52 protein-coding genes (1 of these 52 cut by a window edge) are annotated in these 52,647 nt (G+C 65.2%); 27 read left to right on the top strand and 25 right to left on the bottom strand.

From position 1 onward, the window contains the following. The coding region (locus L5876_RS12855) for an IS6 family transposase (protein WP_236956759.1) at positions 1-473 on the top strand (473 nt) is incomplete at its 5' end. 240 nt (positions 474-713) lie between these two features. Here L5876_RS12855 and lspA read toward each other — a convergent pair. Further along, a complete protein-coding gene (gene lspA, locus L5876_RS12850; protein ID WP_236956758.1) occupies positions 714-1,214 on the bottom strand; it encodes a signal peptidase II in 501 nt (166 codons plus the stop codon). Continuing rightward, positions 1,211-2,065, bottom strand: a complete 855-nt coding sequence (locus L5876_RS12845) for a cation transporter (protein WP_123194467.1) — start codon at positions 2,063-2,065, stop codon at positions 1,211-1,213. The genes lspA and L5876_RS12845 overlap by 4 nt, the downstream gene beginning before the upstream one ends. Before the next feature lie 56 nt (positions 2,066-2,121). On the opposite strand from L5876_RS12845, the gene L5876_RS12840 reads away from it, so the two are divergent. Continuing rightward, a complete protein-coding gene (locus tag L5876_RS12840; protein ID WP_123194468.1) occupies positions 2,122-2,466 on the top strand; it encodes a helix-turn-helix transcriptional regulator in 345 nt (114 codons plus the stop codon). Between the two features lie 116 nt (positions 2,467-2,582). On the opposite strand, the gene L5876_RS12835 is transcribed toward L5876_RS12840, so the two are convergent. From L5876_RS12835 to L5876_RS12815, 5 genes are all read right to left on the bottom strand, one after another. After that, positions 2,583-2,903: a hypothetical protein gene (locus L5876_RS12835; protein WP_236956757.1), complete on the bottom strand. Its 321-nt coding sequence runs from the start codon at positions 2,901-2,903 to the stop codon at positions 2,583-2,585. Between the two features lie 643 nt (positions 2,904-3,546). Next, the gene (locus L5876_RS12830) at positions 3,547-4,773 is read right to left on the bottom strand and encodes an NnrS family protein (protein ID WP_236956756.1); all 1,227 of its coding nucleotides are present in this window, start codon (positions 4,771-4,773) and stop codon (positions 3,547-3,549) included. A 132-nt stretch (positions 4,774-4,905) separates the two neighbouring features. Beyond that, complete coding sequence (locus L5876_RS12825; RefSeq protein ID WP_236956755.1) at positions 4,906-7,191, bottom strand: adenosylcobalamin-dependent ribonucleoside-diphosphate reductase; 2,286 nt, start codon at positions 7,189-7,191, stop codon at positions 4,906-4,908. A gap of 92 nt (positions 7,192-7,283) precedes the next feature. After that, positions 7,284-7,646: a YbaN family protein gene (locus L5876_RS12820; protein ID WP_236956754.1), complete on the bottom strand. Its 363-nt coding sequence runs from the start codon at positions 7,644-7,646 to the stop codon at positions 7,284-7,286. Between the two features lie 105 nt (positions 7,647-7,751). Next, the gene (locus L5876_RS12815; RefSeq protein ID WP_236956753.1) at positions 7,752-10,034 is read right to left on the bottom strand and encodes a nitric-oxide reductase large subunit; all 2,283 of its coding nucleotides are present in this window, start codon (positions 10,032-10,034) and stop codon (positions 7,752-7,754) included. Positions 10,035-10,216: 182 nt separating this feature from the next. Here L5876_RS12815 and L5876_RS12810 point away from each other — a divergent pair, with 182 nt between their 5' ends. The 8 genes from L5876_RS12810 (at position 10,217) to L5876_RS12775 (ending at position 15,742) form a co-directional block, all read left to right on the top strand. After that, positions 10,217-10,915: a Crp/Fnr family transcriptional regulator gene (locus L5876_RS12810; protein ID WP_236956752.1), complete on the top strand. Its 699-nt coding sequence runs from the start codon at positions 10,217-10,219 to the stop codon at positions 10,913-10,915. A 72-nt stretch (positions 10,916-10,987) separates the two neighbouring features. After that, positions 10,988-11,209: a DUF1858 domain-containing protein gene (locus L5876_RS12805; protein WP_236956751.1), complete on the top strand. Its 222-nt coding sequence runs from the start codon at positions 10,988-10,990 to the stop codon at positions 11,207-11,209. 79 nt (positions 11,210-11,288) lie between these two features. Beyond that, a complete protein-coding gene (locus tag L5876_RS12800) occupies positions 11,289-12,395 on the top strand; it encodes a nitrogen regulation protein NR(II) (protein ID WP_236956750.1) in 1,107 nt (368 codons plus the stop codon). A 3-nt stretch (positions 12,396-12,398) separates the two neighbouring features. Continuing rightward, the gene (locus tag L5876_RS12795) at positions 12,399-12,986 is read left to right on the top strand and encodes a response regulator transcription factor (protein WP_236956749.1); all 588 of its coding nucleotides are present in this window, start codon (positions 12,399-12,401) and stop codon (positions 12,984-12,986) included. Positions 12,987-13,031: 45 nt separating this feature from the next. Further along, positions 13,032-13,409: a hypothetical protein gene (locus tag L5876_RS12790; protein WP_236956748.1), complete on the top strand. Its 378-nt coding sequence runs from the start codon at positions 13,032-13,034 to the stop codon at positions 13,407-13,409. A 92-nt stretch (positions 13,410-13,501) separates the two neighbouring features. Beyond that, positions 13,502-14,068 carry a Crp/Fnr family transcriptional regulator gene (locus L5876_RS12785; protein WP_236956747.1) on the top strand — a complete coding sequence of 189 codons (567 nt, stop codon included), beginning with the start codon at positions 13,502-13,504 and terminating at the stop codon, positions 14,066-14,068. Positions 14,069-14,165: 97 nt separating this feature from the next. Then, on the top strand, positions 14,166-15,212 hold the full coding sequence (nirK, locus tag L5876_RS12780) for a copper-containing nitrite reductase (protein ID WP_236956746.1): 1,047 nt from the start codon (positions 14,166-14,168) through the stop codon (positions 15,210-15,212). An 86-nt stretch (positions 15,213-15,298) separates the two neighbouring features. Continuing rightward, a complete protein-coding gene (locus L5876_RS12775) occupies positions 15,299-15,742 on the top strand; it encodes a pseudoazurin (RefSeq protein ID WP_236956745.1) in 444 nt (147 codons plus the stop codon). 96 nt (positions 15,743-15,838) lie between these two features. Here L5876_RS12775 and L5876_RS12770 read toward each other — a convergent pair whose 3' ends face one another. Then, positions 15,839-17,605: a pyridoxal-dependent decarboxylase gene (locus L5876_RS12770; protein WP_236956744.1), complete on the bottom strand. Its 1,767-nt coding sequence runs from the start codon at positions 17,603-17,605 to the stop codon at positions 15,839-15,841. A gap of 132 nt (positions 17,606-17,737) precedes the next feature. Between L5876_RS12770 and L5876_RS12765 the strand changes: the two genes are divergently transcribed. The 3 genes from L5876_RS12765 (at position 17,738) to L5876_RS12755 (ending at position 19,848) form a co-directional block, all read left to right on the top strand. Beyond that, positions 17,738-18,904 (top strand): hypothetical protein, encoded by a 1,167-nt coding sequence (locus L5876_RS12765; protein WP_236956743.1) that lies wholly within the window; start codon positions 17,738-17,740, stop codon positions 18,902-18,904. 146 nt (positions 18,905-19,050) lie between these two features. Continuing rightward, positions 19,051-19,317, top strand: a complete 267-nt coding sequence (locus L5876_RS12760) for a hypothetical protein (protein ID WP_236956742.1) — start codon at positions 19,051-19,053, stop codon at positions 19,315-19,317. A 102-nt stretch (positions 19,318-19,419) separates the two neighbouring features. Beyond that, positions 19,420-19,848, top strand: a complete 429-nt coding sequence (locus L5876_RS12755) for a DUF1330 domain-containing protein (protein WP_236956741.1) — start codon at positions 19,420-19,422, stop codon at positions 19,846-19,848. A gap of 27 nt (positions 19,849-19,875) precedes the next feature. Here L5876_RS12755 and L5876_RS12750 read toward each other — a convergent pair whose 3' ends face one another. Beyond that, positions 19,876-20,796 carry a glutaminase gene (locus L5876_RS12750; RefSeq protein ID WP_236956740.1) on the bottom strand — a complete coding sequence of 307 codons (921 nt, stop codon included), beginning with the start codon at positions 20,794-20,796 and terminating at the stop codon, positions 19,876-19,878. Positions 20,797-20,878: 82 nt separating this feature from the next. Next, positions 20,879-21,163, bottom strand: coding sequence for a hypothetical protein (locus L5876_RS12745; protein ID WP_236956739.1), 285 nt, complete (start codon positions 21,161-21,163; stop codon positions 20,879-20,881). A 200-nt stretch (positions 21,164-21,363) separates the two neighbouring features. Here L5876_RS12745 and L5876_RS12740 point away from each other — a divergent pair, with 200 nt between their 5' ends. Continuing rightward, positions 21,364-22,011: a YARHG domain-containing protein gene (locus L5876_RS12740; protein WP_236956738.1), complete on the top strand. Its 648-nt coding sequence runs from the start codon at positions 21,364-21,366 to the stop codon at positions 22,009-22,011. Here the strand turns inward: L5876_RS12740 and fghA are convergent. Genes fghA through L5876_RS12725 form a run of 3 tightly spaced genes read right to left on the bottom strand, consistent with a single transcriptional unit; the run spans position 22,008 to position 24,357 of the window. After that, the gene (gene fghA, locus L5876_RS12735) at positions 22,008-22,853 is read right to left on the bottom strand and encodes an S-formylglutathione hydrolase (RefSeq protein ID WP_236956737.1); all 846 of its coding nucleotides are present in this window, start codon (positions 22,851-22,853) and stop codon (positions 22,008-22,010) included. The genes L5876_RS12740 and fghA overlap by 4 nt on opposite strands. Next, entirely contained in the window at positions 22,853-23,233 is a 381-nt protein-coding gene (locus L5876_RS12730; RefSeq protein ID WP_236956736.1) for a VOC family protein, read from the bottom strand. Before L5876_RS12730 ends, fghA begins: the two co-directional genes overlap by 1 nt. An 11-nt stretch (positions 23,234-23,244) precedes the next feature. Further along, a complete protein-coding gene (locus L5876_RS12725; RefSeq protein WP_236956735.1) occupies positions 23,245-24,357 on the bottom strand; it encodes an S-(hydroxymethyl)glutathione dehydrogenase/class III alcohol dehydrogenase in 1,113 nt (370 codons plus the stop codon). Between the two features lie 353 nt (positions 24,358-24,710). Here L5876_RS12725 and L5876_RS12720 point away from each other — a divergent pair, with 353 nt between their 5' ends. Then, on the top strand, positions 24,711-26,432 hold the full coding sequence (locus L5876_RS12720; protein WP_236956734.1) for a formate--tetrahydrofolate ligase: 1,722 nt from the start codon (positions 24,711-24,713) through the stop codon (positions 26,430-26,432). On the opposite strand, the gene L5876_RS12715 is transcribed toward L5876_RS12720, so the two are convergent. The 3 genes from L5876_RS12715 to L5876_RS12705 are packed head-to-tail and all read right to left on the bottom strand — an operon-like array spanning position 26,429 to position 31,160. After that, on the bottom strand, positions 26,429-29,545 hold the full coding sequence (locus tag L5876_RS12715) for an efflux RND transporter permease subunit (RefSeq protein WP_236956733.1): 3,117 nt from the start codon (positions 29,543-29,545) through the stop codon (positions 26,429-26,431). The genes L5876_RS12720 and L5876_RS12715 overlap by 4 nt on opposite strands. Positions 29,546-29,547: 2 nt before the next feature. Then, positions 29,548-30,600, bottom strand: coding sequence for an efflux RND transporter periplasmic adaptor subunit (locus tag L5876_RS12710; RefSeq protein WP_236956732.1), 1,053 nt, complete (start codon positions 30,598-30,600; stop codon positions 29,548-29,550). Beyond that, positions 30,597-31,160 (bottom strand): TetR/AcrR family transcriptional regulator, encoded by a 564-nt coding sequence (locus L5876_RS12705; protein WP_236956731.1) that lies wholly within the window; start codon positions 31,158-31,160, stop codon positions 30,597-30,599. The genes L5876_RS12710 and L5876_RS12705 overlap by 4 nt, the downstream gene beginning before the upstream one ends. Positions 31,161-31,416: 256 nt before the next feature. Between L5876_RS12705 and putP the strand changes: the two genes are divergently transcribed. Continuing rightward, positions 31,417-32,901: a sodium/proline symporter PutP gene (gene putP / locus L5876_RS12700; RefSeq protein WP_236956730.1), complete on the top strand. Its 1,485-nt coding sequence runs from the start codon at positions 31,417-31,419 to the stop codon at positions 32,899-32,901. A gap of 24 nt (positions 32,902-32,925) precedes the next feature. Here putP and L5876_RS12695 read toward each other — a convergent pair whose 3' ends face one another. Both L5876_RS12695 and L5876_RS12690 read right to left on the bottom strand, forming a co-directional pair. Next, positions 32,926-34,206: an NAD(P)/FAD-dependent oxidoreductase gene (locus L5876_RS12695; RefSeq protein WP_236956729.1), complete on the bottom strand. Its 1,281-nt coding sequence runs from the start codon at positions 34,204-34,206 to the stop codon at positions 32,926-32,928. Positions 34,207-34,290: 84 nt separating this feature from the next. Continuing rightward, positions 34,291-34,623: a helix-turn-helix transcriptional regulator gene (locus tag L5876_RS12690; protein WP_236956728.1), complete on the bottom strand. Its 333-nt coding sequence runs from the start codon at positions 34,621-34,623 to the stop codon at positions 34,291-34,293. Between the two features lie 101 nt (positions 34,624-34,724). On the opposite strand from L5876_RS12690, the gene L5876_RS12685 reads away from it, so the two are divergent. The 6 genes from L5876_RS12685 to L5876_RS12660 all read left to right on the top strand — a co-directional run bounded on the left by L5876_RS12685 (position 34,725) and on the right by L5876_RS12660 (position 40,830). After that, positions 34,725-35,618 (top strand): MBL fold metallo-hydrolase, encoded by an 894-nt coding sequence (locus L5876_RS12685; protein WP_236956727.1) that lies wholly within the window; start codon positions 34,725-34,727, stop codon positions 35,616-35,618. A gap of 12 nt (positions 35,619-35,630) precedes the next feature. Further along, the gene (locus tag L5876_RS12680; protein WP_236956726.1) at positions 35,631-35,987 is read left to right on the top strand and encodes a rhodanese-like domain-containing protein; all 357 of its coding nucleotides are present in this window, start codon (positions 35,631-35,633) and stop codon (positions 35,985-35,987) included. 4 nt (positions 35,988-35,991) lie between these two features. Further along, a complete protein-coding gene (locus tag L5876_RS12675; RefSeq protein ID WP_236956725.1) occupies positions 35,992-36,948 on the top strand; it encodes an efflux RND transporter periplasmic adaptor subunit in 957 nt (318 codons plus the stop codon). Further along, the gene (locus tag L5876_RS12670; protein WP_236956724.1) at positions 36,945-40,190 is read left to right on the top strand and encodes an efflux RND transporter permease subunit; all 3,246 of its coding nucleotides are present in this window, start codon (positions 36,945-36,947) and stop codon (positions 40,188-40,190) included. Before L5876_RS12675 ends, L5876_RS12670 begins: the two co-directional genes overlap by 4 nt. A gap of 18 nt (positions 40,191-40,208) precedes the next feature. Beyond that, entirely contained in the window at positions 40,209-40,412 is a 204-nt protein-coding gene (locus tag L5876_RS12665; RefSeq protein WP_236956723.1) for a DUF2892 domain-containing protein, read from the top strand. Positions 40,413-40,497: 85 nt separating this feature from the next. After that, the gene (locus L5876_RS12660) at positions 40,498-40,830 is read left to right on the top strand and encodes a hypothetical protein (protein WP_236956722.1); all 333 of its coding nucleotides are present in this window, start codon (positions 40,498-40,500) and stop codon (positions 40,828-40,830) included. 3 nt (positions 40,831-40,833) lie between these two features. On the opposite strand, the gene L5876_RS12655 is transcribed toward L5876_RS12660, so the two are convergent. Further along, the gene (locus L5876_RS12655; protein WP_236956721.1) at positions 40,834-41,472 is read right to left on the bottom strand and encodes a response regulator transcription factor; all 639 of its coding nucleotides are present in this window, start codon (positions 41,470-41,472) and stop codon (positions 40,834-40,836) included. Then, positions 41,469-43,316, bottom strand: coding sequence for a sensor histidine kinase (locus L5876_RS12650; RefSeq protein WP_236956720.1), 1,848 nt, complete (start codon positions 43,314-43,316; stop codon positions 41,469-41,471). The genes L5876_RS12655 and L5876_RS12650 overlap by 4 nt, the downstream gene beginning before the upstream one ends. A 146-nt stretch (positions 43,317-43,462) precedes the next feature. Between L5876_RS12650 and L5876_RS12645 the strand changes: the two genes are divergently transcribed. Both L5876_RS12645 and L5876_RS12640 read left to right on the top strand, forming a co-directional pair. Then, positions 43,463-43,972 carry a hypothetical protein gene (locus L5876_RS12645; protein WP_236956719.1) on the top strand — a complete coding sequence of 170 codons (510 nt, stop codon included), beginning with the start codon at positions 43,463-43,465 and terminating at the stop codon, positions 43,970-43,972. Positions 43,973-44,116: 144 nt separating this feature from the next. Then, a complete protein-coding gene (locus tag L5876_RS12640) occupies positions 44,117-45,478 on the top strand; it encodes a mechanosensitive ion channel family protein (protein ID WP_236956718.1) in 1,362 nt (453 codons plus the stop codon). On the opposite strand, the gene L5876_RS12635 is transcribed toward L5876_RS12640, so the two are convergent. The 4 genes from L5876_RS12635 to L5876_RS12620 form a co-directional block, all read right to left on the bottom strand. Beyond that, entirely contained in the window at positions 45,479-46,432 is a 954-nt protein-coding gene (locus L5876_RS12635; protein ID WP_236956717.1) for a cation transporter, read from the bottom strand. Then, the gene (locus L5876_RS12630; RefSeq protein ID WP_236956716.1) at positions 46,429-46,830 is read right to left on the bottom strand and encodes a hypothetical protein; all 402 of its coding nucleotides are present in this window, start codon (positions 46,828-46,830) and stop codon (positions 46,429-46,431) included. Before L5876_RS12630 ends, L5876_RS12635 begins: the two co-directional genes overlap by 4 nt. A gap of 99 nt (positions 46,831-46,929) precedes the next feature. Further along, positions 46,930-47,919: a DNA topoisomerase IB gene (locus L5876_RS12625; RefSeq protein WP_236956715.1), complete on the bottom strand. Its 990-nt coding sequence runs from the start codon at positions 47,917-47,919 to the stop codon at positions 46,930-46,932. Positions 47,920-48,022: 103 nt separating this feature from the next. Continuing rightward, positions 48,023-48,367 (bottom strand): PRC-barrel domain-containing protein, encoded by a 345-nt coding sequence (locus tag L5876_RS12620; protein WP_236956714.1) that lies wholly within the window; start codon positions 48,365-48,367, stop codon positions 48,023-48,025. 175 nt (positions 48,368-48,542) lie between these two features. Between L5876_RS12620 and L5876_RS12615 the strand changes: the two genes are divergently transcribed. Then, positions 48,543-48,701: a YqaE/Pmp3 family membrane protein gene (locus tag L5876_RS12615; RefSeq protein WP_236956713.1), complete on the top strand. Its 159-nt coding sequence runs from the start codon at positions 48,543-48,545 to the stop codon at positions 48,699-48,701. A gap of 3 nt (positions 48,702-48,704) precedes the next feature. Here the strand turns inward: L5876_RS12615 and L5876_RS12610 are convergent, their stop codons facing one another. Further along, positions 48,705-49,931: a TetR/AcrR family transcriptional regulator gene (locus L5876_RS12610; RefSeq protein ID WP_236956712.1), complete on the bottom strand. Its 1,227-nt coding sequence runs from the start codon at positions 49,929-49,931 to the stop codon at positions 48,705-48,707. Positions 49,932-50,106: 175 nt separating this feature from the next. On the opposite strand from L5876_RS12610, the gene L5876_RS12605 reads away from it, so the two are divergent. Together L5876_RS12605 and modA are read left to right on the top strand one after the other, a co-directional pair. Continuing rightward, entirely contained in the window at positions 50,107-52,167 is a 2,061-nt protein-coding gene (locus tag L5876_RS12605; protein ID WP_236956711.1) for a 3-hydroxyacyl-CoA dehydrogenase NAD-binding domain-containing protein, read from the top strand. 61 nt (positions 52,168-52,228) lie between these two features. After that, positions 52,229-52,647, top strand: partial view of a molybdate ABC transporter substrate-binding protein gene (modA, locus tag L5876_RS12600; protein ID WP_236956710.1) — the 5' portion only. It continues 325 nt past the right edge of the window; only the first 419 of its 744 coding nucleotides appear in the window; its start codon is at positions 52,229-52,231; the stop codon falls past the right edge of the window.

The raw sequence follows: 52,647 nt of genomic DNA, 5'->3' as shown, positions 1-52,647 counted from the left end.
AATGGCAGTGGCACCTCGACGAGATGTTTGTGAAGATCAACGGAGTGACCCACTACCTCTGGCGCGCGGTCGATCATGAGGGTGAGGTCCTCGAGGCCTACGTCACCAAACGCCGAGATCGCCAGGCGGCGCTCAAGTTTCTCCGTAAGGCGATGAAGCGATTTGGCAAGCCGAAGGCGATCGTGACAGACCGGCTTCGGTCCTACCGCGCAGCGTTCAAGAAACTGGGCATTGAAGGCGATCAGGAGGTCGGCCGCTGGCTTAACAATCGGGCTGAGAATAGCCATCTACCATTGCGACGAAGAGAGCGGGCGATGCTCCGCTTCCGGCAAATGCGAAGTCTTCAGAAATTCGCCACCGTCCACTCTTCCGTCCACAACCACTTCAATCTCGACCGACACCTCAATCCCCGCGACCGGTTCAAGGAGAACCGGCAAGCCGCGCTGGCCGAATGGCGGCAGCTTGCCGCCTGATCTCAGCCGCGCCGCCGTCAATAGAGACCGGTTCGCTTTTGTCTGACAGCACCCATCCTCGGAGTAAAAGACCTCCGCTGCCGCGGCACCGGTCATGCAGATCGTCTTTTGAAAGAGGACGCGGGTCTCGAACAGGTCGCTGTCAAGATCGCGGCAGGTCTCCGAAATGAACCCATACGGGTTGCGCAGCAGGGCGAGCGTGCTGTCGAAGCCCTTCGCAGATGGTATGCCGGACATGGGTTATACCCCCGTTGTGTTTTCCTTGCGTTGACCCTGAGCAGGCTGGTTCTTCGCCGAGCGGAAGCTGTCCCAGAACAGCAGGGCCGCACCGCAGAAAATCGCCACGTCCGCGAGATTGAAGGACGGCCAGTGGTATGATCCGTAATGGAAATCCAGAAAGTCCGGGACGGCCTGATAGCGCAGGCGGTCGAGGACATTTCCGAGCGCGCCTCCGATGATCAGACCGAGGGCCGCACCCGTCAGCCTGTCCGGCGCGCGCCACAGCCAGATCAGTAGCCACGCCACGATCACGCCAGCAAGCGCGAAGAGGCCCCACCACGGTACGACCCCGCCGAGTATACCGAAGCTGACCCCATCGTTCAGAACCCGCACGAGGTTCAGAAAGGGTAAAACCTCGACCCCGCTCTCAAGCGCCGGTGTGCTAAGGGCAAGCGCCTTGGTGCCCTGATCGAGACCAAGCGCTGCGATCGCGCAGAGCCCGCCCAGAACGCGGCTATTCATGCCGCCGCCTTCAGATCGGCCCGCGCATCGCGAATGATCGCCCAAGCGGAGTGCAGGAACAGTCCGGCGATACCGAAGGCGACGATAAGGTCGGGCCACGCGCTGCCCAGCCACGCTACGAGACCGGCGGCGATGACGACCGCCGCATTGCCGATGGCGTCGTTGCGCGAGAAGAGCCAGACGGCCCGCATGTTCGCGTCGCCCTTGCGGAACCGCAGCAGCGGCAGAACGGAGACGACATTGACGACAAGGGCGATCATGCCGAGCAGGCCCATGAGACCTGCATCCGGCGTCGTCCGTTCGAAGACCCGGACGATCGTCGTGCCGAGGACGCCAAGACCGAGGAGCCCGAGGAAAATGCCCTGGATCAGGGCCGACCGAGCCCGCCAGGCGAGGCTCCAGCCAATGGCCAGCAGGCCGAGGAAGGTGATCGCGCCATCGCCGATGAAATCGAGCGCATCGGCCTTCACGGCCTGTGATCCGGCGATGAATCCGCCGATCATTTCAAGGACGCCGTAACCCACGTTCAGGATCACGACGATCCAGAGAGCGCGTCGGTAGGCCGGATCCTGATGAGCCGGATTCGGCGGAATATCTCCATCGCCCTCGATCCGGTCGAAGCCGTAACCGGTCACCGCAACGGCCTTTTCGATATCTGGCAGGCGCGCCTCGGAGGCGTTCAGTGTCATGATGTGCGTTGCGGCCGACACCTTCACATCGTCGGGCGCTACTCCGGCCGACTGCGCCGCCCGTTCAATCTGCGCGGCATCCTTTGCGCAATCCATACCGGAAACCCGGTAACGGAAGGGCGGGGCATCAGCCGTCGATCCGGCTCTTTCGGTGTTGGCCATGGCCGCGCTATTCCTGCTAGGATGAATCGAAGAACAACATATCAGCGAGGAGTGATATGGTGCAAATCGTCGATGACCGCAAGAGCGCGACCATCGAGCGACGGGCGAAATTGTTCCGCGGCTTCGCGGACCCGAGCCGCCTGGCCATTCTCGGTGCACTTTGCAATGAGCCATTGGCCGTTCACGAGATCGTCGAGCGGACGGAACTATCGCAACCCAACGTCTCCAACCACCTGAGGTGCCTGCTGGACTGCGGGCTTGTCGCCAGCGACCGCGATGGGCGCTTCATCCGCTACCGTATCAGCAGCCCGCGCATCACGGTCCTTCTGAGCGATGTGGACGCACTTCTCGACGTGGTCGCGGAAGGCGTTGAGGCGTGTGACAATTATCGTGGGGCATGAACGGCCGAGTTTTAACCGGCACCGCAGCATAGTAGACCTTAGCGCTTTGACGGCACAGCTTGCCAACATGTAGAATAGTCGGCTCGCGCTCGCCACGCCATCCCGATCCTTGAGCCTCAGAGCCCGACGAGAAGACGGACCCCTAGCCACGCATAGGCGACTACGGCGAGCCAGAAGAGCATCTTCTCAATAGCGCCGTCGCCGGCTGAGAAGGAAAAACCAGTCCTTTTGACCTTCCAGACGAGAAAGACGGCCGTGAGCGCCAGGAAGGCCATGTTGAACCAGAATGCGTAGTCGAACTTGAAGAACTCGCGCTCGGGGACCGCACGAACCTGATCGGCGGAGGGAAAAAGTTCGAGGGCCGCAAACCCATAATGCAGGAGCAGCGCCGTCGCGACGAGGACCACGAGGAAGACGCCGAGGATATAGAACGCCATGCGCCAGCCGTAATATGCGTCCGGCGCGCGCGGCCCTTGCCGCCGACAGCCTGCGCCAGATGGGCATGACACCACCGTGATCGAAGGCGGTCTGGCGGGAAGAACGTGTTCAAGTGCATCGGACCGAAGCGAACTGGTCCGTTGTGTTCCGCAAGAAGCTGTCACAACCGCACTTCATCCGTTTCGCTGCTAGTCGCGTCTGAAGCTGGATGACCATTCAAACCATCGGGCGGATAAATAAAACAACGACTTAGGTTGGAGAAGGTTGGATATCAGGCCCATCCCCTCCGCCATGTATTTCCTGAAAATCAGAGACTTTCCCGTAACCGGGAAAGGCCGGGCTTGCGGTGCGTGCCGCAGGCGCAGCTGGAAATGCATGCAGGGGGCAGAGACGCGCCGCTGTCTGCTCTTCCGTCCGAAACCTCTTCAATCTTGAGCGCCACATCAATGACCGAGACTGGTTCAAGGAGAACCGGAAAATCGCGCTGGCCGCCTGACTAGAGCCGCTCCACCTCTAACGGAGACCGGTTCGCTTTTGTCTGACAGCACCGCCATGTTTCCAAATAGCCGGTATGAGACGTCAGCGCGACGATCGGGCCTTGAAAACGGTCGCAGGAACGCCCCCGCCTCACCGGCTGATTGGCTATGCGACACGCGGCTTGGCCAGCATCGGTCCGTAGCGCAGCGCGAAGAGGCCGAAGGCGGCGCTCCAAAGGACGGCGGAGACGGCCATGGCCGGGACCGCCGCGACCGGCAGCAGGATCGGCGCGAGCACGCGGACAACAGCCGCGGTCAGCACAAGGACATAGATCGCGGCGGTGACGCGGTCAGCGGTCCGGGCCCGGCCGGTATGGCCGAGGCTCGCCCTTGTCATGACGGCGAGCGTCATCGTGCCCATCGCACCCGCGGTCAGCGCATGCAGAGCCGCGCTGGCGGGGACGAGGCCGGGCATGAGGATGACTCCCGCCATCACGAGCAGCGCCAGCGGCAGCCACGCATAGCCGGCATGGAGAATGAGGACGAGGCTTTCCGCGCCGGTCCGCCAGCCCTTCCAGCGCGCGAGACGCACGGCGTGAAGAAGGCCTGCGGCGGCGAGGAGCAGGCCCGTCGCCGCACTCCACGGGCAGACGATCCAGGCGACGAGCGAGGCCGCGAGCGCGCCCAGGGCGATCATGTCGAACCGCCCGGCGGGCGCGGGCAGGGGCGTGCGCCCGGTCTGGGCCATCCAGTTGCGTGTGAAACTCGGTACGATGCGTCCGCCGATCAGGCCGATCAGCATCGCGATCACGGCGATGGCGAGCCCCTGCGCCGGCCGCCAGTCGAACCCGAAAGCAATGGCGGCGTGAAATCCGAGATTGGCGAGAGCGAAAAGGCTGGCGAGACCGCAGACCGGGAAGTTCCGGAAATTGCCGCCAGTGATCACCTCCCGCCACAGAAGGGCGGCGAGGACCAGGAGGAAGCTGGCGTCCATGCCCGCCACGAGGAGGACCGGACCGCCGACCAGCATGGCGAGACGGCCCGACAGCCACAGCGCAGCGAGCGCCAGCAGCGGCCCGCCCATGACGGGCAGGCGGCCGGTCCAGTTCGGTACAGCCGTCAGCAGGAATCCGGCAATGATCGCTCCGAGAAAGCCGAACAGCATTTCGTGGACATGCCAGGCGAGTGCCGGGATGCCGCCGATCTCGCTCCAGCCGAGCGCCCAGGCGGCGATCCAGACCGGAACGACCAGCGCGCCCCAGATCGCGCCGCCGAGAAAGAACGGCCGGAAGCCGAAGCTGAACAGGGCCGCACCGGCATAGCTCCGCCGGGCCTCGACCGGGTCTCGCGGCATGGCCCGGCGCAGCGCGGACGTATCAGGGCGTTTCAGCATGGCTCAGCTCCAGCTCCTCGAAGGTGGCGGCGCGTCCCGTGCCGGGCACCGAATGCGCATTCCTTGAAGCACACGGCGGCGGGTATCGATTTGTGGGAGCGCAAACGCGCTGTTCAGGGGCCTGGCAGGGCCTCAGCCGCATTTCGAATAGCCGCACCCCGTGCAGGTGAGACAGCCTTCGAGCTTGATCACCGACGGTTGATGGCATTTCGGACAGAGTGTCGCGGCCGGCAGCGAGGCGGGCGCTTGGGCTGCCGCATCCGGACCGGGTTCAGGATCACCGCTGCGCGCGGCCGGGCCCGACTTGCCGTCGATCGCCTCGAGGTGCCGCTCGATGACGCCGCCGATCACGGCAAGGAGGCTCGGGGCATAGCGTCCGTTCACGAACGCCCCGCCCTGGGGATCGAACACCGCACCCAGCTCCTCGGCCACGAAGCGGACATCGCCGCCACGCCGGAAGACGGCCGAGATCATCCGGGTCAGCGCGAGCGTCCAGGCGTAGTGGTCCATATTCTTCGAGTTGATGAAGATCTCGAACGGGCGGCGGGTGATTTCGTTCGACCCGTCCCCGCTGTCCTCGATCAGGTCGTTGATCGTGACATAGATGGCGTGTTCGCTGTGCGGCCAGCGCAGCTTGTAGGTCTGCCCGGGCAGTTCGACCGGGCGGTCGCCGAGGCGGGCCGGCGGTTCGGCCGGGGAAGGCTCTTCGGCCCTCTTTTCACTGGACTTGGACAGGACCGAGCCGGTCGTGGCGTTCGGCCGGTAGGTCGTGCAGCCCTTGCAGCCGAGATCGTAGGCGAGCCGGTAGACGTCCTTGAAATCGTCGAAGGCGATATCGGCTGGAAGGTTGATCGTTTTGCTGATCGAACTGTCGACCCATTTCTGCGCGGCGGCCTGCATGGCGACATGCTCGCGCGGCGTCAGCTGATCGGCCTCGACGAAACAGTCGGGCAGTGCCGCCATCGGCCCGAACTGCGTCCGGAAGGTGCGGTAGGCGTAGTCCTGGATTTCCTCTTCGACATGGCTGCCGTCCTTTTGCCGGACCTTTCGATTGAAGGTGTGTCCGAAGACGGGTTCGACGCCGCCGCTGGTGTTGTTCGCGAAGAGCGAGATCGTCCCGGTCGGGGCGATCGAGGTGAGGTGGCTGTTGCGGATGCCGTGTGCGGCAATGAGGGCGCGCACGTCCTCGTCGAGCGCCTGGACCATCGGGGCCTTCAGATACTCGGCGGCGTCGTATAGGGGGAAGGCGCCCTTTTCCGCGGCGAGTAGCGCGCTGGCGCGATAGGCCTCGTTGGCGATCCGGCCCATCCACGTGTCCACCGCCTCGACCGCGCGGGGCGAGCCGTAGCGAATCCCGCACATCGCCAGCGCGTCGCCGAGGCCGGTGACGCCGAGGCCCAGCCGCCTCTTGCCGATGGCTTCTTTACGCTGCTGCTCCAGCGGGAAATTGCTGGTGTCGATCACATTGTCCATCAACCGCACGGCGGTCGCGACGCAGGTCCGGATCGCGTCGAGGTCGAGGCGTGCGTCCGGCAGGAAGGCGTCGATCACGAAGCGGCTGAGATTGACCGAGCCCAGAAGGCAGGCGCCATAGGGTGGCAGGGGCTGTTCGCCGCACGGATTGGTCGCCGCGATCTCCTCCAGCCAGGACAGGTTGTTGGCGGCGTTGATCCGGTCGATGAAGATCACGCCCGGCTCGGCGAAGTCGTAGGTCGCCCGCATGATGGCGTCCCAGAGCTCGCGGGCCTTGAGCGTGGTGTGGACCCGGCCGCCGAAATGCAGCGGCCAGTCGGCGTCCCTGTCGACGGCCTCGATCAGCGCATCGCTAACAAGGACGGAGAGGTTGAAATTGCGCAATCGCGCCGCGTCCCGCTTGGCGTCGATGAAAGCGAGGATGTCCGGGTGGTGGTCGCGCATCACACCCATCATCGCGCCGCGCCGCGAGCCCGCGCTCATGATGGTGCGGCACATCGCGTCCCACACGTCCATGAAGCTCAAAGGGCCGCTGGCGTCGGCACCGACACCGGCGACGAGGCTGCCCTTGGGGCGCAGGGTGGAGAAGTCGTAGCCGATCCCGCCGCCCTGCTGCATGGTCAGCGCGGCTTCCTTCAGCATGTCGAAAATCCCGCCGAGATCGTCCGGGATCGTGCCCATCACGAAGCAGTTGAACAGCGTCACGGTTCGCCCGGTCCCGGCACCCGACAGGATGCGGCCGGCCGGCAGGAAGCGGAAATCGTCGAGGATGGTGCGGAAGGCGCGCTGCCAGCGGGCGGCGTGACGTCCCTCGCAGCGGGCGAGCGCTTTCGCCACCCGGTCCCATGTGTCCTCGATCGTCTGGTCCGCCTCACCCGTGTCAGGGCATTGGAAGCGGTATTTCATGTCCCAGATATCGGTCGAGATCTGCTGCAGTTCGGTCATCGCGCGTCTCCGGCTGAGGGAATCAGGCGGCCAAGACTGCAGCGGCGGACAGGGGGGCGATTTGCACCAGCGCAAATTCTGCGCCCGGAATGTCAGCGTTCAGGGCGGGTAAGAAGCCAGGCGATCACCAGCATGAGGCCGGCCGTCAGCGCCGCCTTCAGCGGCAGGGGAGACGGCGTTGCCGCGATCGCGAGGATCGAGACGGACAGGGCAGAACAGGCCAGAGCCTTGGCGGGCCGCGGAATGGCGCCGCGTTCGCGCCAGGCCCGGATCGGCGGGCCGATCTGCGTATGGTCGAGCAGTTTGCGCTCAAGTCCGGGAAAGGAGCGGGCGAAGCAGAAGGCGGACAGGATGAGGAGCGGCGTTCCGGGAAGGAGGGGGAGGACGACCCCTGCCGCGCCAATCGGCAGCAGCACCGCGCCCGTGAGTCCGAGAGTGAATCTCAAGGCCGTCATTGGCTGACCTCCTGAAGGGCATCACCCCCGGAGCGGGGTTGGCGCTCCGGGGGTGACGTGTCCGTGACCGGCCCGCGGACAAGGGGGAGGGCCGGTCCCGGTTCCTTACTCCGCCGGCGCGGGATGCGCCGCCGGTTTGGCGCGGCCCTGGCGGAAGCCCGCCCAGGCCAGCTGTCCTGCGAACAGGGCCAGAACCCCCGCACCGATCGAGAAGACGATGTCTCCCGGCACCCGCATCCAGACGAGGAAGTGGATGATCGGCTGTTGCAGGAATTCCGCGGAGCGGGCGTACCAGAGCCCTTCCGTGATGCTGGCATGCGCCTGGAGCACGCCGACCGGGAAGAGGCTCATGAACACCATCATCGCCAGCCCGCCATTGAGCAGCCAGAAGCTCGTCCCGATCATCCGGTCCGACCAGGCGAATTTCGGGAACAGGCCGCGGAAGCAGAACAGCATCAGACCGATGCCGAGCAGGCCGTAGACCCCGAACAGGGCGGCGTGGCCGTGCGTGGCGGTCAGGTTGAGGCCCTGCACGAAGTAGAGCGAGATCGGCGGGTTGATGAGGAAGCCCAGAAGGCCGGCACCCACGAGGTTCCAGAAGGCCACCGCGACAAAGAAGAAGATCGGCCATTTGTAGGTCTGCACCCACGTCGCCGCCTTCGTCATGCGGTAGTTCTCATAGGCTTCGTGACCGATCAGGGCGAGCGGCACGACTTCCAGCGCAGAGAAGACGGCGCCGACGGCGATGACCGAGGTTGTCGCGCCGGCGAAGTAGAGGTGGTGCAGCGTGCCGAGCACGCCGCCCGTCAGGAAGATCACCGTGGCGAACAGCACGCCGTGATTGGCGGTGCGGGCACGCACGAGACCCAGCTTGACGAGGAGGAGGGCGATGGCCGCGGTGGCGAAGACTTCGAAGAAGCCCTCGACCCAAAGGTGAACCACCCACCAGCGCCAGTACTCGATCATCGACAAATGGGTGTGCTGGCCCCAGGTGAGACCCGCGCCGTAGAAAAGGCCGATGGCGATGGTCGACAGGAAGAGAATGACGGTCAGAGGCCGTCCCTCGCCCGGGACACGCAACGCCGGCCACAGGGCGCGGCCGACAAGGGCCAGCCAGATCATCAGGCCGGCGAACAGCAGGAGCTGCCAGAAGCGGCCGAGATCGACATATTCCCAGCCCTGGTGTCCGAACCAGAAATTCATGTCGAGATCGAAGACCTGCTGCACGCCGAGCCATTCGCCGGCCATCGAACCCACGACGACGACAAGCAGCGCGCCATAGAGCACGTTGACGCCGAGCGCCTGGAATTTCGGCTCCTTCCCGCCAAGGATCGGGGCGAGGTAGAGACCCGTGGCGAGCCAGGCGGTCGCGATCCAGAAGATGGCCAGCTGGGTGTGCCAGGTCCGGGTCACGGCATAGGGAATGATGTCGGACAGCGGGATGCCGTAGAAGTCGTGACCCTCGACCGCATAGTGGGCGGTCACCGCCCCGAGCAGGATCTGCGCGAGGAAGAGAGCGATGACAGTCCAGAAATACTTCCGCGTTGCCTTCATCGAGGCGGTCGGGGCCACGGCGGTCAGCGGGTCACTGGCCGGCGGTGTCGGAGCGGCTTCCTCCTTGCGGCCGGAATGCCACCAGGTGAGGGCACCGATGCCGGCGATCAGAAGGATGATGCTGGCGATCGACCACATGATGTTGCCCGCCGACGGGGCGTTTCCGACCAGCGGTTCGTGGGGCCAGTTATTGGTATAGGTGACGCCGCCTTCGGGGCGATGCGTCACGGTTGCCCAGGACGCCCAGAAAAAGAAGGCGGTCAGCTTTTCCCGGCGTTCGAGGTCCGGAATGGCACCGTTGGCGATGGCGTAGTCCTCGCGCAGCGCCTCGAGTTCATGCGCATCTCCGAACAGGTCGACATAGTGGCGGGCCACCTGACGCGCCGTCGCAATGCGTTCCCCGGAGATGATGATCTGACCGGTTTCGGCGTCATAGGTGTTGGCGTTCAGTTCTTCCTGAAGACGCACGCGCATGTCGGCCTGGCGGCCGTCATCGAGTTCGCCGTACGAGGCGCCGTAAAGTTCATCGGCGCGGGCGTCGAGCATGGCCATCGACTCACGGTGCAGCCAGTCGGCCGACCAGTCGGGCGCCAGATAGCCGCCGTGGCCCCATATCGAACCGACCTGCTGGCCGCCCATCGACTGATAGACCTGGCGGCCGGTCTCGATGTCCTCGCGGGTGTAAAGGACGTCGCCTTCCGCCGTGACGACGGCGGACGGCATGGGCGGTGCCTGACGGTGGATCTCCCGACCGATCAGCCCGAGCCAGCTGAACGAGACGATGAGGATCAGCGCCAGGATTGCCCACAGTGTGCGCATTGAGCGGTCCTGCATGGGGTGTCTCCCTCCATTGGAATGCAAGAAGACGGACCGGGTGACCCGTCTCATGACGCTGCTCTAGGACCGCGCGCGCATTCCGGATTTGCGCGGGATCAAATTCACGGAAATAGGCGCGGCATTGGCGTGCGGACGGATTCGCGCTAACGCCATTGCAGTTTGTCGTTGAGGATTGCCCCTTGGACATCGAGGCCCGCACCGCCGTCCTGTCGCGTTCGCCCTTCTTCCGCGAGCTCGATCCAGACCTCGTCGCGCTCTCTGCGCGGGAGGCGCAGGAGCGCAAGCTCGCGAAACAGGAGTCGCTGTTCCAGCAGGGCGATGACGCCACGCATCACTATGTCGTGGCCTGGGGACGGCTGCGGCTCGATCAGGCAACTCCTGACGGCAAGAATATCGTGCTGCGTTTCATGGGGCCGGGAGACCTGGTGGGCTCAGTGGCCGTCTTCCGGGGCATGCCCTATCCCGCCACGCCTGTCGCGGTGGAGGAGACCTCCGTTCTCAGCTGGAGCGCGGTCCGGATGATGGCGCTGATGCAGGAGAACCCGCCGCTCGCCATGCGCGCAATGGGCATGATGGGTGGGCGAATCGAGGAATTGCAGGCCCGGCTGCAGGAGATCGCCACGCAGCAGGTCGAACGCCGTATCGCCGCCACTATTCTGCGTCTTGCAGGCCAATCGGGCCGGAGAACCGCTGAGGGCGTGGAGATTCCGTTCGCGCTGTCACGCCAGGACCTCGCGGAGATGACCGGCACCACGCTTCACACCGTCAGCCGGACGCTTTCGGCCTGGATCGAGGAAGGCCTGCTCGAAGGACGGCGATCGAGCCATCTCGTCATCCTGCGCCCGCATCGCCTTGTGGAAATCGCCGAACAGGCGTGAGCGCGATTTGCGCGGCAACAAGTCGCGCCGCCGAGTTACACGCTAAGCGAGCCTCTCGGAATGGAGGCTCGAATGCTCGACGATCTGAAATTCATGAATGTGTCCGACCTGATGCAGGGCTGGCCGGAGACCGTGCCGGTTTTCGTGAAGCACCGCATGGCCTGTCCGGGCTGCGTGATGGCGCCCTTCATGACCGTGCGCGAGGCGGCGGCGGAATACGGCCTGTCCGCGGACGGGCTTGCGCGAGACCTTGCGCAGGCGATGCCGCGGGAACGATGGGAGGATCGGGTCTGAACCTTCAAGGTAGACCGCAGCCGCTGGCGCAAGCTAGAAGTGTGCGCGCAGAGATTGCCGAAAGGCGGGTGCAGTCGGAATGCCATTCAGCGGAACACATGCCGAGGGCCAGCTTCAGGCTCTGATCGGCACCGCCGTCGATGGCATCATGAGCATCGACCGGCACGGCATTGTCGATCTCTACAACCCTGCCTGCGAGCGGATTTTTGGTTGGACACCCGACGAAGTGATCGGTCGGAACGTCTCGATGCTGATGCCGCCGCGCTATGCGCACCGGCATGACGGCTTCATCGAGCGCTATATCGACACCGGCGATGCACGCATCATCGGAATCGGCCGCGAAGTCGAAGGGCTTCGCAAGGACGGTTCCGAATTCCCGATGGATCTCAGCGTCGGCGAGTTCGAGACCGGCGGCGATCGGCGCTTCGTCGGCATTGTCCGCGACCTGACCGAACGCGTCGCCGCCGAGCGCCGGCTGCGCGAATTGCAGGCGCAACTCTCCCATATGGGCCGGGTCAGCGCCGTTGCCGAAATGGGCACGGCCCTTGCGCATGAACTGAACCAGCCGCTGACCGCGATCGCGCTCTTCCTTGCCGCCTCGGACAAGGCGCTTGAATCCGACCCGGCCAAGGCCCGCTCGCTGTTTGCGCGCGCGCAGCAGGAATCGCAGCGGGCGGGCGACATCGTCCGGCGGATTCGCCAGATGGTGGAGCGCGGCGATGACGAACGCCGCGATATCGAACTGTCCGAGCTCATCACAGGCGCTGCGGAATTGTGCAGCGTCGCCGATGTCGACGGCCGGACCGCGATCGACATTTCCCGGGCGCAGTCGCGGATCATGATCCATGCCGATGCAACCCAGATCCGCCAGGTGATGGTGAACCTGATCCGCAACGCCATGGATGCGACCGCAGCGCAGAAGAACCGAACCGTGCGCGTGCGCACGCGTTTGAGAGAGGACATGGCGGAGATCGACGTCGAGGACAATGGACCGGGGATCGACCCGCAGGTCCGGCCCCGGCTGTTCTCGCCCTTTGTGACGAGCAAGAAGGACGGGCTCGGGATCGGCCTTTCGATCTGCCGCACGATCGCCGAGGCGCATGGCGGCTCCCTGGAACTGCTTGATGAACCGGAACCGGGGGCGCTGTCCGGCGCCCGCTTCCGTCTCGCGCTGCCGATGAGCTGACGGATGTCCGACAAGACGCTGCATATTGCCGTAACCGATGACGACGACGCCGTGAGGGATGCGCTCGCCGCTGTGCTCGAAGGGCCGGGACGGACCATTCGCACCCATGCGCACGGTCTGGCCTTCATCGAATCGCTCGATGACGTCACGCCGGATGCGGCCTTTCTTGATCTGAAAATGCCCGTGCTCACGGGGCTCGACGTTCTCCGGCGGATCGGTCGCGTCCCGTTCCCGATCATCATGGTAAGTGCCCACGGCGATATCGCGACGGCGGTGGAAGCGGTCCGGCTTGGCGCCTACGACTTCGTGGAGAAGCCCTTCACACCGGACGTGATCGAAACAGCCCTCGAGCGCGCCCTGTCCAAGGACAAAGAGGCAAGTTCGCCGGAGGCCTTCATCACCCTGACTGATCGGGAGGCGGAGATCGCCCATGCGTTGAACCGCGGCCTGACCAACAAGGAAATCGCGCGCGAGTTCGAGATCAGTCCGCGCACTGTGGAAATCCACCGCGCCCGGGTGTTCGGAAAGCTGGGTGTGCGCAATGTCGCCGGCCTTGTCAGATTGATGGCGGACGGGCCCGGCCGGGTTTGATCGAACGCAATACACGGATCGGCCGGCCGGACTATTTTAGCCGGTATGAAAAGCCGCGTGTTGCACCTGATCGAGACGACCGGCACGGTCGCCGACGCCTTTGAGGCGTTCGCCGCCGCGCGCGGATTCACGCTTCTGCGTCACGACACGGATTGGTCCGCGGCGCTCGATTTCCTGCCGCTTCCCGACGATGTCCTGATCGCGGATCTCGATCGCCCCGATGATGTTCGCGGTTTCCTCGGCTGGCTCGGTCGCCTGGCCCTGATGCCGCGAACCATCCTCGTGACCAGCCTCGAAACCGGGTTCGCCGCGGCACTGAGTGCCGGGGCGAAGGGGATCGTCGTCCTCGCGAAGCCGATCCGGATCGATGAGCTGGACGCGGCGATTGTCGGCCCAGCAACACCCGCTGCCGAGAGCGCATAGGGGTTTTCCCGTACGCGTTCACCCGAATTTCGCGCTCCGGGATAAAGCGGCATTTGTGAGCTCCAAGGACACACCATCCCGGGAGCCCGGACATGACGCTTCAGCCCCCCCGCCGCCTCAAGGCCCGTATGCCACTCTACCATGCCGGCGATCCCGCGCAGGATCTCGTCAAGCTCGTCTCGGGCGTTGTCATGGTGTTCCAGATCTTCGAGGACGGCCGGCGGCAGGTGCTCGATATCGTCACCGCCGGCGAGCTCGTGCATTTCCAGATCGACGGTGAACTGGATCATCACGCCGAGGCCCTCACCGATATCGAGGTGATTTCCATACCGGTCTCCGAGCTGACGCAGAACCGTGCCTGGACCGAATTCGTGTTCGACCAGATGCGCGGACGGCTCGACCGCGAACGCCGTCATGTCGCCCTTCTCGGTCAGAAATCAGCGGCCGAGCGGCTGGCGGAGTTCCTCTTCCTCCTGTCCGATCGCCTGACCACCCCGCTGGGCGATATCGAACTGCCGATGAGCCGCCAGGAGATTGCCGACTATACCGGTCTCACCATCGAGACGGTGTCGCGCCTGTTCTCGCGCTGGCTGCGCGAGCGCCGGCTGGTGGCCACGGGGCGCCGAACCTACCGCATCGCCGGGTGTCTCGCCGCCTGATCTCACGAAACACAGCGCTTTTGAGCCAGCGCAATTCGGCACACGTCGCCCGGGTCTAGTCACGGGTCATCACAACCGCTCATCCAAGGAGAGCACCATGAATATCCGCAAGCTCCGCATCGAACTCATGGCCGGTATCGCGACCGCCGTGGTCGCCGGTGCCGCCGCTTTGGCCTTCCAGCCCGCGGCCCTGGCGCAGGAGACCGCCGAGGTGGCCGATATCGTCCGCAACCCGACGGACCTTCCCCCGCCGATCACCGCGACGGCACCGCAACACCACGTGGTCGAACTCGAGACGGTTGAACTCGTCGGCCAGCTGGCCGACGGCACGACCTTCACCTACTGGACCTTCAACGGCCAGGTGCCCGGTCCGATGCTGCGCGTCCGCGTCGGCGACACGGTCGAGGTCCGCATGACCAACGCGCCCGACAGCATGATGATGCACAATGTCGACTTCCACGCCGTGACCGGTCCAGGCGGCGGCGCAGCGGCGACGCTGGCCGGCCCTGGCGAGACCCGCAGCTTCACCTTCACGGCGCTCAATCCCGGCGTCTATGTCTATCACTGCGCCACCCCGATGGTGGCCCAGCACATCGCCAACGGCATGTACGGGCTGATCGTGGTCGAGCCGGAAGGCGGCCTGCCGGAGGTCGATCGCGAATTCTACGTGATGCAGGGCGAGATCTACACCGAGGAAGCCTTCGGCACGCCGGGTCTCGCGACCGAGAGCCTCACTGCGCTGCTCGACGAACAGCCGCAATACTACGTGTTCAACGGCTCCGCCTATGCGCTTCGCGACCGGCCGATGCAGGCCGAAGTCGGCGAGACCGTCCGCATCTTCTTCGGCGTGGGCGGCCCCAACAAGACCTCGTCCTTCCACGTGATCGGCGAGATCTTCGACACCGTCTATCCGTACGGATCGCTGACCTCGGAGAATATCTACGACGTCCAGACGGTGACGGTGGCCCCAGGTGGTGCCGTGGCGGTGGACTTCGAGCTCGAGGTTCCGGGCAACTACATCCTCGTCGACCACGCCCTGTCGCGGGCTGAACGCGGCCTCGCCGGCGTCCTCCATGTCGAGGGTGATCCGAACCCGGATGTCTACCACGCGCCGGACGGCGAGGTGGAAGGCAGCGGCCACTGACCAACCTCCCTGGCGGTGCGGCTCAGCCTCCGGGCGGCCGCGCCGCTCCCCTCCCCCAACAACAAGCAGTCAAACGGACAAGAACAATGAAACTCCAGACCCTCCTCACCGCCGCCGCCATCGCAATCGCCGTGCCGGCCGCGGGCTTCGCCGAAGACCACCAGGTCCACATGCTCAATCGCGGTGCCGATGGCCAGATGATGGTGTTCGAGCCGGCCTTCCTGCAGATCGAGCCCGGCGACACCGTCACCTTCCTGCCAACCGATCCGAGCCACAATGCCGAGAGCATTCCGAGCATGATGCCCGAGGGTGCCGAAACCTTCCGTGGCCGGATCAACCAGGAGATCACGGTGACGTTCGACCAGGAAGGCGTCTACGGCATCAAATGCCTGCCGCACTATGGACTGGGCATGGTCGCCGTGATCCAGGTCGGCGACGACACCGCCAATCTCGAGGCGGCGCGCAGTGTGCGGCACCCCGCCCGGGCCAACCAGAGAATGCCGGAACTGCTCTCCCAGGTGCAGGAGTAACCGGCCCCGCGGCGGTGCGTTTCTCCCTCCCGCGCGCCGCCGCACCCTCTTTCGTTACGCGTTCAAGGCCGCAGCGACTGCTGCGGCCTTTTGCGCTTAGCGTGAGCTGACGGTTTCGATGCCCCGGCCCAAGGCCGCGACGAATTCGGGAATAAGGCACTCGCTGACGGAAGCACTCGACCAGTAGGGGTTCATGAAGACGCCGCGCATCAGCACCAGCCGGTCATCATCGTCATCGAGGCTGTAGCGGGCGGCATGCGCCGCGATCTGCGCCGACTGGCCGGGACGCCGAAGCGTCGTCATCGACAGGTGGAACGCGCCGTCCTCGCGCATCGCATCATAGAGCGCGGCCGTCCGGCGGTTCGCCGAGGACAGCGGCTCGCCGTCCGAAGCGAGCGAGAAGCAGGCGATATTGCTGTCGGCCGGCTCGAGGAATCGAAGCTCGGGGAGGGTCGCGCGGACGGCCTCCTGGAAGGTCTGCCCCGCCCGTACCGTGCCGGCGAGGATGGCACCGAACCGGTCCGGGCGGAAACCGATCGTGCGTCCGGTCAGCCACATCGCCGCCGCGCCCGAGGCCGGGCGCGAGCCCTCCAGCGTCGCCGACCACAAATCCTGCGCGAGGTGGGGGCGCTCGAGATAGGGCGCGTCGAACACCGAGACCGTGTAGCGATCGGCATCTCGCGCCAGGAAGGTGCCGCAGGCATAGGGCGTGTAGCCGAGCTTGTGCGGGTCGATGGTCACTGAATCTGCGCGGCCAACCGCCTTGAGCGCCTTGCGTACGCGCGGCGAGAGAACGGCTTCGTGCGGACCGCCGGGGATGGTGCAGAGAAAGCCGCCATAGGCCGCATCGACATGGTGCCAGATGCGCCAGCCGCGTTCGGCCTGCAGGCGTTCGAGGAGATCGCAGACCCGGTCCACCGGGTCGATCTCACCCGTCTCGGTCGTGCCCGCCACGGAGACCACCGCCAGCACCGGGCGCTCCGCGGCCGCGGCGTCCTCAAGGCGCCCTTCGAGATCGGCGACGTCGAGCCGGCCTTCCGCATCGAGCCCGACGCTCCAGAAGGCTTCCTCGCCGAGACCGAAGACATTGGCCGCCTTATGCCAGGAGAAATGCTTGTTGCCCGGCACGAGCACGACCGGTCCGGAATAATCCCGCCCGCTGGCCGCGCCGATCCGCCGGAACACGTCGGCGGGATTGCCCGCAACAGCGCTCGCCCGGCGCAGGTCGCCGGCGGGCGGTTCGTGGCGTGAGGCCAGCTCGGCGAAGCGCGCCCAGCCCATGTGGGCGGCCGCGAAGAGATCGAGTTGCTCGCCGGTATTCTCGGCGATCCACAGCGCCAGCGCCAGCCAGTGATCGAGCCGGTAGCGGGCGCGCCAGACGCCTTCGAAATTCGCCATCGTCCCGCCCGAGGTGAAATGCCCGCGGGCGGCCGCCGGATCGAAGCCGACCATTTCCGCCAGCATGGCGATCGCCTCGGCTTCGATCACCGTGCCGACCTTCGACACCTCCCGCGACGTGTTGTTGGGGTTGTGCAGCAGCGCCGTGAAATGGCCGAACAGGGCCGGCAGGGACAGCTCGGACACCATGTGTCCGGCATAACGCGGCGAATAGGTCGGGGTTTCGCGGCGCAGGAGGGCCATCAGCTCGGCCAGTGCCTGTGCCGTCCGCTCGCGCTCGACGAGGAAGCCCGGGGTCAGCCGTTCCTCTGCGCCGATCGCCGGAGGGTCGCCCGGCAAGGTGCTGCGCCGCCAATCGAACCAGTCATCGACGATGGCCTGGAATTCGGAGCGAACCCAGGATTCGTTCTCCGACCGCGGTCCGGGGAAATAGGCCTTGGGACCCGAAATGCCGTCGTCGTTCATCGCTTTCGTCCTTTTCGCTGCCTCTGGCGATGCGAGTGCCACAGCCGGGCTGCAGCGCTTTTGCGCCAGCGCAACACGCACCTGACTGGCGGGCGCTATCGAGCCTGCCAAGAGGACAAAAGGACACTCCCCATGCTCGCGCTTTCGCTGGTCTCCGCTCTCGCGCTGGTCGTCTCTGATGACCCAGGGCCGTCTGTCCTGGAGGACGCGATCATTCTTGATCTTCGTCTGCGCTATGAACTGGCCGATCAGGACGGGCTTGCGCACACCGCTGATGCGTTGACGATCCATGCCCGGGCGGGTTTCGAGACGCCGCGCCGCGAGGGCTGGAGCCTCCTCGCCGAGGGCGAATTCATCGCCGGGCTCGCGGGCACCTATTCCGATACGATCACGGCAAGACCCGGCTATCCCGTCATCGCCGATCCCGACGCGGCGGAACTGAACCGGCTGCAGTTGTCATGGCAGGGGGAGGACGGGCAATCCCTCACGCTGGGCCGGCAATGGATCAATCTCGACGACCAGCGCTTCGTGGGCACGGTCGGCTTCCGCCAGAACAGCCAGAGCTTTGACGGAGTCCGTCTCACACTCGGCGGCGACGGCCGCGTCGGCTTCGACTATGCCTGGATCGGCCGGGTCAACAGGCTGTTCGGTTCCGATCACCCTCTGGGGCATTTCGAGAGCGACTCCCACCTCGCCGAGCTTCGGGCAACGACCGGTATCGGCACGCTCGCCGTGTACGGGCTCTGGCTCGATCTGGACAATGCGCCGGGCCTGTCCTCCCGGACGATCGGCGCGCGGCTGGCGGGACAGCGAGACGGCTGGTCCTGGCGCGCCGGCTATGCGCGGCAAAGCGATTACGCGAACCAGCCGGGAGGTTTCGCTCTCGACTATGTTCGGCTGGAACTCGGCCGTCAGATTGGTCCCGGCCAGCTGATCGGCGGGATGGAAATACTCGGAGGAGACGGCACGGCCGGCTTCCAGACGCCACTCGCGACGCTGCACAAATTCCAGGGCTGGGCCGACGCCTTCCTGACCACACCGGCTGAAGGTCTGCGCGATGCCTATCTGCGCGCCAGCTATCCCGTCGCCGGGATCGAGGGGCTCACGCTGAGCGGTGCGGTTCACGACTTCGCTTCGGATGACGGGGATCTCGACTTCGGCCACGAACTCGACCTCTCGGCCGCCCTGCCGCTGGGCGACGGGCTTACGGTCGAAGCCAAAGCAGCTTTCTTCGAAGGTGGATCCGCCGGTCCGGCCGACCGCACCCGGATCTGGCTGATGCTGGGCTATGCGTTCTGAAGGTACCAGTTCACCGAGGGACCGGCGCTGTTTGTTGTGGTGCTTGCTGAACCGCCAACCCTACCAATGGCTCAGGCCAATTCGCCGCATCGCGCGATCGAGCCATCAGGGCTAGCGTGGGTGTCTGGACCAAGGGGAGGCCTACGATGAACCATAAACACCGCAAGACGCTGCACGCCATTTTTGCACATCCCGAGCCGGCCAATCTCGCGCCTTCGGATGTAGAGCACGTTCTGACCGATCTGGGCGCTGAGCTGCATGAACGCAGCGGCGCGAAATTTTCGGTCTCGCTGAACGGACACACCGCCAGCTTCCATCACGCTCATCACAGCCTGCCGAAGGATGAGGTGCGCTCGGTTCGCAAATTCCTTGAGAGCGCGGGAATCGACCCGGAGCGCGACTTCCCGCTCTAACGGCAACCCTCTCCTCGTCGGTATGCCACCGCGTTGACAGGGTCTGGACCCGGTGGGTCGGCATGTCATTGTGTCCCCGCCATCGCCACCGAGGGACGCCTTATGACCGCCTATATCGACCCGTCCAAAGAAGATTTCGCCCGCTTTCGCGAGATGGACCGCGCGGGTCCGGTTCACATGCTGAACCTGGTGAAATTCCGTAAGAAGGCCGCCTATGAGGACGGGCGGGACGTGACCGGCGCACAGGCCTACCGGGCCTATGCGCGGGAAAGCGGCCCGGTCTTCGCCCGGCTGGGCGGACGCCAGGTCTGGGTCGGCAAGCCGGAGATGGTGCTGATCGGCCCGTCCGATGAAAGCTGGGATATCGCCTTCATCGCGGAATATCCGAGCGTCGCCGCCTTCGTGGAAATGGTCCGCGACCCGGTCTACCGCGAAGCCGTGAAACATCGCCAGGCGGCGGTCGAGACCTCGCGCCTGATCCGCATGCAGCCCGCCAGTCCGGGCTCCGGCTTTGGCGAGGTATTGCGCTGAAGGAAGACGCTGCCGGACTTCGGGTCGTCAGAAAATGGAAAGACCCGTCTTCCGGGTGAACAATTCGAGCGCCGCCGTACCGACATGCGAATTGCCGAGACTGTCGAGTTCCGGCGACCAGACGCAGACCGAGAACTTGCCCGGGATGACCCCGACAATGCCGCCGCCGACCCCGCTTTTCGCCGGTATGCCGACGCGGAAGGCGAAATTCCCGACCCCGTCATAGAGCCCGCAGGTCAGGAGAATGGAATTCACCCGCTTCACCCGCAGCGGCGGGAAGCGCTGTTCACCGCTCGCCGGGATCACGCCTTCATTCGCCAGCGGCAGGAAGGCGCGGGCCAGGTCCATCGCCGACATGGCGATGGCGCATTGCCGGAAATAGAGGTGCAGCACCCGCGTCACCTCCGATTTCAGATTGCCCTGCGCCTTCAGGAAATGCGCGATGGCGGCATTGCGGTGGCCGTGTGCTTCTTCGGACCGTGCGACCTCCTCGTCGATGATCACGCCCGGATTGCCGGACAAGCGGCGCACCATGTTCAGGAGGTGCGGCACCGGGCTCGCCGAATGCGCGGCGATGGCGTCGGTGACGACGAGCGCCCCGGCATTGATGAAGGGATTGCGCGGAATCCCGCCCTCATTCTCCAGCTGCATCAGCGAGTTGAACGGGGTGCCCGAGGGCTCCCGCCCGACCCGTAGCCACAACGCGTCGGGATCGACGGTCTCCAGCGCCAGCAGCAGGGTGAAGACTTTCGAGATCGACTGGATCGAGAAGGGCATCAGCGCGTCGCCCGTGCGCCACTCCCGGCCGTCGACCCCGCACACCGCCATGCCGAACCGGTCCGCCGGCACCCGCGCCAGGGCCGGGATGTAGTCGGCGACCTTGCCCTTGCCGAATTCGGGCTTCACCGCTTCGGCGATCTCGTCGAGCAGGGGCTGGATGTCTTTCATGGCGGACTCGCGCGGCTTCCAGCGGCCAGACTGAACGTCTCACAGCGTGAAGACAAACCGCGGTCCGGACGGTGTTTCGCGGTCAGGCGTCCGGATCGGGTTGCCGGACCGGGCGAAGGTCGACCGGTCCGCGCTGGCGGCGCACCGGGCCGGCCTCGTCGCCGGTCGCCTGCATCTGGTTCTCGCCGCTGTCCTCGCGCTCCAGTTCTGCCTCTTCCTGCAGAGTCTCGGGTTCGCTTCGTCCGGGATCTGCAGTGGTGGTGCGGCGCAGGCCCTGCGCCTGCTGGCTCAGCGGATCCCGCGCCGGCGCGGGCGGTGCGTCGGCCGCCTGAACCCAGAGCGTCAACGTCAGCATGGTGATGATCATGACAATCCTGTCCCTCGGCCACTCGGCGCGATCCTGCCGCCGGACCGGACCGGTTGAAAGACCTGGCAAAAGGTCATGACCTCCGGGGTAAGCGCCTGCCCACCAGGGGGTGTGACACTTTCGGCGCTCGCGGAGCGAACCGGAACGCGGCATGATCCCGTAGACCGGGGTGCCGGCAAATTCATCACGGAGGCGGCGCGATGCGTATTTGGCTTGGGGTGAGTCTGGCTTTGGTGACGGGTGCGGCACTGGCGGAATCGCCGGATTTCGATGCCTGTCTCGATCGCGCGCAGGGCGATGCAGCCGTCGCGCAATGCTATTTTGACGAGGACGCCCGGCAGACGGCCCGGATGGATACGGCCTTCACGCGCCTGCTCGATGCACAGCCCTCCCGGCATGACCGGCGGCTGCTGGGCGAGGCGCAATCGGCCTGGATCGGCTGGCGCGACGCCCAGTGCGAATGGGGCCGCGCCCTGCCCTGGGGCGATATGCCCGACGACCTGATCGCCCCGGCCTGCCGCATGACGCGGACCGAAACGCGCGCGGACGAACTGGAAAACCTGCTGCTCTTCTTTGGGTCGCCCGGTCCCGGCCCCGACTTCCTGTTGCCGGATTCCGACAAGCGGTCTTTGACCGCAGACGATCTCGCTGGCCTGTCGCTGAGCGAGTTGCGCATCGCCCGCAACGAGATCTTCGCCCGGCACGGTCGGCGCTTCTCCGACCCGCAGCTTCAGGCTTGGTTCGAAGCGCGCGAATGGTATGTCCCGCGTGACGGCGAGCCGCGCCTGAGCGCGATCGAGACGGCGAATGTCGCCTTCATCGCGGCCGAAGAGGCGCGGCGGAACTAGGCTTTCAGCCGCTCGGCATGCCAGGCGAGATGCTCGGCCATGAAGGTCGAGATGAAATAATAGGAATGGTCGTAGCCGGGCTGGCGCCGCAGCGTCAGGTCGATGCCGGTCCCGGCGCAGGCCTGTTCCAGAAGCTCCGGCTTCAGCTGTTCGCTCAGGAAATTGTCCGCCTCGCCCTGGTCGACGAGGATGTCCGCCATGCGCGCGCCGTCTACGATCAGCGCGCAGGCATCGTAATCCCGCCACTTCGACCGGTCCGGACCGAGATAGCCGGTTAGCGCCTTTTCGCCCCACGGGCAGTTGAGCGGCGAGACGATCGGCGCGAAGGCCGAGACGGCCTTGAACCGCTCCGGATTGTGAAGGCCGATGGTCAACGCGCCATGCCCGCCCATGGAGTGGCCCATGATCGATTGGCGGGCCATGTCGGCAGGGAAGTTCGCGCCGATCAGATCGGGTAGTTCGCGCTCGATATAGGACCGCATGCGGTAATATTCCGCATACGGTCTTTCTGTTGCGTCGACGTAGAAACCGGCGCCCAGACCGAAGTCGTAACTGCCCTCGGAATCGTCCGGCACGCCTGCGCCGCGCGGGCTGGTGTCCGGCGCCACGAAGATCAGGCCGTGCTCGGCGCAGGCGGCGCGGAACTCGCCCTTCTCGGTGACATTGGCGTGGGTGCAGGTCAGCCCCGACAGATACCAGACGACAGGCAGTTTCTGGCCCGGTCTGTGCTCCGGTACGAAGACGGAGAACACCATCTCCGTCCCGGTCTCTTTGCTGGCGTGGGCGTAGACGCCCTGCACGCCGCCATGGGATTTCGTTTCGGACCTGGTGGTGAGGGGCATTACGTCCGGACCGGGTGCAGCGCGCAGATCTTGTTGCCGGCCGGATCGCGCAGATAGGCGAGGTAGAAGACCGGCGGTTCACCGCGATAGCCGGGTGGGTCCTCGATCGCCGTGCCGCCATGGGCGAGGCCGGCGGCGTGGAAGGCATCGGCCAGTTCCGGCGTCTTGGCGAAGAAGCCGATCGTGCCGCCATTGGCACAGCTCGCGGGCTGGCCGTCGATCGGCTTCGACAGGGCGAACGTGCCCCGGTCGGTGCGGTAGAAGACGCGGCCCTTCTCGTCCATCACCCCCGGCGGAATGCCGAGCGCGCCGAGCGCGGCGTCGTAGAAGGCCTTCGAGGCGGCGACATCGTCGGCGCCGAGCATCACATGGCTGAACATCGGTCTTTCCCCTAGTAAACGACCACGCTGCGGATGCTTTCGCCCGCATGCATCAGGTCGAAGCCTTTGTTGATGTCTTCCAGCTTGAGCGTGTGGGTGATCATCGGGTCGATCTGGATCTTTCCATTCATGTACCAGTCGACGATTTTCGGCACATCGGTCCGGCCCCTCGCGCCGCCGAAGGCCGTGCCCTTCCACACCCGGCCAGTGACCAGCTGGAAGGGCCGCGTCGCGATCTCCTTGCCGGCCTCGGCCACGCCAATGATGATGCTCTCGCCCCAGCCGCGGTGGCAGGCCTCCAGCGCGGTTCGCATCACCTCGGTATTGCCGGTGCAGTCGAACGTGTAGTCCGCCCCGCCATCGGTCATTTCCAGAAGCTTGGCGAGCGTGTCCTCGCGGCTCATCCCCTTGGTGTTGAGGAAGTCCGTCATGCCGAATTTCCGGCCCCATGCCTCGCGGTCGGGATTGATGTCGACGCCGATGATCCGGTCCGCCCCGGCCATCTTCGCGCCCTGCAGCACGTTGAGGCCGATCCCGCCGAGCCCGAAGACGACGACATTCGCGCCCGGCTCGACCTTGGCCGTGTTGACCACCGCGCCGACGCCGGTGGTGACGCCGCAGCCGATATAACAACTGGTCTCGAACGGCGCGTCCTCGCGGATTTTCGCGACCGCGATCTCGGGCAGGACGGTGAAGTTCGAGAAGGTCGAACAGCCCATATAGTGGAAGATCGTCTGGCCCTTGTAGCTGAACCGGCTCGTCCCGTCGGGCATCACCCCCTTGCCCTGGGTGGCGCGGATCGAGGTGCACAGATTGGTCTTCTGGCTGAGGCAGCTTTTGCACTGGCGGCATTCCGGCGTGTAAAGCGGGATGACGTGATCGCCTTCCTTCACGCTGGTCACACCAGGGCCGACTTCGCGCACGATGCCCGCGCCTTCATGACCGAGAATGGAGGGGAAGATGCCCTCGCTGTCGAAGCCGTCGAGCGTGTAGGCGTCGGTGTGACAGATGCCCGTCGCCATGATCTCGACCAGCACTTCGCCCGCCTTCGGGCCGTCAAGGTCCAGTTCGACGATTTCGAGCGGCTTCTTCGCCTCGAAGGCGACGGCAGCACGGGTTTTCATTCGGTTTCTCCGGGCAAATCACTTGGCCTGGAGCATAGGCCGGAATGCGCGGCGTTCCACCCGTGGAAATGAAGCCAACAGAGCTTCCCCTCGCCCCGATTTGGGGGAGAGGGGTCAGGGGTGAGGGGGCGTGCGCTTCGCTCGCGATGTCAGAGCAGAACCCCTCATCCGGCATTTCAGGCCAGCTTCTCCCCTTCAAAAAGGGGAGAAGGGAAGGCATTGCGCGTCTGCGAGAGGCAACTCCCGTCTTGATCCCCGCGCGCCCACCCGCGAAGCTGACCATCCGATCCGAATCCGGTCCCGTCAGGGGCCGTATCCCCGGCACGCCGCGCCCTATCCAACGGAGCCCGCCCATGAAGGACGCCCCGCAAACGCCAGCGCACGACAATCTGCCCCCGCCCGGCGCGCCGGACATCGAGATTGCGCGCGCCGCGCCGATGCGCCCGATCCTGCCGCTGATGGCGGAAAAGCTGGGCCTTCCGGCCGAGGCGCTCGTGCCTTACGGCCACTACAAGGCGAAGCTCTCCCACGCCCATATCGCGTCACTGAAGGACAGGCCGCGCGGCAAGCTCGTCCTCGTCACCGCCGTCACGCCGACCCCGGCGGGCGAAGGCAAGACGACGACAAGCGTCGGTCTCAATGACGGTTTGAACCGGCTCGGCAAGAAGGCGATCGCCTGTCTGCGCGAACCCTCGCTTGGCCCCTGCTTCGGGATGAAGGGCGGCGCGGCCGGGGGTGGACGGGCGCAGGTCCTGCCGATGGAGGACATCAACCTCCATTTCACCGGCGACTTCCACGCCATCACCGCGGCGAACAACCTCCTCGCCGCGATGATCGACAATCACATCCACTGGGGGCTGGAACCGGAGCTCGATTCCCGCCGTGTCAGCTGGAAGCGCGTGCTCGACATGAATGACCGCGCGCTCAGGAATGTCATTGTCGGTCTCGGCGGCCAGCCTCACGGCGTGCCACGCGAGGCGGGCTTTGACATCACCGTTGCATCCGAGGTCATGGCGATCTTCTGCCTTGCGGAATCGATGGACGACCTGCAGGCGCGTCTCGCCCGCATGATCATCGGCTTCACGCCCGAAGGCGCGGCGGTCACGGCCGGCGATATCGGCGCTGCGGGGTCGATGGCGGTCCTTCTCAAGGACGCCTTCCAGCCCAATCTCGTCCAGTCGATCGAACACGCCCCGGCGATGATCCATGGCGGCCCGTTCGCGAATATCGCGCATGGCTGCAATTCGGTGATCGCGACGAAGTCCGCCCTGGCGCTCGGCGATATCGTCGTCACCGAGGCCGGTTTCGGCGCCGATCTCGGCGCGGAGAAATTCCTCGACATCAAATGCCGTCAGTCCGGCCTGAAACCCGATGCCGTCGTCCTGGTCTGTACGGTCCGGGCGCTGAAGATGCAGGGCGGGCGCAAGAAGGACGAGCTCGGCACGCCCGACGCCGATGCCGTCACAAGGGGCGGGGTCAATCTCGCCCGCCACATCGCCAATCTGCAGCAATTCGGCCTGACCCTGGTTGTCGCGGTCAATCACCGCACGGGCGACACCGAGGACGAGATTGCCGCCGTGCAGGACATCTGCGACGCGCACGGCGCGCGCATGGCGGTGTCGAAACACTGGGCGGAAGGCGGCAAGGGCGCGATCCCGCTCGCCGAAGCCGTGATCGACGCGCTCGAGGGTCCGGCGCCGGATTTCAAGCTGATCTATCCGGATGATCTGCCGCTCGCTGCCAAGATCGAGACGGTGGCCAGGCGCATCTATGGCGCAGCGGGCATTCAGCTTTCGATGCGGGCGGAACGCAGCCTCGCCGAGTTCGAGGCGCTGGGCTTTGCGAACCTGCCGGTCTGCATCGCCAAGACGCAGTACAGCTTCTCCGCCGACCCGACCCTGCTTGGCGCGCCGGAAGGCCATGTCCTGCCCGTCCGCGAAGCCAGGCTCTCGGCCGGGGCGGGCTTCGTCGTCGCGATCTGCGGCGACGTCATGACCATGCCGGGCCTGCCCCGTCACCCCGCCGCGCTGGACATAAGGCTTGGCGCGGATGGCGAGATTGTCGGCCTGTCCTAGGACGCCGTTTCAGGGGCGGCTTTCTTGTTGGGCCTGATGCCGAAGAAGAGCGCGTAGAGCACCGGCACAGCGACCATCGTCAAGATGGTCGCGAAGGTCAGTCCGCCGATGATCGTCACGGCCATGGCCTGGAAGAAGGCGTCGAAGATCAGCGGCGCCATGCCCAGCACCGTCGTCACTGCCGCCAGCATTACCGGGCGCAGACGGCTGATCGCGCCGTCATGCACCGCCGTGAAGCGGTCGTCGCCGCGCGCGATGCGTTGGTCGATCTCGTCAACCAGAACGATCGCGTTCTTGATCAGCATCCCCGACAGCGACAGCAGGCCCAGAAGGGCGGTGAAGCTGAACGCGACCTGCGTCACCAGCAGGCCGATCACCACGCCGTTCACCGCCATCGGCACGATCGCCCAGATGATCAGCGGCTGACGGATTTTCGCGAATAGTGCGAAGGAGATGGTCAGCATGACAAGGAGGGCAAGCGGCAATTGCTGGCCCAGCGATTCGTTGGCGCGCTGCGACCCCTCGTGCTCGCCGCCCCATTCCAGCGAATAGCCGGCTGGCAGGGGCACGGATTCGGCGATCTGGCTGAACTGGACGAAGGCTTCCGCCGCCGTCTGTCCCGGGCGCGGATTGCCCTGGACGGAAATGGTCCGCACCCGGTCGCGGCGCTGGATCAGCGCCTCCTCGGACACCAGCTCGAAACGCGACACCACCTGGTTCAGCGGCAGATAGGCGCTCTGCGCCGGGCTCCAGACCAGCCGGTCTTCGAGATTGCCCGCATCCTCGCGTTCGCTTTCCGGTGCGCGCGCGATGATCGGGATCAGCTCCTCGCCTTCGCGGAAGACGCCGATCCGCGCGCCCTCGGTCGCGAAACTCATCATGTCGGCGATGGACTGGCGGGTAACCCCGGCCGTTCGAGCGCGTTCCTCGATGATGATCGGACGCAGGACACTGATCTGGTTGCGCCAGTTGGTGCGCAGATCGACGAATTCGGTCTGCGTGTTCAGCCTTTCCAGCATCTCCTCGGACAGCGCCCGCAGGACGGCCGTGTCCGGACCGGAAATGCGCGCTTCCAGCTGTGCGCCGGTCGGCGGACCGAACACGATCCGGTCGATCCGGATCTCCGCATCCGGGTGCGTGGTGCGCGCATGCTCCAGGATGCGCTGACCCATCGGCTCGATCTGTTCGAGCGTCTGCGCCCGGACCACGACCTGCGCATAGGCCGGAGAGGGCTGTTCGGCATTGTAGGTCAGCATGAATCGCGTCGCGCCCGCGCCGACATAGGTGTCGTACTGGACGGTTTCGGGTTGTTCGCCGATGAAGGCGCCGATCTCGCGTGCGGCTTCGTCCGTCGTCAGGATATCCGTGCCTTCCGGATAGAGGATGTTGACGAAGAAGAGCGGCGTGCCGGTCTGCGGGAAGAAGGACTGCTTCACCGCGCCGAAGCCGGCATAGCACAGCACCGTCACCCCGATCAGCGCGGCCAGGACGATCCAGCGCGCCCGCAAGGCGAATCCGATCACCGGGCGGTAGAGCGCGAACAGCGGACCGCGATAAAGCGTCGCTTCGCTCATTGCCTCCGTGCCCTCAGCCTCGGCCTTTTTCCGTTGGGCCGAGAAGAGGTGGAAGCCGACCATCGGCACGACGGTCACAGCCAGCACCCAGCTCAAAAGCAGCGAAATCCCGATCACCGCGAACAGCGAGAACAGGAATTCTCCCGTCGCATCGGGCGACAGGCCGATGCCGGAAAAGGCCATGATGCCGATAATCGTCGCGCCGAGCAGCGGCCACTGCGTGCTCTTCACCGCTTTCTCGGCGGCTTCCAGACGTCGTTCGCCCTTCTCCACCCCGGTCAGCATGCCCTCGGTCACGACGATGGCGTTGTCGACCAGCATGCCCATGGCGATGATCAGCGCGCCGAGCGAGATGCGCTCCATCTCGATCGCGAACAATTCCATGAAGAAGAGCGTGCCGAGCACGGTGAGGAAGAGAACCGAACCGACCGTCAGCCCCGCGCGCCAGCCCATCGAGATCATCAGGACGATGACGACGATGGCGACGGACATCATCAGATTGATGAGGAAGGCGTCGATCGCGTCATTGACGACGACATGCTGCTGATAGACCGGATGCAGGTCGAAGCCGAGCGGCAGATCGCTGCGTAACGCCTCCAGCCGGGCTTCAACGGCATGGCCGACATCGACGATGTTCGCGTCGGCCTGTCCCGCCACCCCGATCGTGAAGGCGCGGACATTGTTGTGGTAGATCAGATTCGTCGGCCGCTCGACCGGCGCGCGCCGTACCGTTGCCACATCCGACAGGCGGATCGCCTGGCGGCCATTGCCCGGATTGATCAGCAGGTTCTCGATCGCTTCTACGCCGCCGAGCGTCTGGGGAATGTCGATCCGCACATAGCGGTCACCGATCGGCACCGCACCCGCCCTGACGACGGCATTCTCCGTTCCCACTGCCTGCAGCAAGAGCTCGTAGGACAGGCCCACCCGGGCGAGTTCCTCTTGCGGCACCTCGATATAGATGCGCTCTTCCGGCTCGCCGTCGACCGCGACACTGGCGACCCCGTCGACGACAAGAAGTTCGCGGCGCAGCATGCGCGCGACATCCCGGATTCGCTGGTCGGTATAGCCGTCCGCTGTGACCGCGTAGAAGATTCCATACGTGTCGCCGAAATCGTCGAACACGATCGGTTCGCCGGCCCCCGGCGGCAGGCTCGACATCGCATCGCGCACCCGCGCGCGCATGTCGGTCCAGATCCCCGGCAATTCGGTGCCGTCGAACGTGTCCTCGATGACGACGTGGATTTCCGCCATTCCAGGCGAGGATTCCGAGCGGATCTCGTGCAGTTCGGACATTTGCTGCAGCGCCGTTTCCAGCGGCTCAACGACCTCTTCCTCGACCTCGAAAGCGGTCGCGCCCGGATAGGGCACGAAGATGATCGCCTCCTTGATCGTGAAGGCCGGGTCTTCCAGCCGCCCGACATTGAAGAAGCCGTGCAGTCCGCCGAGCAGGCAGAACAGGACGACCATCCAGGTCAGGACGGGGCGTTCGATGGAAAGGCGGGCGATCGACCAGCCCGCTTGGCCGGAAGACGGCATGCCTATTCCCCCTCGAGCGGGCGAACGACCATGCCGTCCTGCAGGGCGGAGACGCCAGCCGTGGCGATGCGTTCGCCGGGCTCCAGCCCGTCCGTGATCCGCACATGGCCTTCGGTGAACTCGCCCAGTTCGACGATCCGGCGATACACCGCGCTTGTGTCGTCCTCGAACACGTAGACGACAGGCAGTCCCGCCGCGTCATAGCCGAGCGCGGTGATCGGAATGGTGATGGCGGCCGGCAATTCGGCGTTCGGAGAAATCTCTGCATAGACGGTTGCCGTCATGCCCGGCAGCACGTTGGCGGGGATATTGTCCGGCAAGGCCAGAATGCCGCGATAGGTCTGGGACGCGCTGTCCGGCTCACTGACCAGTTCGCGCGGTTCCAGTTGAAAACGGCGGTCGGGCAGGAAGTTGAAACTGGCTTCGACCGAGGTCAGGTCTTCCGCGCTGAACGTCGCGACGAGGTCTTCCGAAAGCGGGATGGAGACGCGTAACTCACCCACATCCTGGAGCCGGGCGACCGGCTGGCCGGGCGCGACCACGGTGTAATTTTCGACGAGAACCCGGCTGATAAGACCGTCGAAGGGCGCGCGGAGCGTCGCGCGCTGGAGGTTCTGGCGCACGGTCTCCAGTTCGACGATCCGCAGATCGTACTGGGTCTGTGCGGCTTCGAGCGCCGCCGCGGCCGCGATGCCGCGGTCGTAAAGCGTCTGCTGACGGTCGAGATCGGCGCGCGCCTGCTGGACCTGGACGTTCGCCTCGCGCTCAGCGCGGCGGAATTCCTCGAGATCGAGCTGCGCGACCAGATCGCCCTCGGCCACATTCGTCCCGTCATTGACCGGGAATTGGCCCAGCTGCCCGCCGACCTGGAAGGACAGATCGACCGCGCGGCGCGCCTCGACCCGGCCGACGAATTCGTAGGACCGCTGAAGCCCGCCGGCTTCGACCGTCTGGATCGGGACCGGGCGGGCGGGGCGTTCCATGGCTTCGGGTTCACCGCCGCACGCGGCGACGAGGAGGCTGACCGCGAGGGGGAGGAGGGCGCGCAGCGTCATGGATAGATGTCCTCGGTGAGGGAGAGGAGCCGGCCGCGAACCTGGTCGCGATCGGACGGGTTGAGGGGGTCGAAACCCAGCATTTCGCGGTAGCTCATGCCGTCGATCGCCAGCATGACGATTTGCGCCAGCACCGGATCGTTGGCCCGTTTCATCAGGCTCTTTTCGATCCGCGCCTTCAGCTCCCGCGCCGGATTGATCAGGTCGGGCTCTTCGGCGGTGACGCCGAGCAGGGCCCCGGCGATCCGCTTCTTGCGTTCATTGGTTTCCGTCAGGACGGCGAGAATCCGCCGCTCGACGGGGCCGTCCTCATCCTTGTCCGCACTCAGCGCGTGTTCGAGCTCGGCCTCGTATTCGGCGACCAGCCGCTCGACCAGCCCTTGAAGAAGCGCCGATTTGCTCGGGAAATGATAGAGGACGCCGCCCTTGGAAAACCCGCTTTCGGTGACAACGGCATCAATCGTCGTGCGGCGCGCGCCGTCGCGCACGATCACCGTCTCCGTCGCATCGAGAATGGCGGATCGCGTGTCGGGCTTGGCGGATTCCGGGCTGTCGGTCATGGCGGCGCAACTAAACCGTCCAGACGGTACAGTCAACGCATGATGGCCATGCGTCATTGCAAAGCGTCCCGCTCTCCGATACCCGCTTCCCGCGCTGAAACCCGGCCGCAGCCTTGACCTCCCGGCTCGCCTGTGCAGGTTTCCATCCCACCTTACCCACCGGATATGACACGCGCGCTTCACCCCGCTGCCTATCGTCATACTCCTTCCTCGCGGGCCGGAACCGGCCTGCCCAGGCAGACAACAGGAAGACGTCATGGAATTCGGTACGGGCGTTTCGCTCGCCCTCTACTTCATTGTCATGATCGGTATCGGCCTCTACGGCCTGAAGGAATCGACCAGCGACGCCTCGGGCTATCTGCTCGGCGGCCGCAAGCTCGGCCCGGCCGTGACCTCGCTGTCCGCTGGCGCCTCCGACATGTCGGGCTGGATGCTGCTCGGCTTGCCCGGGGCGATGTATGTCTCCGGCCTGTCGGCTTCCTGGATCGCGATCGGCCTCGTGATCGGCGCGCTGCTCAACTACATTCTCGTGGCCCCGCGCCTGCGCGTCTACACGGAGCGGGCGGCCGACGCGATTACCATCCCGGACTATTTCGAGAAGCGCTTCCACGACCATTCCCGCCTGTTGCGGGTCGTGTCTTCGATCGTGATCGTCGTCTTCTTCACGCTCTACACCTCGTCCGGCGTCGTCGCCGGCGGCAAGCTGTTCGAAAGCGCCTTCGGCCTGTCCTACACGCTGGGCCTGTTCGTCACGGCGGGCGTCGTGGTGCTCTACACCCTGCTCGGCGGCTTCATGGCCGTGTCGATGACCGACTTCGTGCAGGGCTGCATCATGTTCATCGCCCTCGTCATGGTGCCGCTCGTGGCGCTGACCGGTGTCGGCGGCGGCAGCGAATTCGTCTCGACGATCGAGGGGATCGACCCCAGCCTCCTCAACATCTTCTCCGGCATGACGGTGCTGGGCATCGTCTCGCTGATGTCCTGGGGGCTCGGCTATTTCGGGCAGCCGCACATCATCGTGCGCTTCATGGCGATCCGCTCGGTGAAGGACGTCGCGACGGCGCGCAATATCGGCATGAGCTGGATGCTGGTGACGATCATCGGCGCGCTCGCGACCGGCCTGATCGGCCTGGCCTATGTGACGCAGCGCGGCATTCCGCTCGACGATCCGGAGACGATCTTCATCGTGCTGTCCTCGGACCTGCTCTTCAACCCCTATGTCGGCGGCTTCCTGCTCGCGGCCATTCTCGCGGCGATCATGTCGACCATCTCCTCGCAGCTTCTCGTTTCATCGAGTTCGCTGACCGAGGACTTCTACAAGATCTTCCTGCGCAAGAAGGCCAGCCAGAAGGAATTGGTCACGGTCGGCCGCATCGCCGTCGTGGCGGTCGCGGCGGTCGCCATTGCGCTCGCCTTCGATCAGGACAGCACGGTTCTGGGTCTCGTTTCCAACGCCTGGGCCGGCTTCGGTGCCGCCTTCGGCCCGGTCGTCCTCCTCTCCCTGTTCTGGAAGAAGATGACGCGCTGGGGCGCGCTCGCCGGCATGATCGCCGGCGCGGTGACGGTGCTTCTGTGGGTCTACGCCTTCGGCCTCTCGGGCGTGATTTACGAGATCGTGCCCGGCTTCCTGATCTGCTGGGTGACGATCTATGTCGTCAGCCTCCTGACACCCGGTCCGAAGGCCGAGGTCGAGGAGACGTTCGATGCCGTCGAAGGCGAGCTGAAGGACGAACTCGGCTGACGAAAGCGAGGCGGGAGAGGGCCGTCAGGCCTTCTCCTTCAGCTTCGTGATGCCGAGCATGTCGAACACGGCGCGTTCGTAGAAGGGTTCGCCCACGCCGCGGCGGATCTTGCCGATGAAGTATTTCTCGAACGCAACCTTGGCGAGGTGAACCCAGCCGCCTTCGGCGGACCAGTTCACATTGCGCGGCGGGATTTGCGGCATGGCGACGAAGGCGACCCCGCCATCGCCGAAATCGGCGATGCAGACAGCATTCCACGTTGCTTCGTGGCGCGGCTCCTCGCCGTCCATGAGCGAGCGGATATTCTTCGCCGCGGCATGCGCCATGGACTCGATCATGAAACCGGTCTTCGGCACGCCGACCGGCACCGGATAGTTCGCAACCGGCGGGATGGCGACGCACACGCCGATCGAGAACACATTCCCGTAATTCGGATTGCGCTGCGTCTTGTCGGCCAGCACGAAACCACGCGGATTGACGAGGCCTTCGACGCCCTGGAGCGCACTGACACCGCGGAAGGCGGGCAGCATCATCGCGAATTTGAAGTCGAGATCGTGCGCCTGCTTCACGCTGCCGTCTTCGGCCACCTCCTCGACATGCATGACGCCATCACTGACCGATTTCACCCGCGCACTGGTGATCCAGCGGATGTGGCGGTTGCGCATCTCGCTTTCGAGCAGACCCTTGGTGTCGCCCACCCCGTCGAGGCCGAGATGGCCGACATAGGGTTCGGCCGTGACGAAAGTCATCGGCACCTTGTCGCGGATCTTCCGCTTGCGAAGATCGGTGTCGAGGATCAGCGCATATTCATAGGCCGGCCCGTAGCAGGACGCGCCCTGGACCGCGCCGACCACGATCGGCCCCGGATTGGCGCAGAATTCCTCCCACTTTTCCTTGGCGTTGGCGGCGTGATCGACATGGCAGATGGACTGGGTAAAGCCCCCATGTGGTCCCAGCCCCTCGATCTCGTCGAAGGCGAGGTCCGGTCCGGTCGCGATCACAAGATAGTCGTAGGTGACGGTCTCGCCATTCGCGAGGTCGATGGCGTTGTCGGCCGGGCGGACCTTCGTCGCAGCCGACTGGATGAAGCCGATCTTCTTCTTCGACAGCATCGGGGCCAGCTCGACCTTGATCGCGTCCGGCGTTCGCCAGCCGGTCGCGACCCAGGGATTGGACGGGGTGAAATGGAATGTCGGATAGTCGCTGATGACGGTGACCGTATCGGTCTTGCGCGCTTCCTTGCGCATTTCCAGCGCCATCAGCGTGCCGCCGAGACCGGCGCCGAGCACGACGATATGGGCCATGATTGACCTCCCCTGGCTGTGAAGGGGCGCGCCGTTTATCGCGGTTCGTCCCTCATGGTCGCACGCCGGGGAGGAAAGACGGCCCTAACCGTCGAGCTTGTCCGCCGCCGTGCAGAATTCGTCTTTCAGGAAGCCGAGCAGCGCCAGACAGCGCGGATCGGCGATCCTGTAATAGACCTGAAGGCCGTTCTTGCGCCGGTCGACGAGACCTTCGCCGTGCATCTTCGCCAGATGCTGCGACATCGCCGAAGCGCTCAGATCCGCCACGTCGCACAGCTCGCTCACCGTGGCCTCTCCCGACACGAGCCGGCAGAGAATGAGAAGCCTCCGGTCATTGGCAATCTGCTTCAGGAAGCGGGCGGTCTCTTCCGCCTGCTCCTGGAGGAGGGCCATGTCCGGATCCATGACGGTTGTCATCCTTCAGTCCATTAAGTTAGTTGACACTAAATTAGCACACACTAAATTGGTGTCAACGGGTTCCGACGAGTGACCCGGATGCCGGCGCGAGGAGTGACGCCATGACCGGGACAGTTGAGGTAAAGGGCTTCTTTAACGAGCCGACCTTCACCGTCTCCTATGTGGTCTGGGATCGCGCGACTCTGCAAGCTGCGATTGTCGATCCCGTACTCGACTACGACCCGAAATCGGGAGCGGCAGGGCGTAAATCGCTAGACCTGCTTCTGGATTTCGTTCGCAAAAACAATCTGCAGGTGAAGTGGTCGCTGGAGACCCATGCCCACGCCGACCACCTGTCGGCCGCCCCGCTCGTTGTCGAATCAACGGGTGCGAAGATTGTGATTGGCGACCATATTCCATCGGTTCAGGCCGTCTTCAAACCGGTATTTGCGGCGGATGACGTTTCCGGGACCGGCGCGGAATTCGATCGGCTGGTCACCGATGGCGAGACCCTGGAACTGGGCCGGCTCGAGATCGAGATCCTGCATACGCCCGGTCACACGCCGGCCTGTGTCAGCTATCGCATTGGCGACGCAGTCTTCGTCGGCGACACGCTCTTCATGCCCGACTACGGCACGGCGCGGTGCGACTTTCCCGGCGGCGATGCCCGGGCCCTCTACCGGTCGATCCACAAAATTCTCTCCCTGCCCCGTGAGACGCGCCTCTTCATGTGTCACGATTACAAGGCGCCTGGCCGCGACACTTTTGCTTGGGAGACTACTGTCGGTGAGGAACTCGACCACAACATCCATATCGGCGGCGGGGTCAGCGAGGACGATTTCGCCCGGATGCGGACGGCGCGCGACTCGACGCTCGCCGCGCCGACGCTTCTGCTGCCGTCGATCCAGACCAATATCCGGGCCGGCCATTTCCCCCCGGCCGACCCGGACGGGGCGATCCGCCTGCGAATCCCCGTTCGCGGTGCGGACGCCCTGACCCCCATGAAGACCCGATAGAGGAGACACAACATGTCCATCCGCGAAACCGATGCCGCCACGCTCGCCGACAAGTTTCGTTCCGGTGAAGTCGTGATCGTGGACGTCCGTGAGCCTCACGAATACGCCGCCGAGCGGATTCACGGCGCGCTGCTCTACCCGCTCTCGACCTTCGATCCGAATGCGCTTCCGGTCGGCGGCGACCGGAAAGTGATCCTGCATTGCGGGTCGGGCAAGCGCTCGGCTGATGCCCTGTCGCGTTGCGCCGCAGCAAACATTCCCGTCGACACGCATCTCAAGGGCGGCATCATGGCGTGGAAGCAGGCCGGCCTGCCGACCGTGGCCGTCGATCCTTCCACCGGCCGCATCATCGATCCGCAAAGGCGCTAGATCCATGCTGACCGCACTCGCCCTCTCGCTCCTGCTTGTCCAGTCCGCCGACACGTTCGAGGTCCGCGAAACGATGATTGCGGACGAAAAGGCGGTCTTTGCCACCGTCGAGAGCATCAACACCGTCCCGGCCCGTGCCCGCATAGGCGGCACGATCGGCGAACTGCGCGTGGATGAGGGCGATATGGTCGAGGCCGGTCAGGTGCTGGCGGTCGTGGTTGACCAGCGCCTGTCGCCGCAGATCGGCGCGATCAACTCGCGGGCCGCGGCGCTCGAATCCCAGCTCGACCAGGCGCGCTCGGACCTGCGCCGCGCGCAGGACCTGTTCGACCGCGGGATCTTTCCGCAGGCCCGGCTCGACGAGGCGGCGACGGCGGTGAGCGTGCTGGAGAACCAGCTCGCCTCCGCGCGTCAGGAACGCGCCGTCGTCGTGCAGCAATCGCGCGAGGGCGATGTCCTCGCCCCCTCCGATGGCCGCGTGCTCAACGTGCCGGTCACGGCCGGTTCTGTCGTCATGGCGGGTGAAGCGGTCGCGACCATCGCCGCCGACCTCTACGTGTTGCGCCTGCGCCTGCCGGAGCGCCACGCCCGTTTCATCGATGAGGGTGACGAGGTCCGGGTCGATGACAGCGCCCTGACAGGCGCTGTCGCCCATACCGGCTTCATCCGCCAGGTCTATCCCCGGGTCGAGGACGGCCGCGTCGTCGCCGACGCCATGGTCGAAGGACTTGGCGATTTCTATGTCGGCGAACGCATCCGCGTTCATGTCGCGCTTGACCAGCGCCCGGCCATCGTCGTGCCGATGGAATTCCTCTCCAACCGCTACGGCGTCGACTATGCGCGGCTTCGTACCGCGAACGGCGAGACCCGCGACGTCGTCGTCCAGTGCGGTCAGGAAACCCCTGACGGTATCGAGATCGTCTCCGGCCTGTCCGCCGGCGACGTGCTGGTGCGGCCATGAAACTCGGCCTCTCCGGCAATCTGACCCGGGCCTTCATTGGCTCGCCGCTGACGCCGCTATTGCTGATGGCATCGATCGCCGTCGGCCTGCTGGCGCTGATGGTCATCCCACGCGAGGAAGAGCCGCAGATCTCGGTGCCGATGGTCGACATCATGGTGCGCGCGGACGGCCTGCGCGCGCCCGACGCGGTCGAACTGATCACCGAGCCGCTGGAATCCGTCGTGCGCGGCATCGACGCCGTCGAACACGTCTATTCCCAAACCGAGGACGACCACGTTCTCGTCACGGCGCGCTTCGAGGTCGGTACCGATCCGGACGACGCCATCCTGCGCGTGCACGAGGAAATCCGCGCCAATGCCGATCGCATCCCGCATGGCATTCCGGAGCCGCTCGTCGTCGGGCGCGGCATCAATGACGTCGCCATCGTCACGGTGACACTGTCGCCTTCGCCCGGCGCGCCGGAGCGCTGGACCGACAATGATCTCTACAATATCGCCGAGGAACTCCGCGCTGCGCTGATGCCGGTCGAGGATGTCGGCGTGACCTATATCGTCGGCGGTCGGGCCAACCAGATCCGCGTCGAACCCGACCCCGAACGCCTCGCCCTTTACGGCATCACGCTGCAGCAACTCGCCGGCAAGATCGCCGAGGCCAACCGCTCCTTCCCGGCCGGATACCTGCTGGCGCAGGATTCCACCTACACCGTTGCCGCCGGCCAGACGCTTCAGGGCGTGCCGGATATCGGCCTCCTCCTCCTCACCTCGCGCGACGGCCGCCCGGTCTATGTCCGGGACGTGGCCGACGTGATCGTCGGCGCCGAACCGGTCGAAAACCGGGTCTGGAATCTGACGCGGGAAGAGGGCGAGGAAAGCTGGCATGCCGCCCCGGCGGTGACGCTGGCGATCGCCAAGCGTGAAGGCGCCAACGCGGTCGTGGTCTCCGAGCACATCGTCGAACGCCTGCACCAGCTCGAAGGCACGCTGATCCCGGAAGGGATCGAGGCACAGGTCACGCGAAACTACGGCGAGACCGCCAACGAGAAGGCCAACGAGCTGCTCTTCCACCTCGCCCTTGCGACGGTCTCCATCGTCATCCTGATCACGCTGGCGATCGGCTGGCGCGAGGGCGTGGTTGTCCTGATCGTCATCCCGACGACCATCCTCCTGACGCTCTTCGCCTCGAATCTGATGGGCTACACGATCAACCGCGTCTCGCTGTTCGCGCTGATCTTCTCCATCGGCATTCTTGTCGACGACGCCATCGTGGTGATCGAGAACATCGCGCGTCACTGGGCGATGAAGGACGGGCGGGGCCGCGTCACGGCCGCGATCGAGGCCGTGGCCGAGGTCGGCAATCCGACCATCGTCGCGACGCTGACCGTGGTCGCGGCGCTCCTGCCCATGCTCTTCGTCTCGGGCCTGATGGGCCCTTACATGGCGCCGATCCCGGTCAACGCCTCGGCCGCGATGATCTTCTCCTTTTTCGTCGCGGTGATCCTGACCCCCTGGCTGATGAAGATCATCGCCGGCCGCCGCAAGCATGGTGGTCATGGCGGCGAGGACGGCCACGAGACCGAAGGCCCGATCGGGCGGCTCTACCGCAAGGTTGCCGCACCCATCGTCGCCAATCGCCGGCGCTCGTGGATATTCCTGATCGTCGTCGGCGTGCTGACGGTCGGCTCGATGACGCTCTTCTTCACCCGCACGGTGACGGTCAAACTCCTGCCCTTCGACAACAAGTCGGAATTCCAGGTCGTGATCGACCTGCCGGAAGGGTCGTCGCTGGAGCGGACCGAACGCGTGCTGCGCGAAGCCGCAGATCGGCTGGCGCAAATTCCGGAAACCACCTCGATCCAGCTCTATGCCGGCAGCGCCGCGCCGTTCAATTTCAACGGCCTCGTGCGCCACTACTATCTGCGCAACCGACCGGAACAGGGCGACCTTCAGGTCAATCTCGCGCCGAAGCACGACCGTCATCGCTCTTCGCACGACATCGCGCTGGAGGCCCGCGAACTGCTTGAAGGCCTCGACGCGCCGGAAGGCACGGTGATCCGCGTCGCGGAAATCCCGCCGGGACCGCCGGTGATCTCGACCCTTCTGGCCGAGATTTACGGCCCCGACGCCGAGACGCGTCGCGCCATCGCCACGGAAGTCCGCCGGGTCTTCGACGAGGTCGACTTCATCGTTGACACCGACGACAGCTTCGGCCAGCCGCGCCCGCGCCTGCGCTTCGCCATCGACCAGGACAATCTGGAATATTTCCGGGTCACGCAGAGCGATGTCTACGACACGATCGGCGCGCTGACCGGCGGCATGATGGTGGGGTATTCCCATCGCGGCGAGGGCCGCAATCCGGTCGAGATCGCCATCGCCCTGCCGCGCGGCGAACGGGTCTGGAGCGAACGTCTCGCCTCCACCCCGATACCCGCCAACGCCCTGCCGGGCGGCCGCGATATCGCCGAGCTGGGCGACGTGATCTCGGTCACGGAGGAGGCGGGTTCATACCCGATCTTCCGCCGCGACGGGCGCTATGCCGAGATGGTGATGGGCGAGCTGGCCGGGCGCTATGAGGCACCGATCTACGGCATGCTCGAGGTTCAGGACCGCATCGCGGACGGGTCCTGGCCCGAAGGCCTGCCGCGGCCGGACATCCGCCTGAACGGACAGCCGATGGACGAGACCGTCCCGACCCTGCTCTGGGACGGCGAGTGGGAGATCACCTGGGTGACCTTCCGCGACATGGGGGCGGCTTTCATGGTCGCGCTCCTCGGCATCTACGTTCTCGTCGTGGCGCAGTTCAAATCCTTCCGCGTCCCGCTGATCATCCTGACGCCGATCCCGTTGACCTTCATCGGCATCATCCTTGGCCACTGGATGTTCGGCGCGGCCTTCACCGCGACCTCGATGATCGGCTTCATCGCGCTGGCGGGTATCATCGTGCGCAACTCCATCCTGCTGGTGGACTTCATCCGCCATGGGGCGGGCGGCGACGAGACCCTGCGCGACACGCTGCTGCGGGCGGGCGCGATCCGCTTCAAGCCGATCCTCCTGACCGCCATCGCGGCGATGATCGGCGCATCGGTCATCCTCTTCGACCCCATCTTCCAGGGGCTCGCCATTTCGCTTCTGTTCGGCCTCGCCTCGTCGACGCTTCTGACGGTGCTGGTGATTCCGGCCATCTACGTGATCTTCAAGGACCCGGATGCGCCCTACCAGCCCCGCGAGGTTTCGGCGGGCGAATAACGGGAAAGGAGAACTCCCATGACGGTCGGTCGTGCAGTGACGCTCTTCGCAGGCGTCGTCATTCTGGTTTCGCTTCTGCTGGCCTGGCAGTTCAGCCCGATGTGGCTGTGGCTCACGGCCTTCGTGGGGGCAAACCTCGTCCAGTCCAGCTTCACCGGCTTCTGTCCTGCAGCCATGATTTTCAAGGCGATGGGTCTGAAGCCGGGCGGCGCACTGGGATAATTTCCCGTGTGACAGTCGGGAGACTCCGTGCCAATCCTTCTGGCGCGTCCGGCATCGTGCCGGCCGCGTCAGGGGATTTCTTTTCATGTTCATGCGCGCTCTGAGTGCCGCGGCAATGGCCGCGGCCGTCCTTGTTCCGTCGGCTTATGCCCAGAACAAGCTGATCACCTTCACCATCGACAACGAAACCGGAACCACGATCGTCGCCGTCTATACCGGCCCGTCCACGGATCCGGAATGGGGCCCGAACATCCTGTCGGGATATGTCTATACCGGCGAGGCGCTCGAGATCTCGATCGACGAAGTCTACGGCGAATGCCTCTACGACTTCCTGATCGAATTCGATGACGGCACGTCCTACGAGGAATACCAGGTCGATATCTGCGTGCTCGACGGCACGGAGTGGATCGTCCAGTAGGTCTTACGAATGCCCGAGGCCGAGGCGGGTGGCATGCCAGGCCGCCTCGGCGCGGGAGCCGATTCCCAGTTTCCGATAGATCGCCTTGATATGACTGGCGACCGTGCTTTCGGCGAGTCCGAGCGCGTGCGCCACATCGGCATTCCGGAGGCCCCGCGCGATCAGGGTCAGTACTTCCTTTTCGCGGCCCGTCAGCTGGTCGTCCGGTTCTGCGGCCGGTCCGGTGAACCGGAAATGCTCCATGATCCGCCGCGCGATCGACGGCGAGATCGCCGGAATGCCGTCGGCCAGCTGGACGAGCTGGCGGTGCAGCAGGTCGGGCGGCGTCTCCTTCAGGAGATAGCCTTCCGCCCCGGCCGCCAGTGCGCCGACGATATGGGCGTCATCGCCCATGACAGTGGTTACGATCGCGGTCGTCTCGGGCGAGACCGCCTTCAGCTTTCGCAGCACGTCGAGCCCCGACCCGTCGGGCAGGCCGAGATCGATCAGCGCCAGATCGAAATCCCCGGTTTCGGCTGCCGCGACCGCGCCGCGCACCGTCGCTTGGCCCTCGATGGCGCAACCGGGAAAGGCCCCGGTGACGAGCTCCTGAAGCCAGTTCCGCGTTTCCGGCACGTCTTCCACGATCAGGGCGCGTTTCATGGGCGTGTCTCCTCCATCGGCAGGCGGACGTCGATCGACGTGCCGGTCTCGGCCGGTGCGATGTCGATCGCACCGTTCAACCCTTCGACACGGGCACGAAGATTGACGAGGCCGTGGCCGCCATTGACGTGCGCGGCGTCGAAACCCCGGCCATTGTCGCGGATGGCAATGCCGAGGCCGCGGTCGTCGGCGATGATCCGGATCACCATCGCATCCGCGCCGGCATGCTTGATCACATTGCTGACCGCCTCGCGCACGATCGACCGGAGCGCATGGGCGACATGTGCCGACAGGGTCGGTGCCTCGCCCTCGACCGTCCAGCTCAGCCGCACATCGGCCGCTGCCAGGCGTTCGGCGCTTTCCGCCCGCAGGTCGGCGAGCGCTTCGTCGAAATCCTGCGCCGCGCGCGGGGCGTTGTTGATGATCTCGCGCAGATCTGTCAGCGTCTCGCGGATCATCGTGTTCTTGCGTTCCGGTTCGGCGCTGTGCAGCGCCCCGAGCAGCTGCGCCCCGATATTGTCGTGCATGTCGCGTGCAATCCGCACGCGTTCCTCGGCGACCCCGCGGTCATAGGCGCGCCGGCCCTGTTCGGCGTGTCGCATCAGCCCGCTGACTTCCTCGGCCAGCTTCTGGTGGCGCGGCGAGAACAGGCCGCGGCCCTGCCAGGGGTGCCGCAGGCGCAGCGCCGGCAGTTGCGCCGAGGCCGGGATCAGGAGCTCCGCGCCTTCCTCCGCGATCGTCGCGGCGACCGGGCCGGGGCGGACCGGCGCGACTTCCAGCGGATCGAACAGGGTCTGCCAGAGGCCGGTCCAGCGTTCGGAACGCGCGGTCTCCGAGGCGTCGAAGGCGACGCCCAGAACGGCCTGGAACATGGCCTGCTCGGTCAGTGCCTTGCGCCGCAGGAAGGTGCGGAACAGCACGTCGCGGAAGGGCAGGTAGAGGAAGGCGACGAGCAGGAGCGACACGCTGAGCGCTTCGAGTTGCCCGAGCGACAAAAGGAAAATCAGCGCCGCGTCGAGCGCGATCAGGAAGACCGCGCCCATTGCGTAGAACAGGACCCGGAAAGACCATTCCTCAAGCTCGAACAGGCGGTAGCGCCGCAGGCCGGCGGCGACCCCGACATAGATGATCAGGAAGAAGGCAAAGGCATATTCCGCCGGAATGACCGAGGGCAGCAGAAACGTGTTCGGCAGGGCAACGAGGGCGATGAAACTGCCCGCACCCAGCACGACCGACACCCCGAACCAGATCAGGATCGCCCGCCCCTTCGGATCTCCGCGCGTCGCGAAGAATTGCACCGCGATCATCGCGATGATGCAGAACATTTCAACCAGCGTGACCGGGTGGCCTTCATTGGGGTTCGACACTGCGATGACGGTCCAGCCGCAGAAGAAGACCAGCGTGGCGAGTGCGATCCAGCGCCAGCCTTGAATCCGGACCGGATAGACCAGGAACAGGCAGATCATCGCGATGCCGAAGCCCGTGGCTCCCCAGACATTCAGGTAGAAGGCCGTCTCCCTCTGCCACACAGGCAGGAGATAGGCCCCGCCCCCGAACAGCGCCGCGCCATAGGTGAAGGTCAGTGTCGCCAGGCCGCTGATCAGGAAAAGGATGGTCGGCAGATCACGCGGCCGTAGCGCCCACACCCAGCCTGAGATCATGAAGGCCAGGAAGCCGACCGACAGGCTCGATACCGAGGAGAGCGGAGGCAGGAGCCGCTCGGCACCGTCGATCGTTGGCTGGCTCATCACTATCGCGAGAACGAGAACGGCCAGCCCTATCCCGGTGAACAGGACCGCACCCAGCCGGAAGCCCGGCGTATTGAAGGCCCGCAATCGGGTCATGCCGCTTAAGAAATCCTCCCGCACCGGGATTGCCCACCCGACTGTCATACAGCCTTCACGGCCCGGCGTGACCTCCCCTGAACCGGGGATACACCGCCAAACCCCTGTTTCGTAAGCATGCTCTCAACAGACAGGGAGGATACCCCATGAAAATCGTTACCGCCGCTGCCGCGTTCGCGGCCTTTGTCACCGTCACCGGGGCCGAAGCCCAGATGCAGAGCCAGGTCATCCTTATGGGTGATACCAGCATGACCTGCCGCGATGTCATCATCGCCGCCAACGAGCAGAGCGAGATTCTGGGTGGTGCGCCCGAAGCGGGGCTTTTCGGCAGTGAAGCGGCCATCAACTCGATGACCAGCCTCGCCATGCAGGGCGCGCTGCGCTCTGGCGCGGCCGACGCCATTCCGGGCATCGGCGCGGTGGGCGGCCTGCTCGGCCGTGCCGCGCGGGCCCGGGCCGAGCAGGAAGAGGCGCGCCGCCAGGTCGCTGAACGCCGCTGGTACTACCTCAATGGCCTCTATCAGGGCCGCGACTGCGACAACGTCCTGCGCCGCGAAGCCGAACAGGCCGCTGCCGCAGCCGCCATGCCGGCCGAGACCGCGCCGACCCAGGCGGCCCCGATGGAAACCGCTCCGGCGGACACCACGGAGGAATAGCTTCCGATCGGTATCGGGAGACCCGGCGCATCCTCGGCAGATCGGGTCAGGGAGATATCGGACGGATTGCGCGCCGGAAGCGATAGCTTCCGGCGCGTTCCTTTTTGCGCGGGAACCATGCGCATGTGATTGCGTTCGCATGCCATGGAGTTGCAAAACATCCCGCGCGTCTTTTTCGGCGCCCTCGCCGCCTTTCTTCTCATTCTTTTCCTCCCGGCGGCGTCACACGCCTGGCAGTCCGGGGAGGAGGCGGCGATCACGCTCGGCGCCGACGCGCAAGACGATGCCGCCATCGCGCAGCGTCTCGAGCAGATCTATGCGGAAATCCCCGCGCTCGGCCGGGTCGATGTAGCCGTGCGGCAAGGCGTTGTCTTTCTGTCGGGCGAGACCGCAACCGACGCCGCCGGCGACCGGGCGGTATTGATCGCGCGGCGAGTCTCGGGCGTCGTCACGGTTGAGGACACGATCGAACGCACGCTCGATATCGAGGGCAATGTCTCGCCCTTCGTTCTGGACACGCAGCAATTCTTCACCCGGCTGGCGCGATCCTGGCCGGTCTATGTCCTCGTCCTGGCGGTGTTCTGCCTGGTCGTTCTGGCCGGACATCTTCTGGCGTCCTGGCGCGGCTTCTGGAGCCGGGTGGCCCCCAACCCCTTCCTCGGCCGGCTATTGTCGCAGAGCGTTCGCGTCTTCGCCTTCGCGCTCGCGGTCTTCGTGGCACTCGGCATGCTCGGCGCGACCGCCTTGCTCGGCGCGCTGGCCGGCATGGCGGGCATTGCCGGTCTGGCGCTCGGCTTCGCGGTCCGCGACACGATCGAGAATTACATCGCCAGCATCCTGCTCAGCGTGCGCCAGCCCTTCCGCGCCAGCGATCACGTGGTGATCAACGCACATGAAGGCGTCGTCGTGCGGCTGACCTCGCGCGCAACGGTTCTGATGACGCTCGACGGCAATCATCTGCGCATTCCCAACGCCGAGGTCTTCAAGGGCGTCATCCTCAACTACACCCGCAATCCGGAGCGCCGCTTCGAATTCGAACTGGGTGTCGATGCCGAGGACGATCCTGTCGCGGCCATGGAAACCGGCCTGAAGGCGATCACAAGGCTCGACTTCGTGCTCGGCGACCCGGCACCGAATGCGGTGATCGTGAAGGTCGGCGATTCCTCCATCGTCCTGAGCTTCACCGGCTGGGTCGATCAGACCGATACCGATTTCCTCAAGGCGCGCAGCCTCGCCATCCGGGCCGCGAAAGCCGTGATCGAGGAGGAAGGTTTCACCCTGCCCGAACCGATCTACCGGTTGCGCTTCGATGCCCCCGTCGGTGAAGCTTTGCAAACCCGGGCTGCGTCGGCACCGCGGGCGAAGCCTGCGCGCCGCGATCAGGTCCCGCAATCGGGCGAGACGACCGACGTCACGCCCGATCGCTATCTCGAACGCAAGGTGATCGAGGAACGCGCCGAACGCGACACGGAAGACCTGCTCGACCGCAAGAATCCGGTGGAGTGATCAGCCGCGAGGCTTTGCGGGACTGCGAGGATCGGGCCATTCGTCGCGGACGGCTTCGGCCACTTCGATCAGGCGCCAGGCATCGTTGTCGACCAGCGTTTTCGCCATTTCCTCGGGCAGATGTGCCGATCCCGACGGTTCCATCGTCACCCGGAAATACCGTCCCGTTTCGCGGATTTGCACGCGCACATCGTCATAGCGCGCGCCGAGCCGATCGATGATGGCCTGCGCATCCTCGTCAATTTCCAGCGAGCCGAGCTTTCGCGGCGCGCCGTCGAGAAGGCTGACCGTCGATATACGGATACCCTTTAAGCCGTCCTTGAGCACCGAGAGTGAGATCAGCACCGCCATCAGGGCGTCGGCCCACCAGAAGCCGAACGCGATACCCAGAATGCCGAGCATGCCGGCCACGCCGGTCTGCCAGTCCGCGGCATTGGTGTCGGCGTCTGTAAAGAGCACCTTGTCGCAGAGGTCCTTCGCGATCCTGCGCTTTTTCCGGCCGAGGATGACGGGAGGAATGACAGACAGTGCAAGCGCCGCCATCATCACCCACCCCATCCAGACTTCACGCCCGAACATCATGATCGAACCGACACTGGGATGTTCGCCTGTGATCAAGGTCTTGCCGCCTTCGTAAAGCAGGAAGAGACCGATCGCGGTCAGAGCCGCGGCTGCGAAAAAGAAGGCGAGTGAGTCGGCGCGGAGAAAGCCGTAGGGAAAGCCTTTCGTCGGCCTGAATTGTTCGACGGTTCTGGAAACGAGAAACAGGGCCGGGGCCAGCATCGACAGCATGTCCTCGATCCAGGCGGTACGGAAAGCCTGGGAGCCACCCGCAGCAAATCCCATCATTGCCACGATCAGCGCGAGCCAGAACAGCGTCCACCATTCCAGCCGGACAGCGCGCTTCAGCGCATCCCCTATTTCCTTCGGGTAAGCCGGTGCGGGCTCGGTCATTGCGTTTCAGGTCCCAGCTGACGGTTCACTTCGATCAGCAGTGCGTTCTCGCCCGGGGGAACGGCCCAGACACGGATTTCACCGTCCTCCGCGCGGTAAGTACGGCTGCGCGCGACATGCCGGAAGGGAGACGATTTCGGCAGGCCGGCGACGATCTGAATCTCGGTGTGTTCAAGCGCGTCGATTGCCTCGTGAAGATCGACGTCGCGAATCTCCAGCCTGGCACCCACCGACTGCGCGAACGCTTCGAGATGCCTGAGCTCGGATTCGCGAATGGACTCCGGTCCGGCCAAGGCCGCGGTCAGAGTGCCGCCACGAACTGCGTCGAGACTGCCGCGCTGGTCGCGGGGCAATCCGCACCCGGCCACGAGCAGGCCGGCGAGAAGAACTGCGATCATCCGCATGCTGTTCCGAACGATCTGGCGGCAGGTGCGGTTCCACTGCCCTTCGGGAGGCCTGATCTTTCGCGATATTGCGCAGTCGACCTGCGCGGCTGATCAGCGGCCCGCGATCAGGGCATAGGCGGCGCGTTCGTCCACGCGCAGTCGCGACGGCCCGGCCGTTTTCGTCCAGCGTTCGCCCGAACGCGCCTGTTCGATCACGGCCGGGTGGATGTAGGAGTTCCGCGCGATCGCGGGCGTGTTGCCCAACCAGCTGGAGGCCGCTTCCGATGCACCCGATATGGTGGGCTCCTCCGCGCGCCTGAGATAACCCGCGGCCGCCGCGCTGCCGCCCCATGTTCGGAAGTCCTTCGCGCTGAATTCCAGACCCGCGATGTCGTGAATGAAGGCGTTCACCTCGCCTTCCCGGACCATCCGGCCTTCACCGTCGAAAATGCGGCTGGACTCGGCCGAGTCGGCCAGACGGCCGATCGCGCCGCACAATTCGGGGGCGTCGACGGTGATCCGCTGGTCCTTCCCCGACTTGCCTCGGAAGTGCAGCGTCACGGCATCCTCCTCGAAGCGAAGATGCTTGCGGCACAGGGTCACCGCCCCGACCGCCCCGGTCCGGGCCTGGTGCCGGCGCGAGCCGATCCGCAGACCGGCGGTGTCCATCAGGCCGACAACGGTGGCGAGGGCCAGCACATGCTCGTCCTCGCTGGATGTCAGAATGCGCCGGATCCGCGACCGCATGCGCGGCAGGCGTCCGGCGAAGCGCGGGAGGTCCGCGAACTTGGCGGCCTCGGCGGCCGCGCGCCAGTCCGGGTGGTAGATATATTGCCGGCGGCCGTCCGCGTCCTCGCCATAGGCCTGGATGTGGCCGCGCGGATCGGGATTGATCCACACCGATTGCCAGGCAGACGGAATGGCGAGCGAGACGCAGCGTTCCCGCGCGTCGCCGGACAACGTCTCACCGCTCTCGCTGCAGAAACGCCACCCCTTGCCGCGGCGGCTCCGCGACCATCCCGGTCCTGTGGTGTCGGTGGCAATCAGTCCGGCCTCGGCCGGGCTCAGATCATGCCGCTTGAGGGAAGACGGGTCGCTCATGGCGTGAGGAATGCCTTTGAATGCAAACCGGTTCCCCGGAAGCGAAACCGCGGCCTCCGTGCAGGAAGGCCGCGGCTCCATCCAACGCCTGAAAGGGGAGGGATCAGGCGTGATAGAAATCCGAAACGCGCGTCCGGAAGCGCTCGTCGGAAAAGTCCGGCCAGTCGTCCTTGTCGAAACCGGGGGCATCCTTCAGCCGGTCCTTGTCGACATTGAGCACCATGCGCTTGTTCTCGCGGTCGACGGAAAACTGGTCGAAGGGGACGGCGAAATACTTGTCGCCAATGCCCAGGAAGCCGCCGAAGGACAGCACGGCGTAATCGACCTTGCCGGTCACCGGATCGATCATCAGATCTTCGACATGCCCCAGATCGTCGCCGGCGGAATTGACCACGTCGTCATGGCTGATCGAGCTGGAGAAAAGCAGGAAATTTGAGTGATTGGTCATTCGGTAAGCCCTCTTGAAACGGGTTGGTTGCGGTCTTTTCAAAGCGCCCCCGCCTGAAAGGGAAACGCCGGCCACCGGGCGCGGTTCCCGCAAGTTTTTTCGGAACTTGAGCCGTGTTTCGCCCGTTCGTTCCTGCGAGACCGACACGTCATTTCAGCAATCGAAGAGACACACGATGGACATTGTCCGGATCATTCTCGCCATCCTGCTGCCGCCGCTCGGCGTCTTCCTGCAGGTGGGGCTGACCGCGCATTTCTGGATCAACATCATCCTCACGATCCTGGGCTATATCCCGGGCATCGTGCATGCGGTCTGGATCATTGCGCGGCGCTGAGTATCAGTCCGCGAACAGGCCATGGGTGAGGGTGGAGGCGTAAAGCGCAACCGCCTCTTCCGCGGCCATGCCGCTCGCCCATTTCTTCAGGTCATAGGCAGCGTTGAGGCTTGCCATCACGACCTGGCTCGCGATCAGCGGGTCGCAGCCCCGGACCGTACCCTCATTGATGCCGTCGATCAGCATGCCGGCGAAGCGGCGGGCGATGCGGCCGGACTGCTCGATCACGTCGCTGCGCCATTCGCCCGGCAGGGCCTGCAGGGCCGTTGACCGCAAGAGCGGGAAGTCGCCGAAGAATTGCACGCCGAGCAGGGTCGCGATCACAGAGCTGAGCCGGTGCAGGTGGTCACCCTCAAGCGCGATCCCGGCCTGCTGCACCAGCGCGGTGCGCAGATGGCTTTGCCGGAAGCAGTCGAGAACGAGATCGTCCTTGGCATCGTGGTGGTGGTAGAAACTGCCCTTGGTCACATTCAGTTGCGCGACGATTTCGTCGACCGACGCGCCGCGATAGCCGCGTTCGTTGATCAGCTCGGTGGCCGTCCGCAGATAGTGCCCGGGCATGCCCTGGCTGTGACCGGTGGTTTTCGGGACGGGCAGGACTACAGGCGACCAGTTCGCGCCGGACGGCGCAAACCCGTTTTCGAAGATGTCGATCAGCCGGTCGCGCGCCCGCGGATAATCCTCCACCCCGTATTCCGGCAGCCAGGCACTGAGCCAGAACATGTTCTGGAGCAGGGCGTGCGCCCGCGCGGTCGACAAAGCTCTCTGCCGATCATCTCCGGGCGATCCGAAATAGGCGCGCAGCTTGCGGAATATCGTCAGATACCGGTCAAGGAGCTCCGTTCGAAGCGGCGGCTTCATCGCCCGGACATCGGAAATGATCGCGACGGGCGTTTCCTGCAGCAGCGCGACCCGGGCGTGCAGGTCGAAATTCGCCGTGACGTAGGCACGGACGCGCGCCTGCGGTGTGGTCTCGACGGCCGCGGCGTCGGCCATCGCCTCGATCCGGTCGAGCGTGCGGTGAAGCACGGCCGCGGCCAGCATTTCCTTGCGGCGGAAATAATAGGTCACGCTGGTCGTGTTCAGCCCGACCTTCTCGGCGACATCGACAAAGGTCAGGCCTTTGAGGCCCCGCCGGTTGATCAGCAGCGTCGCTGCATCGAGGATGCGTTCGCGCTTCTCGTGGAAACGCGGCGTCTTCGCCTCGTCGAGATCGACTGCTTCGGCCATCCCGTCCGATTACCAGAGATGCGCGGAAGCGTCACGCTGACGTTCCTGTGAGGGGAATGAGAAACTCTGGTGCGGCGCACCGTCAGCGTGCATTGATTGACGGCACCAGTGCCGCTTAGATAACCGGCATAATGAAATCCTGCCGACCGGTCCGGATCGAAAGAAGGGTATGGCGATGTCACCTGTCTCTACGCGCAAGGACGGTAAGCTTTTCTGGATCATATCCGACAATCCGCCGGTCAACGCGCTGGGCCATGCGGTACGCGCCGGACTGGCCGACGCCATTGCCAGGGGCCATGCCGACAATGGTGTGAGGGCGATCATCATCGCCTGCGATGGCCGGACCTTCTTCGCCGGTGCCGACATCACCGAATTCGGCAAACCGCTTCAGGCCCCGGGCCTGCCGGAGGTCTGTGACGCCATCGAAGCCAGTGAAAAACCCGTCATCGCCGCGATCCACGGCACCACGCTCGGCGGCGGGCTCGAAGTCGCGCTCGCCTGCCATTACCGGGTGGCGGTTCCGTCCGCGAAGCTCGGCCTTCCGGAAGTGAAGCTAGGCCTTCTTCCCGGCGCGGGCGGCACGCAGCGCTTGCCGCGTGTGATCGGCGCGGAAGCCGCGCTGGGTATGATCGTCTCCGGCAATCCGGTCGGCGCCAAGGCGGCACATGCGGCGGGCCTGGTGGACAAGCTTGCCGAGGAAGACGGGCTGCGCGACGCCGCGGCCGATCTGGCGAGGGAGGTCATGGACCGGGATACGCATCCCGTGACCAGCCGGCGCGAGGACAAGATCCGCGCCGCGAAGGAAGACCCCGGTCTTTTCGACCGCTTCCGCAAGGACAATGCCCGGATGATCCGCGGTCTGGACGCCCCGGAGGCTTGCATCGCCGCGGTCGAGGCGGCGGTGAATGTCCCCTTCGAGAAGGGGACGGCGCTGGAGCGTGAGTTGTTCATGAAGCTCGTCACGGGCGACCAGTCAAAGGCGATGCGCCACGTCTTCTTCGCCGAGCGCATGGCGCAGAAGATTGACGGCCTGCCGAAGGACACCGCGACCTACAAGATCGAAAGGGTCGGCATTCTGGGGGCCGGCACGATGGGCGGCGGCATCGCGATGAATTTCCTCACTGCCGGCATTCCGGTGACGATGGTGGAGCGCGAACAGGCTGCGCTGGATCGCGGCGTCGCCATCATGCGCAAGAATTACGAACGCTCCGCCGCGAAGGGGAAGTTCAAGCCCGAGCAGGTCGAAGCGGCGATGGGCCGCCTGAGCCCCACGCTCGATTTCGAGGCGCTGGGCGATTGTGACCTGATCATCGAAGCCGTGTTCGAGAACATGGATCTGAAGAAGGACATCTTCTCCCGCCTCGACCAGGTGGCAAAACCCGGCGCGATCCTGGCCTCCAACACCTCCTATCTCGACATCGACGAGATCGCGGCTCAGACGCGCCGTCCCGACCATGTGCTCGGCATGCATTTCTTTTCGCCGGCCAATGTCATGAAGCTACTGGAAGTCGTACGCGGAAGGGAGACGGCCCCCGCCGTCCTCGCCACCGCGATGGAGGTCGGCAAGAAGATCGGCAAGGTCGCCGTCGTGTCCGGCGTCTGCCACGGCTTCATCGGCAATCGTATGCTCGCCGCCCGCCAGGAACAGGCCAACGCCCTGCTCCTTGAAGGCGCGACGCCCTGGCAGATCGACGATGCGCTGACCAGTTTCGGCATGCCGATGGGCCCGTTCCAGATGGCCGACCTTGCCGGGCTCGACATCGGCTGGAACCCGGAGACGACCTCCTCCTCGACCGTGCGCGAAGTGCTGTGCGAACAGGGGCGGCGCGGCCAGAAGACCGGCAAGGGTTTCTACGATTATGGCGAGGACCGCAGCCGCACTCCGTCGAAGGAAGTCGAGGCGATCATCGCCGACTTCGCACGCAAATCGGGCAAGACGCCGCGCGACTTCACCGAGGGCGAGATCCGCGAACGCCTGATCTATCCGATGATCAATGAAGGCGCGAAAATCCTCGAAGAGGGCATTGCGCAGCGCGCCTCCGACATCGATATCGTCTGGCTCTACGGCTATGGCTGGCCGGTCTGGACTGGCGGGCCGATGTTCTGGGCCGACACGATCGGCGTGGGCCGGGTCCTGTCGGGGCTTGAACGCTACGGCAGGGCGCTGGGCGCGGACTTCACGATTTCAGATCGGCTCAAGACGATCGCCGAGGACGGCCGCCGCTTCAACGGTTGAAAAGCTTGGTGTGAAGCCGGATCGCTTGCCGCTTTCCGGCCCGCGCCCTAGCGTTTGCGTCATGTTTCGCGCCGCGCTTCTCGCCCTTCTTTTCGCCCTGTCCGCCCGCGCCGGGGCGGACGAGGCGTTGATCGCGGTCGCGGCGAATTTCGCCCGGACCGCCGAAGCGCTCGCCGACGCCTATGAGGCCGAGAGCGGTTACATGATCACGATCTCGTCGGGGTCGACCGGCCAGCTCTACGCCCGCATCGTGCAGGGCGCGCCCTACGACGCCTTCCTGTCCGCTGACGCCGAACGCCCCGCCTTGCTGGTGGAGACCGGGCAGGCTGAGGCCTGGTCGCGCTTCACCTATGCCGTCGGCCGGCTCGTCCTGTGGAGTGCCGACCCGGACCGCATCGGCCCGGACGGAGCGGTCGCCCTGTCCGGCGATTTCCGCTTCCTCGCCATCGCCAACCCCCGCACCGCCCCCTATGGCGCGGC

Origin of the sequence: Hyphobacterium sp. SN044 (genome assembly GCF_021864465.1) — a bacterium.
GTDB lineage: Bacteria > Pseudomonadota > Alphaproteobacteria > Caulobacterales > Maricaulaceae > Hyphobacterium.
The sequence above is the reverse complement of the archived record's forward strand: the minus strand, read 5'-3'. Positions and strand labels throughout refer to the sequence as shown.

Excerpts from the sequence above, each read along its gene's own strand:
- L5876_RS12605 (WP_236956711.1), top strand. The coding sequence starts at position 50,107 with ATGTCACCTGTCTCTACGCGCAAGGACGGTAAGCTTTTCTGGATCATA.
- putP (WP_236956730.1), top strand. The coding sequence starts at position 31,417 with ATGGAATTCGGTACGGGCGTTTCGCTCGCCCTCTACTTCATTGTCATG.
- L5876_RS12645 (WP_236956719.1), top strand. The coding sequence starts at position 43,463 with ATGAAAATCGTTACCGCCGCTGCCGCGTTCGCGGCCTTTGTCACCGTC.
- L5876_RS12730 (WP_236956736.1), bottom strand. The coding sequence starts at position 23,233 with ATGTTCAGCCATGTGATGCTCGGCGCCGACGATGTCGCCGCCTCGAAG.
- L5876_RS12660 (WP_236956722.1), top strand. The coding sequence starts at position 40,498 with ATGTTCATGCGCGCTCTGAGTGCCGCGGCAATGGCCGCGGCCGTCCTT.
- L5876_RS12740 (WP_236956738.1), top strand. The coding sequence starts at position 21,364 with ATGCGTATTTGGCTTGGGGTGAGTCTGGCTTTGGTGACGGGTGCGGCA.
- L5876_RS12775 (WP_236956745.1), top strand. The coding sequence starts at position 15,299 with ATGAAACTCCAGACCCTCCTCACCGCCGCCGCCATCGCAATCGCCGTG.
- L5876_RS12670 (WP_236956724.1), top strand. The coding sequence starts at position 36,945 with ATGAAACTCGGCCTCTCCGGCAATCTGACCCGGGCCTTCATTGGCTCG.
- L5876_RS12745 (WP_236956739.1), bottom strand. The coding sequence starts at position 21,163 with ATGATCATCACCATGCTGACGTTGACGCTCTGGGTTCAGGCGGCCGAC.
- L5876_RS12635 (WP_236956717.1), bottom strand. The coding sequence starts at position 46,432 with ATGACCGAGCCCGCACCGGCTTACCCGAAGGAAATAGGGGATGCGCTG.
- L5876_RS12830 (WP_236956756.1), bottom strand. The coding sequence starts at position 4,773 with ATGCTGAAACGCCCTGATACGTCCGCGCTGCGCCGGGCCATGCCGCGA.
- L5876_RS12750 (WP_236956740.1), bottom strand. The coding sequence starts at position 20,796 with ATGAAAGACATCCAGCCCCTGCTCGACGAGATCGCCGAAGCGGTGAAG.
- L5876_RS12655 (WP_236956721.1), bottom strand. The coding sequence starts at position 41,472 with ATGAAACGCGCCCTGATCGTGGAAGACGTGCCGGAAACGCGGAACTGG.
- L5876_RS12625 (WP_236956715.1), bottom strand. The coding sequence starts at position 47,919 with ATGAGCGACCCGTCTTCCCTCAAGCGGCATGATCTGAGCCCGGCCGAG.
- L5876_RS12640 (WP_236956718.1), top strand. The coding sequence starts at position 44,117 with ATGGAGTTGCAAAACATCCCGCGCGTCTTTTTCGGCGCCCTCGCCGCC.
- L5876_RS12725 (WP_236956735.1), bottom strand. The coding sequence starts at position 24,357 with ATGAAAACCCGTGCTGCCGTCGCCTTCGAGGCGAAGAAGCCGCTCGAA.
- L5876_RS12760 (WP_236956742.1), top strand. The coding sequence starts at position 19,051 with ATGAACCATAAACACCGCAAGACGCTGCACGCCATTTTTGCACATCCC.
- L5876_RS12785 (WP_236956747.1), top strand. The coding sequence starts at position 13,502 with ATGACGCTTCAGCCCCCCCGCCGCCTCAAGGCCCGTATGCCACTCTAC.
- L5876_RS12840 (WP_123194468.1), top strand. The coding sequence starts at position 2,122 with ATGGTGCAAATCGTCGATGACCGCAAGAGCGCGACCATCGAGCGACGG.
- nirK (WP_236956746.1), top strand. The coding sequence starts at position 14,166 with ATGAATATCCGCAAGCTCCGCATCGAACTCATGGCCGGTATCGCGACC.
- L5876_RS12720 (WP_236956734.1), top strand. The coding sequence starts at position 24,711 with ATGAAGGACGCCCCGCAAACGCCAGCGCACGACAATCTGCCCCCGCCC.
- L5876_RS12665 (WP_236956723.1), top strand. The coding sequence starts at position 40,209 with ATGACGGTCGGTCGTGCAGTGACGCTCTTCGCAGGCGTCGTCATTCTG.
- L5876_RS12620 (WP_236956714.1), bottom strand. The coding sequence starts at position 48,367 with ATGACCAATCACTCAAATTTCCTGCTTTTCTCCAGCTCGATCAGCCAT.
- L5876_RS12790 (WP_236956748.1), top strand. The coding sequence starts at position 13,032 with ATGAAAAGCCGCGTGTTGCACCTGATCGAGACGACCGGCACGGTCGCC.
- L5876_RS12650 (WP_236956720.1), bottom strand. The coding sequence starts at position 43,316 with ATGACCCGATTGCGGGCCTTCAATACGCCGGGCTTCCGGCTGGGTGCG.
- L5876_RS12770 (WP_236956744.1), bottom strand. The coding sequence starts at position 17,605 with ATGAACGACGACGGCATTTCGGGTCCCAAGGCCTATTTCCCCGGACCG.
- L5876_RS12695 (WP_236956729.1), bottom strand. The coding sequence starts at position 34,206 with ATGGCCCATATCGTCGTGCTCGGCGCCGGTCTCGGCGGCACGCTGATG.
- L5876_RS12800 (WP_236956750.1), top strand. The coding sequence starts at position 11,289 with ATGCCATTCAGCGGAACACATGCCGAGGGCCAGCTTCAGGCTCTGATC.
- L5876_RS12615 (WP_236956713.1), top strand. The coding sequence starts at position 48,543 with ATGGACATTGTCCGGATCATTCTCGCCATCCTGCTGCCGCCGCTCGGC.
- L5876_RS12845 (WP_123194467.1), bottom strand. The coding sequence starts at position 2,065 with ATGGCCAACACCGAAAGAGCCGGATCGACGGCTGATGCCCCGCCCTTC.
- L5876_RS12825 (WP_236956755.1), bottom strand. The coding sequence starts at position 7,191 with ATGACCGAACTGCAGCAGATCTCGACCGATATCTGGGACATGAAATAC.
- L5876_RS12685 (WP_236956727.1), top strand. The coding sequence starts at position 34,725 with ATGACCGGGACAGTTGAGGTAAAGGGCTTCTTTAACGAGCCGACCTTC.
- L5876_RS12705 (WP_236956731.1), bottom strand. The coding sequence starts at position 31,160 with ATGACCGACAGCCCGGAATCCGCCAAGCCCGACACGCGATCCGCCATT.
- lspA (WP_236956758.1), bottom strand. The coding sequence starts at position 1,214 with ATGAATAGCCGCGTTCTGGGCGGGCTCTGCGCGATCGCAGCGCTTGGT.
- L5876_RS12755 (WP_236956741.1), top strand. The coding sequence starts at position 19,420 with ATGACCGCCTATATCGACCCGTCCAAAGAAGATTTCGCCCGCTTTCGC.
- L5876_RS12765 (WP_236956743.1), top strand. The coding sequence starts at position 17,738 with ATGCTCGCGCTTTCGCTGGTCTCCGCTCTCGCGCTGGTCGTCTCTGAT.
- L5876_RS12835 (WP_236956757.1), bottom strand. The coding sequence starts at position 2,903 with ATGGCGTTCTATATCCTCGGCGTCTTCCTCGTGGTCCTCGTCGCGACG.
- L5876_RS12610 (WP_236956712.1), bottom strand. The coding sequence starts at position 49,931 with ATGGCCGAAGCAGTCGATCTCGACGAGGCGAAGACGCCGCGTTTCCAC.
- L5876_RS12820 (WP_236956754.1), bottom strand. The coding sequence starts at position 7,646 with ATGACGGCCTTGAGATTCACTCTCGGACTCACGGGCGCGGTGCTGCTG.
- L5876_RS12710 (WP_236956732.1), bottom strand. The coding sequence starts at position 30,600 with ATGACGCTGCGCGCCCTCCTCCCCCTCGCGGTCAGCCTCCTCGTCGCC.
- fghA (WP_236956737.1), bottom strand. The coding sequence starts at position 22,853 with ATGCCCCTCACCACCAGGTCCGAAACGAAATCCCATGGCGGCGTGCAG.
- L5876_RS12805 (WP_236956751.1), top strand. The coding sequence starts at position 10,988 with ATGCTCGACGATCTGAAATTCATGAATGTGTCCGACCTGATGCAGGGC.
- L5876_RS12630 (WP_236956716.1), bottom strand. The coding sequence starts at position 46,830 with ATGATCGCAGTTCTTCTCGCCGGCCTGCTCGTGGCCGGGTGCGGATTG.
- L5876_RS12675 (WP_236956725.1), top strand. The coding sequence starts at position 35,992 with ATGCTGACCGCACTCGCCCTCTCGCTCCTGCTTGTCCAGTCCGCCGAC.
- L5876_RS12815 (WP_236956753.1), bottom strand. The coding sequence starts at position 10,034 with ATGCAGGACCGCTCAATGCGCACACTGTGGGCAATCCTGGCGCTGATC.
- L5876_RS12795 (WP_236956749.1), top strand. The coding sequence starts at position 12,399 with ATGTCCGACAAGACGCTGCATATTGCCGTAACCGATGACGACGACGCC.
- L5876_RS12690 (WP_236956728.1), bottom strand. The coding sequence starts at position 34,623 with ATGACAACCGTCATGGATCCGGACATGGCCCTCCTCCAGGAGCAGGCG.
- L5876_RS12680 (WP_236956726.1), top strand. The coding sequence starts at position 35,631 with ATGTCCATCCGCGAAACCGATGCCGCCACGCTCGCCGACAAGTTTCGT.
- L5876_RS12715 (WP_236956733.1), bottom strand. The coding sequence starts at position 29,545 with ATGCCGTCTTCCGGCCAAGCGGGCTGGTCGATCGCCCGCCTTTCCATC.